The 50,308-nt window shown below is 41.5% G+C and carries 48 protein-coding genes, 1 tRNA gene, 2 pseudogenes and 1 other annotated feature (1 of these 52 cut by a window edge); of the genes and pseudogenes, 4 read left to right on the forward strand and 47 right to left on the reverse strand.

Annotation, left to right across the window (positions count from 1 at the left end; translation table 11 throughout):
* From leuD to HNQ84_RS06140, 19 genes are all read right to left on the reverse strand, one after another.
* A protein-coding gene (gene leuD / locus HNQ84_RS06050; protein ID WP_435621504.1) for a 3-isopropylmalate dehydratase small subunit crosses the window boundary here: on the reverse strand, positions 1-10 show its start. It extends 575 nt beyond the left edge of the window; only the first 10 of its 585 coding nucleotides appear in the window; its start codon is at positions 8-10; the stop codon falls past the left edge of the window.
* Between the two features lie 11 nt (positions 11-21).
* A complete protein-coding gene (gene leuC / locus HNQ84_RS06055; RefSeq protein ID WP_435621505.1) occupies positions 22-1,437 on the reverse strand; it encodes a 3-isopropylmalate dehydratase large subunit in 1,416 nt (471 codons plus the stop codon).
* 11 nt (positions 1,438-1,448) lie between these two features.
* Positions 1,449-2,558: a 3-isopropylmalate dehydrogenase gene (leuB, locus tag HNQ84_RS06060; protein ID WP_055440016.1), complete on the reverse strand. Its 1,110-nt coding sequence runs from the start codon at positions 2,556-2,558 to the stop codon at positions 1,449-1,451.
* Positions 2,559-2,576: 18 nt separating this feature from the next.
* A complete protein-coding gene (locus tag HNQ84_RS06065; RefSeq protein ID WP_435621506.1) occupies positions 2,577-4,121 on the reverse strand; it encodes a 2-isopropylmalate synthase in 1,545 nt (514 codons plus the stop codon).
* Positions 4,108-5,133, reverse strand: coding sequence for a ketol-acid reductoisomerase (ilvC, locus tag HNQ84_RS06070; RefSeq protein WP_055440018.1), 1,026 nt, complete (start codon positions 5,131-5,133; stop codon positions 4,108-4,110). Before ilvC ends, HNQ84_RS06065 begins: the two co-directional genes overlap by 14 nt.
* A gap of 17 nt (positions 5,134-5,150) precedes the next feature.
* Positions 5,151-5,669 (reverse strand): acetolactate synthase small subunit, encoded by a 519-nt coding sequence (ilvN, locus tag HNQ84_RS06075; protein ID WP_435621539.1) that lies wholly within the window; start codon positions 5,667-5,669, stop codon positions 5,151-5,153.
* Complete coding sequence (gene ilvB, locus HNQ84_RS06080) at positions 5,666-7,384, reverse strand: acetolactate synthase large subunit (RefSeq protein ID WP_055440019.1); 1,719 nt, start codon at positions 7,382-7,384, stop codon at positions 5,666-5,668. The genes ilvN and ilvB overlap by 4 nt, the downstream gene beginning before the upstream one ends.
* 66 nt (positions 7,385-7,450) lie before the next feature.
* Positions 7,451-7,708, reverse strand: a binding site (T-box leader).
* Positions 7,709-7,720: 12 nt separating this feature from the next.
* Complete coding sequence (ilvE, locus tag HNQ84_RS06085) at positions 7,721-8,623, reverse strand: branched-chain-amino-acid transaminase (protein WP_055440020.1); 903 nt, start codon at positions 8,621-8,623, stop codon at positions 7,721-7,723.
* A 377-nt stretch (positions 8,624-9,000) separates the two neighbouring features.
* A tRNA-Arg gene (locus HNQ84_RS06090) sits at positions 9,001-9,074 on the reverse strand.
* Positions 9,075-9,154: 80 nt separating this feature from the next.
* Positions 9,155-9,667, reverse strand: coding sequence for a metallophosphoesterase family protein (locus tag HNQ84_RS06095; protein ID WP_435621507.1), 513 nt, complete (start codon positions 9,665-9,667; stop codon positions 9,155-9,157).
* Positions 9,664-10,275 carry an XTP/dITP diphosphatase gene (locus tag HNQ84_RS06100; protein ID WP_435621508.1) on the reverse strand — a complete coding sequence of 204 codons (612 nt, stop codon included), beginning with the start codon at positions 10,273-10,275 and terminating at the stop codon, positions 9,664-9,666. The genes HNQ84_RS06095 and HNQ84_RS06100 overlap by 4 nt, the downstream gene beginning before the upstream one ends.
* Positions 10,272-11,039: a ribonuclease PH gene (gene rph, locus HNQ84_RS06105; protein WP_435621509.1), complete on the reverse strand. Its 768-nt coding sequence runs from the start codon at positions 11,037-11,039 to the stop codon at positions 10,272-10,274. Before rph ends, HNQ84_RS06100 begins: the two co-directional genes overlap by 4 nt.
* Before the next feature lie 93 nt (positions 11,040-11,132).
* Complete coding sequence (locus tag HNQ84_RS06110; protein ID WP_435621510.1) at positions 11,133-12,179, reverse strand: GerMN domain-containing protein; 1,047 nt, start codon at positions 12,177-12,179, stop codon at positions 11,133-11,135.
* 88 nt (positions 12,180-12,267) lie between these two features.
* On the reverse strand, positions 12,268-13,065 hold the full coding sequence (gene racE, locus HNQ84_RS06115; protein WP_032100258.1) for a glutamate racemase: 798 nt from the start codon (positions 13,063-13,065) through the stop codon (positions 12,268-12,270).
* 109 nt (positions 13,066-13,174) lie between these two features.
* Entirely contained in the window at positions 13,175-13,384 is a 210-nt protein-coding gene (locus HNQ84_RS06120) for a helix-turn-helix domain-containing protein (RefSeq protein WP_003396469.1), read from the reverse strand.
* An 86-nt stretch (positions 13,385-13,470) separates the two neighbouring features.
* Complete coding sequence (locus HNQ84_RS06125; RefSeq protein ID WP_055440027.1) at positions 13,471-13,920, reverse strand: acyl-CoA thioesterase; 450 nt, start codon at positions 13,918-13,920, stop codon at positions 13,471-13,473.
* An 80-nt stretch (positions 13,921-14,000) separates the two neighbouring features.
* Positions 14,001-14,762: a succinate dehydrogenase iron-sulfur subunit gene (gene sdhB, locus HNQ84_RS06130; RefSeq protein ID WP_032100260.1), complete on the reverse strand. Its 762-nt coding sequence runs from the start codon at positions 14,760-14,762 to the stop codon at positions 14,001-14,003.
* Positions 14,759-16,519 (reverse strand): succinate dehydrogenase flavoprotein subunit, encoded by a 1,761-nt coding sequence (gene sdhA, locus HNQ84_RS06135; protein ID WP_004889163.1) that lies wholly within the window; start codon positions 16,517-16,519, stop codon positions 14,759-14,761. The genes sdhB and sdhA overlap by 4 nt, the downstream gene beginning before the upstream one ends.
* A gap of 23 nt (positions 16,520-16,542) precedes the next feature.
* On the reverse strand, positions 16,543-17,151 hold the full coding sequence (locus HNQ84_RS06140; RefSeq protein ID WP_183241325.1) for a succinate dehydrogenase cytochrome b558 subunit: 609 nt from the start codon (positions 17,149-17,151) through the stop codon (positions 16,543-16,545).
* 285 nt (positions 17,152-17,436) lie between these two features.
* On the opposite strand from HNQ84_RS06140, the gene HNQ84_RS06145 reads away from it, so the two are divergent.
* Entirely contained in the window at positions 17,437-17,868 is a 432-nt protein-coding gene (locus HNQ84_RS06145) for a DUF2507 domain-containing protein (protein WP_183241327.1), read from the forward strand.
* Positions 17,869-17,878: 10 nt separating this feature from the next.
* Here the strand turns inward: HNQ84_RS06145 and uvrC are convergent, their stop codons facing one another.
* From uvrC to HNQ84_RS06265, 24 genes are all read right to left on the reverse strand, one after another.
* The gene (gene uvrC / locus HNQ84_RS06150; protein WP_435621511.1) at positions 17,879-19,660 is read right to left on the reverse strand and encodes an excinuclease ABC subunit UvrC; all 1,782 of its coding nucleotides are present in this window, start codon (positions 19,658-19,660) and stop codon (positions 17,879-17,881) included.
* Positions 19,653-21,053 (reverse strand): nucleoporin-interacting protein, encoded by a 1,401-nt coding sequence (locus tag HNQ84_RS06155; RefSeq protein ID WP_435621512.1) that lies wholly within the window; start codon positions 21,051-21,053, stop codon positions 19,653-19,655. Before HNQ84_RS06155 ends, uvrC begins: the two co-directional genes overlap by 8 nt.
* A gap of 45 nt (positions 21,054-21,098) precedes the next feature.
* Positions 21,099-22,022, reverse strand: coding sequence for an FTR1 family iron permease (locus HNQ84_RS06160; RefSeq protein WP_435621513.1), 924 nt, complete (start codon positions 22,020-22,022; stop codon positions 21,099-21,101).
* An 18-nt stretch (positions 22,023-22,040) separates the two neighbouring features.
* Entirely contained in the window at positions 22,041-22,787 is a 747-nt protein-coding gene (locus HNQ84_RS06165) for a hypothetical protein (RefSeq protein WP_435621514.1), read from the reverse strand.
* Positions 22,788-22,861: 74 nt separating this feature from the next.
* Positions 22,862-23,584: a glycosyltransferase family 2 protein gene (locus HNQ84_RS06170; protein ID WP_435621515.1), complete on the reverse strand. Its 723-nt coding sequence runs from the start codon at positions 23,582-23,584 to the stop codon at positions 22,862-22,864.
* Positions 23,581-25,023: an alkaline phosphatase family protein gene (locus tag HNQ84_RS06175; RefSeq protein WP_183241339.1), complete on the reverse strand. Its 1,443-nt coding sequence runs from the start codon at positions 25,021-25,023 to the stop codon at positions 23,581-23,583. Before HNQ84_RS06175 ends, HNQ84_RS06170 begins: the two co-directional genes overlap by 4 nt.
* Positions 25,020-25,937, reverse strand: coding sequence for a lysylphosphatidylglycerol synthase transmembrane domain-containing protein (locus HNQ84_RS06180; RefSeq protein ID WP_435621516.1), 918 nt, complete (start codon positions 25,935-25,937; stop codon positions 25,020-25,022). Before HNQ84_RS06180 ends, HNQ84_RS06175 begins: the two co-directional genes overlap by 4 nt.
* Positions 25,927-26,871 (reverse strand): NAD-dependent epimerase/dehydratase family protein, encoded by a 945-nt coding sequence (locus tag HNQ84_RS06185; protein WP_435621517.1) that lies wholly within the window; start codon positions 26,869-26,871, stop codon positions 25,927-25,929. Before HNQ84_RS06185 ends, HNQ84_RS06180 begins: the two co-directional genes overlap by 11 nt.
* Before the next feature lie 81 nt (positions 26,872-26,952).
* Positions 26,953-28,161, reverse strand: coding sequence for a hypothetical protein (locus HNQ84_RS06190; RefSeq protein ID WP_435621518.1), 1,209 nt, complete (start codon positions 28,159-28,161; stop codon positions 26,953-26,955).
* Positions 28,162-28,285: 124 nt separating this feature from the next.
* Positions 28,286-28,600, reverse strand: coding sequence for a thioredoxin (gene trxA / locus HNQ84_RS06195; protein ID WP_043965887.1), 315 nt, complete (start codon positions 28,598-28,600; stop codon positions 28,286-28,288).
* A gap of 146 nt (positions 28,601-28,746) precedes the next feature.
* Entirely contained in the window at positions 28,747-29,724 is a 978-nt protein-coding gene (locus HNQ84_RS06200; RefSeq protein WP_435621519.1) for an electron transfer flavoprotein subunit alpha/FixB family protein, read from the reverse strand.
* Positions 29,725-29,740: 16 nt separating this feature from the next.
* On the reverse strand, positions 29,741-30,514 hold the full coding sequence (locus HNQ84_RS06205; protein WP_183241349.1) for an electron transfer flavoprotein subunit beta/FixA family protein: 774 nt from the start codon (positions 30,512-30,514) through the stop codon (positions 29,741-29,743).
* Positions 30,515-30,529: 15 nt separating this feature from the next.
* Positions 30,530-31,297 carry an enoyl-CoA hydratase gene (locus HNQ84_RS06210; RefSeq protein WP_435621520.1) on the reverse strand — a complete coding sequence of 256 codons (768 nt, stop codon included), beginning with the start codon at positions 31,295-31,297 and terminating at the stop codon, positions 30,530-30,532.
* A gap of 39 nt (positions 31,298-31,336) precedes the next feature.
* Complete coding sequence (fadR, locus tag HNQ84_RS06215) at positions 31,337-31,918, reverse strand: fatty acid metabolism transcriptional regulator FadR (protein WP_004889140.1); 582 nt, start codon at positions 31,916-31,918, stop codon at positions 31,337-31,339.
* A 96-nt stretch (positions 31,919-32,014) separates the two neighbouring features.
* Positions 32,015-33,691 (reverse strand): long-chain-fatty-acid--CoA ligase, encoded by a 1,677-nt coding sequence (locus tag HNQ84_RS06220; protein WP_435621521.1) that lies wholly within the window; start codon positions 33,689-33,691, stop codon positions 32,015-32,017.
* Positions 33,692-33,883: 192 nt separating this feature from the next.
* Positions 33,884-34,291, reverse strand: coding sequence for a DUF350 domain-containing protein (locus HNQ84_RS06225; RefSeq protein WP_183241355.1), 408 nt, complete (start codon positions 34,289-34,291; stop codon positions 33,884-33,886).
* A gap of 11 nt (positions 34,292-34,302) precedes the next feature.
* Positions 34,303-36,648, reverse strand: coding sequence for an endonuclease MutS2 (locus HNQ84_RS06230; RefSeq protein ID WP_435621522.1), 2,346 nt, complete (start codon positions 36,646-36,648; stop codon positions 34,303-34,305).
* 19 nt (positions 36,649-36,667) lie between these two features.
* Positions 36,668-38,377 (reverse strand): DNA polymerase/3'-5' exonuclease PolX, encoded by a 1,710-nt coding sequence (gene polX, locus HNQ84_RS06235; RefSeq protein WP_435621523.1) that lies wholly within the window; start codon positions 38,375-38,377, stop codon positions 36,668-36,670.
* A 49-nt stretch (positions 38,378-38,426) separates the two neighbouring features.
* Positions 38,427-38,966 (reverse strand): CvpA family protein, encoded by a 540-nt coding sequence (locus tag HNQ84_RS06240; RefSeq protein ID WP_171334806.1) that lies wholly within the window; start codon positions 38,964-38,966, stop codon positions 38,427-38,429.
* Positions 38,959-39,234, reverse strand: coding sequence for a cell division protein ZapA (gene zapA, locus HNQ84_RS06245; RefSeq protein ID WP_041637971.1), 276 nt, complete (start codon positions 39,232-39,234; stop codon positions 38,959-38,961). Before zapA ends, HNQ84_RS06240 begins: the two co-directional genes overlap by 8 nt.
* A gap of 122 nt (positions 39,235-39,356) precedes the next feature.
* Positions 39,357-39,911 carry a DUF6036 family nucleotidyltransferase gene (locus HNQ84_RS06250; RefSeq protein WP_183250451.1) on the reverse strand — a complete coding sequence of 185 codons (555 nt, stop codon included), beginning with the start codon at positions 39,909-39,911 and terminating at the stop codon, positions 39,357-39,359.
* Entirely contained in the window at positions 39,898-40,119 is a 222-nt protein-coding gene (locus HNQ84_RS06255; RefSeq protein ID WP_221248163.1) for a hypothetical protein, read from the reverse strand. The genes HNQ84_RS06250 and HNQ84_RS06255 overlap by 14 nt, the downstream gene beginning before the upstream one ends.
* A 74-nt stretch (positions 40,120-40,193) precedes the next feature.
* Complete coding sequence (locus tag HNQ84_RS06260; protein ID WP_435621524.1) at positions 40,194-43,316, reverse strand: MMPL/RND family transporter; 3,123 nt, start codon at positions 43,314-43,316, stop codon at positions 40,194-40,196.
* Positions 43,313-43,759, reverse strand: a complete 447-nt coding sequence (locus tag HNQ84_RS06265; protein WP_435621525.1) for a MarR family winged helix-turn-helix transcriptional regulator — start codon at positions 43,757-43,759, stop codon at positions 43,313-43,315. The genes HNQ84_RS06260 and HNQ84_RS06265 overlap by 4 nt, the downstream gene beginning before the upstream one ends.
* Positions 43,760-44,020: 261 nt before the next feature.
* Between HNQ84_RS06265 and HNQ84_RS06270 the strand changes: the two genes are divergently transcribed.
* Together HNQ84_RS06270 and HNQ84_RS06275 are read left to right on the forward strand one after the other, a co-directional pair.
* A complete protein-coding gene (locus HNQ84_RS06270) occupies positions 44,021-44,524 on the forward strand; it encodes a winged helix-turn-helix domain-containing protein (RefSeq protein WP_435621526.1) in 504 nt (167 codons plus the stop codon).
* A gap of 83 nt (positions 44,525-44,607) precedes the next feature.
* Complete coding sequence (locus HNQ84_RS06275) at positions 44,608-45,801, forward strand: MFS transporter (RefSeq protein WP_435621527.1); 1,194 nt, start codon at positions 44,608-44,610, stop codon at positions 45,799-45,801.
* Between the two features lie 166 nt (positions 45,802-45,967).
* Here HNQ84_RS06275 and HNQ84_RS06280 read toward each other — a convergent pair.
* The 3 genes and pseudogenes from HNQ84_RS06280 to HNQ84_RS06290 all read right to left on the reverse strand — a co-directional run.
* Positions 45,968-46,348: pseudogene (locus HNQ84_RS06280) on the reverse strand (IS1380 family transposase); the annotation flags it as partial.
* Positions 46,349-46,452: 104 nt separating this feature from the next.
* Positions 46,453-46,803: a hypothetical protein gene (locus HNQ84_RS06285; protein ID WP_183250458.1), complete on the reverse strand. Its 351-nt coding sequence runs from the start codon at positions 46,801-46,803 to the stop codon at positions 46,453-46,455.
* Positions 46,804-46,979: 176 nt separating this feature from the next.
* Positions 46,980-47,201, reverse strand: coding sequence for a hypothetical protein (locus HNQ84_RS06290; RefSeq protein WP_435621528.1), 222 nt, complete (start codon positions 47,199-47,201; stop codon positions 46,980-46,982).
* A 185-nt stretch (positions 47,202-47,386) separates the two neighbouring features.
* On the opposite strand from HNQ84_RS06290, the pseudogene tnpC reads away from it, so the two are divergent.
* A pseudogene (gene tnpC, locus HNQ84_RS06295) lies at positions 47,387-48,772 on the forward strand (IS66 family transposase).
* A gap of 206 nt (positions 48,773-48,978) precedes the next feature.
* On the opposite strand, the gene HNQ84_RS06300 reads toward tnpC, so the two are convergent.
* Complete coding sequence (locus tag HNQ84_RS06300) at positions 48,979-50,103, reverse strand: MMPL family transporter (RefSeq protein ID WP_435621529.1); 1,125 nt, start codon at positions 50,101-50,103, stop codon at positions 48,979-48,981.
* Between the last annotated feature and the right edge of the window lie 205 nt (positions 50,104-50,308).

Below are 50,308 nucleotides of genomic sequence, written 5' to 3' on the forward strand. Positions count from 1 at the left end.
ATGGTTCCAACTTTTTCCCTCCTATCTCACCACTTCTTGATATAACGTGCGCACGTCGACAAAATGTCCGTAAATTGCAGCTGCTGCTGCCATTGCTGGACTGACAAGATGCGTACGCGCCCCTTTTCCTTGTCTCCCTTCAAAATTGCGGTTTGACGTTGAAGCGCAATGTTCCCCGGCTGGAACAGTATCTGGATTCATTCCAAGACACATGCTACAACCCGAATCACGCCATTCAAAACCTGCGTCAATAAAAATTTGCGCAATTCCTTCTTCTTCCGCTTGTTTTTTTACTTGTTGCGAGCCCGGAACGACAAGCGCTCTGACGCCTGGTGCGACTTTTTTTCCTTTTACAATTTGCGCCGCTTCCCGTAAATCGCCCATGCGTGAGTTTGTACATGATCCGATAAACACATGCTGCACCGCAATATCCGTCATTTTCATTCCTGGTTTTAACCCCATATATTCCAACGCTAACTGCACCGCTTTTTGTTCCGTTTCTGTCGCAAACTGTTCTGGATAAGGGACCGTTCCATCAATTGGAGAGCTCATCGCTGGCGTTGTTCCCCATGTCACTGTTGGAGCAATTTCACTTCCATCGATATGAACGACTCGATCATATACTGCTCCTTCATCCGTACGTAATTGTTTCCACTTTTCAACCGCCTGTTCAAACGCCTCTCCTTTTGGAGCGTATTTTCTTCCTCGTAAATATGCAAACGTCACGTCATCTGGGGCAATTAACCCAGCTCGTGCACCTGCTTCAATCGACATGTTACAAATTGTCATCCGCTCTTCCATCGACATACGACGAATGACATCGCCTGTAAACTCAAGCACGTATCCTGTTCCGAAATCTACACCAAACTTGCCAATGATCGCTAAAATGACGTCTTTTGCTGATACGCCCGTTGCTAACGAGCCTGTAACGTTCACTTGCATCGTCTTTGGACGGTGTTGCCATAACGTTTGCGTCGCTAATACGTGTTCGACTTCACTCGTTCCGATACCGAACGCTAATGCCCCAAAAGCGCCATGTGTAGACGTGTGGCTATCCCCACACACAATTGTTTTCCCCGGCTGTGTCAACCCAAGTTCGGGACCGATGACATGAACAATACCTTGTTCAGGACTATTTAAATCGGCAAGCGGAACGCCGAACTCGCGACAGTTTCGCTCTAATGCCGTCATTTGATTTTTCGCCACTTCATCTTCAATGACAAAACGATTGACCGTTGGCACATTATGATCCATCGTCGCAAACGTTAAATCTGGGCGGCGCACTTTTCTCCCTTTTTGCCGCAATCCTTCAAACGCTTGCGGCGATGTGACCTCATGAACGAGATGTAAATCAATATATAATAAATCCGGTTTTCCATCTTCACGATAAACAACATGTTCATCCCAAATTTTTTCAATAATCGTCTTTGGCGCCACCATCATCCCTCCTACACATACACTTGCATAATGCGTTCAATCGCTACATCATCTAAAATCGCATCTTTTACTTTTTCGACCATTTCTGTCGTTGATAATACACAATCGCCATGTTTAGCGATGTCAGCTGTGCGATACCCAGCATCTAACACTTGCTTGACTGCTCGTTCAACGATATCCGCCTCTTCTGTAAGTCCAAATGATAAACGAAGCATCATCGCTGCTGATAAAATCGTTGCGAGCGGATTCGCTTTGTTTTGTCCTGCAATGTCTGGTGCAGAGCCATGAATTGGTTCATATAATGCAGGTCCGTCAACAGATAAGCTTGCCGATGGAAGCATGCCAAGCGAACCGGTTAACATCGATGCTTCATCGCTTAAAATATCACCAAACATGTTTTCTGTGACAATGACGTCAAACTGTTTTGGCGAGCGGACGAGTTGCATCGCAGCATTATCGACAAGCATATGTTCAAGTTGAACGTCTGGAAAACGTTTAGCCACTTGCTCAGCTACTTCCCGCCACATCCGACTTGACTCTAACACATTTGCTTTATCAACAGAAGTTACTTTTTTCTTCCGCTTTTGTGCAAGTGTAAAAGCAAACGTAATGATCCGCTCGATTTCTGCTCGTTTATAAAACAACGTATCAACAACAGCTTCTTCGCCTTTTTCTATGCGTCGCCCACTCGGTTTCCCAAAATACAAGCCTCCGGTTAACTCACGTACGATGACAAAGTCTGCTCCTTCAATAACATGTGGTTTAAGCGGAGAAGAAGCGGCTAGACTCTCATAAAACGTAACAGGACGAATATTGGCAAACAAATTCATTTCTTTCCGAATTTGCAATAGCCCTTTTTCTGGCCGAACGTGAGGTGGATTATTATCCCATTTCGGTCCCCCAACTGCACCAAGCAATACCGCATCGCTTTGTTTGCATAAATGAAGCGTTTGTTCTGGAAGCGGTGTTCCTTCACGGTCAATCGCTTCTCCGCCAATCAATCCGTATGAAAAATGAAACGTATGTCCGAAACGATCACCAATCGCCTGTAAAATATTTACCGCTCCTTTTGTCACTTCTTTTCCAATGCCATCCCCAGGTAACACAGCGATACGATACATAAAAAACATCCCCCTTTGTTATTGCGCAGCGAGCGCTTGTTCTTCTCTCATTTTTTCGATGACAAACATGCGATTGACTGCATGAATATATGCTTTTGCTGATGCTTCTAGCACATCTTGCGCCGTTCCCCGACCGCTTGCTTCTTTTCCGTCGAGCGATACTTTCACATATACTTGCGCTAACGCATCCCGTCCGCTTCCGACAGATTCAATGCGATAATCAAGCAACGTCACCGGTAATTGCAACGCTTTTTCTAAAGCATTATATAGCGCCTCGACACTACCAGCCCCTGTCGCCGCTTCTTGAACGTCGTTTCCTTCCCCATCTTTTAATACAACAACGGCTGTTGGAATTTGATTTGTTCCGTATTGCACTTGAATCGAACATAATTGATAAAAGTTTTTATACGTATCTAGTTTTTCATCTAAAATGAGTGCAATTAAATCATCATCCGTAATATCTTTCTTTTTATCTGCTAAATCTTTAAAACGAACAAATAAACGATTCACTTCTTCCTCCGTCAATAAGTAGCCAAGCTCTTGAATGCGCGTGCGAAACGCATGGCGTCCCGAATGTTTTCCGAGCACCATCGAATTTGATTGCACCCCAACAAGTTGCGGAGATATAATTTCGTACGTTGTTTTTTCCTTTAACACACCATCTTGGTGAATGCCCGATTCATGAGCAAAAGCGTTTTTGCCGACGATCGCCTTATTTGGCGGCACAATCATCCCTGTTAATTTGCTTACTAAATTGCTCGTTCGTTTAATTTCTTGTAAATTCAAGCGCGTCTCTGCTTGGTAGTAATCTTTTCGAATATAAAGCGCCACCGCCACTTCTTCAATTGCTGCGTTTCCAGCCCGTTCGCCAATGCCATTAATCGTTCCTTCAATTTGCGTCGCTCCTGCTTCAATAGCAGCAAGCGAATTCGCGACGGCCATACCTAAATCATCGTGACAATGGGCAGATAGACTAATTTTTTCAATATTCCGAACATTTTTCTTTAAAAAAGAGAATATGTCACCATATTGTTTTGGAGTAATATAACCTACTGTATCTGGAATGTTAATGACGTTCGCTCCCGCTTCAATGACTTTCTCAATAATCGTTGCAAGAAACGGAAGATCGCTTCGACATGCATCTTCTGCTGACCATTGTACAATCGGGAAATATTTTTTTGCATAACGAACAGACTCAACAGCTGTTTCAATAACTTGTTCCGGTGTCATCCGCAATTTATATTGCATATGAATAGGTGACGTTGCGATAAATACGTGTAATCGTGGTTCCGCCCCATCTTTTAGCGCCTCCCACGCCGCATCAATGTCCGACTGAACAGAGCGAGAAAGACCTGTAACCGAACAATTGCGAACCGTTTGCGCGATCGCTTGAACGGCTTGAAAATCACCTTTGGATGCGGCAGGAAATCCCGCCTCGATGATATCAACACCGAGGCGTTCTAACTGCCGAGCGATTTCTAGCTTTTCATGCAAGTTTAAGTTGACGCCCGCAGACTGCTCGCCATCACGCAACGTCGTATCAAAAATGTTAATTTTTCGCACCGACTGTCACCACATCTTTCTGTTTAGCGTTGACAAACGGCATCATTTTTCGTAATTCGCGACCAACAATTTCAATTAAATGCTCGTTTTCTCGACGGTTGATCGCGTTAAACTCTGGACGATTCGCTTGGTTTTCTAAAATCCAACCTTTCGCAAACTTGCCTGTTTGAATATCTTCAAGCACTTTTTTCATTTCCGCTTTTACTGCGTCGTTAATAATGCGTGGCCCTGTCACAAAGTCGCCCCATTGTGCTGTATCAGAAATGGAATAACGCATACCTGCTAAACCGCCTTCGTACATTAAATCAACGATCAGCTTTAGCTCATGTAAACATTCAAAATATGCAATTTCTGGTTGATATCCCGCTTCAACGAGCGTTTCAAATCCTGCTTTAACAAGAGCAGTTAATCCACCGCAAAGAACCGCTTGTTCACCAAATAAATCCGTTTCTGTTTCTTCTTTAAACGTCGTTTCAATAACACCTGCTCGAGCAGAACCAATCGCTTTCGCATACGCCAGCGCCGTTTCTTTCGCTTCACCAGTCACATCTTGATAAATGGCAATTAACGCCGGCACACCAGCTCCTTCTGTATATGTGCGACGTACTAAATGACCAGGACCCTTTGGTGCAACTAAAAAGACGTCAACGTCGCTTGGCGGAACGATTTGATTGAAGTGAATATTAAATCCGTGCGCAAACACGAGCGCGTTCCCAGGCTGTAAGTTTGGTGCGATTTCTTCTTTATATACTTTCGGTTGATGTTCATCTGGAAGTAAAATCATCACAATGTCGGCTTGCTTTGTTGCTTCACTAACCGGTAAGACGACAAATCCATCTTGCTCTGCTTTTTCCCATGACTTTCCTTTACGCAATCCAATGATGACATCAACACCACTATCGCGTAAATTTTGTGCATGGGCATGACCTTGAGAACCATATCCGATAATTGCTACTTTTTTCTCTTGAATGTAAGCTTCGTTTGCATCGCCATTGTAATATACTTTTACCATAATAAAATCCTCTCCTTTTAAATAATAAATAGTGATTTATTTGTTGATGATGCGCGTTGTAAGCCGCGCGGAAACGCCGTTGTTCCTGTTCTTGCAACTTCCTTTAATCCGTATGGCTTTAATAAGTCAATGAGCGCATCAATTTTTTCTGGCTCACCGGTCACTTGAACGACGAGACTATCGCGTGCTACATCGACAATTGCGGCACGAAACGGTTCAATAAGCGTATAAATTTCCCCGCGCGTTGCCGGCGTGACCGCCACTTTAATTAAGGCCAGCTCTCGAACAATAATTGCTTGATCGGTAATATCGACAACTTTTAATACGTCAATTTGTTTGTTTAGCTGTTTTGTAATTTGTTCGGCAATGCGTTCATCATCTACATTGACGACAAACGTCATGCGTGAAATGCCTTCCGATTCGGTATGACCAACTGTGATGCTTTCAATGTTGTAATGCCGTTTTGTAAATAAACCTGTAATACGGTTTAATACGCCCGGACGGTTATTGACCGTCATTGTAATAATGCGCTTCACCATTTCACCCCCACCATCTCATGTAATCCTTTTCCTGGCGCAACCATCGGATATACGTTTTCACCTGGATGAACGTGAAAATCGAGTAAAACCGGTGCGTTCGTCGCAAGCGCTTCTTTCAGTACGTATTCCGCTTCTTCCTCCGTCGTCGCCCGCATCGCTTTGATGCCGTATGCTTCCGCTAAACGGACAAAATCGGGTTGATTCGGAATGAGTGAATGAGAATATCGTTTTTCGTAAAAAATTTCTTGCCATTGACGAACCATACCGAGCGCTTGATTGTTGACGATGACGATTTTAATCGGCAAATTTAACTCTTGAATAACAGATAGCTCTTGCAAAGTCATTTGGAATCCTCCGTCGCCAACGATCGATATGACCGTTGCTTCTGGTTGTGCCAATTGCGCTCCGATTGCCGCTGGCAACCCAAATCCCATCGTCCCTAGTCCACCTGATGTGACCCAACGATGCGGATGTTTAAATTTATAATATTGAGCAACCCACATTTGATGTTGACCCACATCTGTCGTGACAACCGCCTCACCATTTGTATATTCATGAATCATTTCAATGAGTCGCTGTGGTTTTAGTACGCCCGGTTCTCGTTTATACATAAGCGGATATTCTCTTTTCCATTCATTTAGCTTGTTAAGCCACTCTGATACATCTGGTCGCTTTCCGTTTTGTTCAATTAACTGAATAAGCGCTTCTTTCGCATCACCAACGATCGGAATTTTTGTCGGTACATTTTTTCCGATTTCTGCTGGATCAATGTCGATATGAGCCACTGTCGCTTTTGGTGCAAAGTGAGCCAAATTTCCAGTCACCCGATCATCGAATCGTGCACCAATATTAATGAGTAAATCACATTCGTACAACGCCATGTTTGCAGTGTACGTTCCATGCATTCCTGCCATTCCAAGAAATAGCGGATGATCGGCAGGAAATCCGCCAAGTCCCAAGAGTGTATGGATCACCGGAATATGTTGTTGTTCAGCATATTGTTTCAACTGTTCATGAGCATTCGCATGAAGAACACCTGCTCCAGCTAGAATGACCGGCCGTTTCGCTTGGCTAACTGCCTCGACAAGCTTGCGAATTTGTAAATGATTCGGTCTGGTTGTGGGCTGATAACCTGGTAACTGGACTTCCTGTTCATAATCAAACTCCGCTTCTGCGACAGACATATCTTTTGGGATGTCGATTAATACAGGACCTGGACGTCCAGTCGTTGCAATATGAAACGCTTCTTTAATGATTTTTGGCAGCTCATGTACATCGCGTACTTGGTAACTATGCTTCGTAATTGGCATCGTAATTCCTAATACATCAGCCTCTTGAAAGGCATCCGAACCGATGACATTTGATGCTACTTGCCCTGTAAAAACGACGAGCGGAATAGAATCCATCATCGCGTCCGTTAAACCTGTCACGATATTTGTCGCCCCTGGTCCTGATGTAGCAATGACAACACCAGGTTTTCCAGAAATGCGCGCATATCCTTCCGCTGCATGAATGGCACCTTGTTCATGACGTGTGAGCACGTGAAACACACCTGACTCATACAGCTTGTCGTAAATCGGTAATACAGCCCCTCCTGGATAACCGAAAATCACTTTCACGTTTTCTGCTTTGAGCGCTTCAATCAACATAAGTGCTCCACATAACGTTTGCTTTTTTGCCACTCTTTCTTTCACTTTCATATTCGCTGCCATTTTTTCACCCCTAAAAAAATGTGAAATAAGAAAAGCCTTCTCACCCCTCCATCGGTCCATGTGGACCAAAGGGGCGAAAAGGCTTGCATCCTTCCCGCGGTACCACCCTTCTTCGTGGCAAAGCCACCTCAGGAGCGTGCAACTATCGTCGCAACGCTCGTTTTAATAACGAGTGACGTGCACCCGTCCGTCCCTACTGGATTGTATCGTTCAGGACGGCACTCCGAGGGGAGTTCACGAACGGAGACATCACCGGCTCCCAGCTACCCCGGCTCTCTGTAGATGTCTAACCCGTTCGCTACTTATCCTCTTCAACGCTTTTTCTTTATTCGTTTGTTATCCAGCATTAACATTTTGTGTAGCATATACTTTTACGCCTTCAGAAACAACTCGTTTGCGAAACTGTTCTAACAATCGTTTCGTATGTTCACCAGGCACACCGTCACCGATCACTCGACCATCGACTTTGACGACGGCAATGACTTCTGCTGCAGTTCCTGTTAAAAACACTTCATCTGCTGTGTACACATCGTGACGAGTAAACGGCTCTTCTTTGACGACATAGCCGAGGTCTTTGGCGATGTCGATGATCGCATCGCGCGTAATACCTTCAAGAGCCCCGACATATCCTGGTGGTGTATATAACACGCCATTTTTGACGATAAATACGTTATCTGCTGATCCCTCAGCGACATAACCTTGGTCGTTGAGCATAAGCGCTTCGCTGACGTTTGCTAAATGCGCCTCAATTCGCACTAATACGTTGTTTAAGTAGTTTAATGATTTTACTTTCGGGCTTAATACATCTGGACGGTTTCGTCTTGTTGCTACGGTAATCACTTCGATGCCCGTTTCATACAAATGTTTTGGGAAGATTGCTAACGGTTCAACAATAACAACAACTTGTGGCTTTGGGCATTTGTATGGATCGAGCCCAAGATCGCCAACCCCTCGTGACACAACGACGCGAATGTATGCATCCTCAAAGCCGTTTTTTTGCACCGTTTGAACGATAATATTTGTTAATTCTTCTTTTGTGTACGGAATGTTTAATAAAATCGATTTCGCTGAATTGTATAAACGATCAATATGCTCTTTCATGCGAAACACGTTGCCGCTATACACGCGAATGCCTTCAAACACTCCATCCCCATAAAGAAAACCGTGATCATATACAGAGATTTTTGCATTTTCTTTTGTAACAAATTCATCGTTTAGAAAAATCCACTGTTCACTCAATGTTTTTCCCCTCTTCCCCTGTTCGCCGTCTCTTGCTTCTTCTGTTGATTGCGACTTTTGTTAGATTTATTTGAAAATTATCATACGCCCATTTACCAAAACAGTCAATACTATTTCATTGAATTTTTTGATTATTTAGATTAGTTTAAATGTTATGTATCCGCTTACATAATTGATATATCAAGGAAAAGAAAAGATGTAAAAATTTTTGAACATTTTTTGACCAAAGAAAATCCCCTTGCTTATGCAAGAGGTTTGTTAGCGTGTGTATACGCTGATGTTTATTCGATGAAGCGAAATCAGACGTGCTCTATCCAGCTGAGCAATATCGAGTAAGCAAAATAAAAATCCCCTTGCCCAAGCAAGGGGATCTTTAGCGTCCCAGGAGAGATTCGAACTCCCGACCGACGGCTTAGAAGGCCGTTGCTCTATCCAGCTGAGCTACTGGGACATATTATCGTGGTTTGGACAATTGTTATTGTAATGATGTTTATAAAAAAAGTCAATAGGGGCATTAGAATTTTCTTGCCCCTATTGTGTTGTGTATGTCGTTGTTAAATCATGAAGCAGTTGGCCGTCGGTATTGTAAAAATGTACGGTTGTATTTTTTTCATCTATGTGGAGCATGGCGTATGTTTTTTCACGGCGCATGCGCGGCAAATAAATGCTCCCCGGGTTGATGAAAAGGACGTCATCGATTTGTTCACATCCTGCAATATGTGAGTGACCGAAGCAGACGATGCCAGCTCCGACTTCTTTCGCTTTATAATATACGTTCATAAGCGTCATTTTGACGTTATATAAATGACCGTGTGTAACGAAAAAGCGAACGCCTTTGATTTCTTCAACAAGATCAGTTGGGAAACGACGCTCGTAGTCACAGTTTCCTCGCACAACAAGCATGCCTTGCAAAGCTGCATGGTCGCTTGTTAACTCGGAGTCACCACAATGAATCATTGCATCGACATGTTGTTTATGGCGTGAGACGATCGTTTGTAATTCGTTTGTCAATCCGTGGCTATCGCTTAAAATTAATACGTTCACGACTCATTCCCCTTTTCAAACAGCTTGTCCCATATATGTAAAAGATGTTGTAATGCCTTTGCCCGATGGCTGATTTCATTTTTCTCTTCTTTTGTTAGTTGGGCCATTGTTCGTTGTTTTTCAGGAACAAAAAAAATCGGATCGTACCCGAAACCATTTTCCCCTATCGGTTCTTCTGTTATATATCCTTCACATACACCATCTACTGTTATCACATCTCCGTTTGGTTTGGCAACAGCGAGCGTGCAATGAAAACGGGCTGTCCGTTGTTCAAAAGGTACACCTTGCAACTTTACAAGCACTTTTTCAATGTTTGCTTGATCGTTTTTTCCCTCGCCGGCGTAGCGAGCCGAGTATACGCCCGGCTCGCCGTCTAACGCATCAACGATTAATCCAGAATCATCTGCAATCACTGTTTCATGAAGCATATTGGCGATCGTCGTTGCTTTTAGTATAGCATTTTCTGCAAACGTTGTTCCCGTTTCTTCAACATCTGGTATGTCGTTATAGTCAAGAAGAGAGAGAACTTCGATTCCTTTTTTTGCAAAGAGCTGCTGAAACTCCGCTACCTTCCCTTTGTTTTTTGTGGCAATAATCATTCGCTTCACTTCGTCTTCTCCCCTTCCGAACGATGTTGCATAATCTGTTCAGCGATCGGGCCAAGCGCTTCTTTTTGAAGGATAATAAGCTCATGAATGCCTTTTTCAGCAACCGTTAATAAATCGAGCAATTGCTCATAAGAGAACGTCGCTTCTTCCCCTGTTCCTTGAATTTCAACAAAGCGCCCCGATCCTGTCATGACAATATTCATATCGACATGTGCTTTTGAATCTTCAACGTAATTTAAATCTAAAATAATGCCATGATCTTCATCGATTCCGACAGATGTAGCAGCTAAAAAATCTGTAATCGGAAGTGCCGACAATTTCTTTTCTTCAACCATTTTTCCGAGCGCCAATGCCATGGCAACAAACGCTCCTGTAATTGATGCTGTACGCGTTCCACCATCCGCTTGAATCACATCGCAATCAATCCAAATTGTTTTTTCCCCTAATTTTTGTAAATCAACAACAGAACGGAGTACACGACCAATTAATCGTTGAATTTCCATCGTTCGTCCTGACAACTTCCCTTTACTTGCTTCGCGAATATTTCGTTGCTCTGTCGCACGAGGAATCATCGCATATTCTGCGGTAATCCACCCTTTTCCACCTCCACGCATAAACGGTGGAACTTTGTCTTCGATGCTTGCTGTACAAATAACTTTCGTATCGCCAATCGAAATAAGTACAGACCCCTCCGGATGTTTTAAATAGTTCGGCTCAATATGTACAGGACGAAGTTCGTCATTTGTTCTACCATCTACTCTCACACAAAATCCTCCTCAATATATGTTCACGAAATAAGAGGCAGGAGCACTGCCTCTCGACGATGAATCTTTATATAGTATAGCAAAAAATTGGTTTCAAAAACTACCTGTGTTCACATTTTGCGGTCTGGTGACAGGTTCTGATAACGGTTTTCCACTTTCATCGACCAATTCTGCTTTTCCGTTGACTGTAATGGCGACGCTCTCTACCCCTGGCTGTTCTGTTAAAGACAAAACTAAACAATTGAGCACATGCGTAGACACGACATTTTTCTCCACGCTACCATAAATCGCTTCATTAAAATTCAACGTCACTTTTCCATCTTCATATTTTGGCGCTTCTAACAATTTCGCATCTGCTTGAAAATCGCTTAACAACCCGGAGCCGTAACTTGGTCCTTTAATAAGTTCCTTCACAACTGCAGCTAACTCATCTTGCTCGCTATTCGGCACGCGTCTTGTTACCGGCACATAATACGTTTGTTTTCCGTCTTGTGCTAAAAAGTAGACGATAACAGGATGCGTATTCGTAATATCGACCACACCGTTCGTTTCAATGTTAATTCCGTCATCTCTGCTTAGTTCTTCGCTAATTGGCGTTCCATTGACCGGCATAACGCTTTGATCATGGCCGTTCATACGAATTTTCACTCGCTTTACATTATCAAATTGCGTCACTGTCCATGTGATTGCCTGTAAAATACGTTTTTCATCTTCTGGGCGATAGTTCGCAAACTCCTTTGAAAAATCGATGACAAGTGTGCCGTCTTGTTTTAAATTGACGCTCAATACTTGCGTATCTGCCGGAAGCACAGCACGAAATCCGTTCGGGAGCAACTCTGAAATCGGGCCGTTTTCCACTAAATATTCAAGTACTTGTTTGGCCGCTGCGTTTGTCTTTGGTAAGGCAAACGTTTGTGGAACGACGAAGCCGTTTTTATCAATTAAATACAGTTCGCGTTGCACCGTTTCTGTCGCTTTTTCTTTTTCCGCTGCTTCTTTTTCTTGCAACGCTTGCTCATCTTCTACATACGTTACATCTTTTGGTGGGTCAATTTCTTTCGTTGCTTTTTCACCTCCGAACAGCCCACATCCTGAAAGAATAAATATAAACATTGTGGCAATAACCCATACGCGACGCATGGACTCCCCTCCTCATACGGTTTGTACTACTATGTATACGAGCCGTCCAAAAAAATAGAACAAAAAATCCTTCGGCTAATGCGAAGGATTAAGATAATTGAATCGTTTCGACATGTTCAATCGGATGACCGAACCATTTGGACGCAATTTGTTGAAACGTTTCTTTCGGTCCAGTAGTAAAAAATATATGCTCGCGGCGTTTATTCCCCGTATAAAGCAAACCGCTATGATGTAAAATCGTACTCACTTCGCGTGCTGTTTCATCACCAGAGCAAATGAGTTTGACATGCTCTCCCATGTATTGTTGAATCAATGGACTTAAGAGCGGATAATGCGTACATCCTAAAATAAGCGTATCAATCGGTCGGTCTTTTAATGGTTCAAGGGACTCAGCAACAATTTGTTTTGCTTCTTCCCCTTCAAATTGTCCACTTTCAACTAAAGGGACGAACTTTGGGCAAGCTAAACTTTCCACGATCACGTCGCTATTAATGGATTTCAATGCTTGCTCGTATGCCCCACTTTTTACCGTTCCGATCGTGCCGATGACACCGATATGATAGTTTTTTGTAATTTTTAACGCCGTGCGTGCACCCGGATGGACGACACCAATCACAGGGATGTTGAGCGTATCGCGAATTTCTTCTAAAGCGACAGCTGTGGCGGTGTTACATGCAATGACAAGCATTTTCATATCATAACCGAGCAAATAGTTCGTCATTTCCCACGTAAACTGTCGAATTTCTTCTCGCGGTCTCGGCCCGTACGGACAGCGTGCCGTATCTCCTAAGTACACAATTTGTTCTTTTGGTAGCTGGCGCATAATTTCCCTTGCAACCGTTAATCCACCAACACCTGAATCAATTACTCCAATTGGTCTTTCCAATGTATTCGCCTCATTCTTTGTTGATGTATGACAAAACATTTTTCATTATAACACACATCAAATCAATAGAAAACCGGCTGCCTAAAACGAAAAGGCGAGCCGGTTCTCTCTATAGTTCAAGTTCCCCCATTCGAAGCAATTCAACGACAGCTTGTGAGCGCCCCTTTACTCCAAGCTTTTGCATCGCATTCGAAATGTGGTTGCGAACTGTTTTTTCGCTAATGAATAGTTCACTAGCAATCTCTTTCGTTGTTTTGTCTTGTAGCAACAGTTCGAATACTTCTCGTTCTCTTTTTGTGAGCAGCGGCTTCTGATTCAAGTGAATAACCCTCCTTGCTTTTACCAGACCGAAACGGATGGGTATATATTTAGTCATCATATCGTATGCAAGAAGGGCGTTAACGGTTACATGTTTTCTATCAATCGCGCTCGCGCTTCTTCGTCCCATGCCACTCCTTTTCCTGTCGTTTTTGACATTTGGACCATCGTTCCACGCCCTGTAAACGCAATTGCACCATTTTGCTTTTTTCCAACATAATGTAAATCAACAGAAGAGTTGCCGATGTGTGCCACTTTGACACCGATTTGCAGCTGTTCACCAAAATACACTTGTTGTAAAAAGTCGCATTGTAAATTCGCAACGACCGGAATCGCATCATGTTCTTTTCCTAACCAGTCGTTCATAAAGCCGAGATGTTCAAAAAATGCGATGCGCGCTTCTTCAAAATATACAAAAGGTACCGTATTGTTTAAATGGCCAAACATATCCGTTTCTGAAAAGCGGACACGCACCGGATGAAAAAAAGAAAAACGTTGTTCCCATTCTTTTATGTCATTAATATACGATATTTTCACTTTCCTTCTCCCCCTCTATAAAAGCGACTTATTATCATATATGAAACGTAAGGCCGACTCCTGAAGAGTCGACCTTGTTGTTACACTTCATCGCTACCGAAGAAATTGCGAAACATTTGAATAGTTGCTGCACGATTCAATGCCGCAATCGATGTTGTAAGCGGAATGCCTTTCGGACAAGATTGCACACAGTTTTGTGAATTTCCGCAGTTCGCTAATCCACCGTCACCCATAATCGCTTCAAGGCGCTCCGCTTTATGCATCGCCCCTGTTGGATGTGCGTTAAATAAACGTACTTGTGAAAGCGGTGCTGGACCGATAAAATTTGACTTACTATTGACGTTTGGACAAGCTTCTAAACATACACCGCACGTCATACATTTTGATAACTCATATGCCCATTGCCGTTTGCGCTCTGGCATACGCGGTCCCGGACCTAAATCGTACGTTCCATCGATTGGAATCCATGCTTTTACTTTTTTCAACGAATCAAACATGCGACTACGATCCACTTGCAAGTCACGAATAACCGGGAATGTGCGCATCGGCTCTAAACGAATCGGTTGCTCAAGCTGATCGATCAGTGCGGTACACGATTGGCGTGGCTTTCCGTTAATTACCATTGAACAAGCACCACACACTTCTTCTAAACAGTTCATTTCCCAAGCAACAGGCGTCGTTTTTTCCCCTTTTGCATTGACCGGATTGCGCCGAATTTCCATGAGCGCCGAAATAATGTTCATATTCGGACGATACGGAATGACAAACTCTTCTTCATAAGGGGTCGTATCCGGACGGTCTTGTCTTGTGACGATAATCCGAATCGTTTTATTTTCGCTCATGATTTCACTTCCCCTTTCTTTTTCGTGTAGTCACGTTTACGCGGTTTAATAAGTGATGTATCTACTTCGCGATAATGGAACGATGGACCATCCGGAGTAAAGCTTGCCATCGTTGTTTTTAACCATTCTTCATCGTTTCGCTCAGGAAACTCTGGTTTATAATGCGCTCCACGGCTTTCGTTACGATTGTAAGCACCAAGCGTAATGACGCGAGCAAGTTGCAACATGTTGTAAAGTTGGCGTGTAAACGATGCACCTTGGTTGCTCCATTTCGCTGTGTCGTTAATGTTAATATTTTTATAACGCTCGAGTAATTCTTGAATTTTCTCATCTGTTTTTAATAGTTTATCGTTATAACGAACGACTGTGACGTTATCAGTCATCCATTCACCAAGCTCTTTATGCAAAACGTATGCGTTTTCTGTGCCATCCATCGCCATAATTTGCGCCCATTTTTCTTCTTCTTGTTTTAAATAGCGATCATATAAAGAAGAAGGCATGGCATCTGCTGATTTTTCGAGCCCTTTCATATATTCAACTGCTTTTGGACCTGCTACCATTCCACCATAAATGGCGGATAATAACGAGTTTGCACCGAGACGGTTGGCACCGTGCATGGAGAAGTCACACTCACCCGCCGCAAACAATCCTTTAATATTTGTCATTTGATCGTAGTCCACCCATAATCCACCCATCGAGTAGTGAACTGCTGGGAAGATCTTCATCGGCACTTTTCTTGGGTCTTCACCCATGAATTTCTCATAAATTTCAATAATACCGCCTAACTTAATATCCAGCTCTTTCGGATCTTTATGTGACAAGTCTAAATAAACCATGTTTTCGCCGTTAATGCCGAGTTTTAAGTCTACACAAACATGGAAAATTTCACGCGTTGCAATGTCGCGTGGAACGAGATTTCCGTAAGCTGGATATTTTTCCTCTAAGAAATACCAAGGTTTCCCATCTTTATACGTCCAAACTCGTCCACCTTCTCCACGAGCTGATTCGCTCATTAAGCGAAGCTTATCGTCACCCGGGATGGCTGTCGGGTGAATTTGAATAAATTCCCCATTTGCATAATATGCCCCTTGTTGATAAACGATCGACGCTGCCGAACCTGTGTTAATGATGGAGTTTGTTGACTTACCAAAAATGATTCCTGGACCACCTGTTGCCATGATGACTGCATCAGCAGGGAATGCTTTAATTTCCATCGTTGTCAAGTTTTGCGCGACAATACCGCGACATACTTGCTCATCGTCTAAAACAGCACCCAAAAACTCCCATCCCTCATATTTTGTTACAAGACCTGCCACTTCATGACGGCGCACTTGTTCATCAAGCGCATAAAGAAGCTGTTGTCCTGTTGTTGCTCCTGCATATGCTGTACGGTGATGTTGTGTTCCTCCAAAACGACGGAAGTCAAGCAAGCCCTCGGGCGTACGGTTGAACATGACGCCCATGCGATCAAGCAAATGAATAATGCCAGGGGCAGCTTCACACATTGCTTTTACCGGAGGTTGGTCAGCTAAAAAGTCCCCACCATATACTGTATCATCGAAATGCTCCCACGGAGAGTCTCCCTCCCCTTTTGTGTTGACCGCACCGTTAATGCCACCTTGTGCACAAACAGAGTGAGACCGTTTCACGGGAACTAATGAAAATAAATCTACTTTTACACCTGCTTCGGCGATTTTAATGGTTGCCATTAAACCGGCAAGACCTCCACCAACGACAATAATTTTTCCTTTACTCATGTCTCCTCACTCCTTCTTGTGGATTAAACGAATGCTAAAATCGCGCGTATACCAACGATCGAAAGCGCGACAAAAATCCCCATTGTCACGTATGTAGAAATTTGTTGTGAACGAGGAGTCACTGTAATACCCCAGCTAACGAAAAACGACCATAACCCGTTCGCAAAATGAAATACTGCAGAAACGATTCCGACAATATAAAATGCAAGCATAAACGGGTTCGCAACAATGTTCGCCATCATGTCATAGTTTACTTCTGCACCAAACGCAGCCTGAACGCGCGTTTCCCATACGTGCCAGACGACAAAAATGAGCGTAATAATCCCGGTTAAGCGTTGCAACATAAACATCCAGTTACGGAAATATCCGTAGCGACTTACATTGTTTTGTGCTGTAAATGCAATGTACAGTCCGTAGATGGCATGGAACAATAGCGGAAGAAAAATAACGAAAATTTCTAAAAAGTACCGAAACGGTAGTTGCTCCATGAACTCTGCCGCTCTGTTGAACGATTCTGCTCCTCTTGTTGCAAAATGGTTAACTACTAAATGCTGTGTTAAGAACAGCCCGACTGGAATGACTCCGAGCAATGAGTGGAGTCGACGATAAAAAAACTCGCGATTTTGTGCCATACATAACCCCCCTTAAATTTGTCATCTTCCTTTTCTATGCGCTCCCATCCACATCTACTAGACTATGATCAACAGAGGTGTAAACACTTCCATTTCCATTGATCATTGTCACATTCATTGTACTCCCAGAATGTAGGAGCGTCAAGAAAAGGTGTTCACGAAATGTTCAATCATTTCAAATTTTAAAATAACTACACTTCTAGTGAAGTCTGAAATAAGAGAAAAGTCAATACTGTTTTTCACATTGTTGTTCGCTATAATGAAAAATAGAGAGGGGAATTGATCGTGAGCGGATACGAACAATGGAAACAAACGAATATTTCTGCTTTTAGCGACTTTTTGTTTCGGCAAGAACTTCTACCAAATTTATTTGGAAAAGAAACTCCATTTATTTTATATTGGGCAGGAAAAGAGTTAGCGAGAAAGTACCCGCTAGCTACGATCGATGATGTTATTACTTTTTTCGAACAAGCTGGTTGGGGGAATTTATCACTACTTGAGGAGAAAAAAGATCAATGCGAGCTCCAACTCGATGGTCCGCTCGTTGCCATGCGGTTCGATTATGGTGGAGAATGCACGTTTCAACTTGAAGCGGGTTTTCTTGCTCAACAGTTCGAACAGCAAAAAGGATATGTAACGGAAGCGTTTGAACAGCAAAAACGACGCGTCAAAACCGTTTTATTCACTGTCAAATGGGATCGTAAAGATGAAAGCTGACCGACGATGGTCAGCTTTCATACGTTCGGAGCGCTTCGTAAATTTTTTGCGCGACATGTTTTGGAACGTTTGCTTCTTGTAGCTGTTCAACCGTTGCTTCTTTCATTTTTTTAATCGATCCGAAATGTTGCAATAACGCTTGTTTTCTTTTTGTACCAACCCCTGGAATTTGATCAAGAATGGAGTGGAATGTAGATTTTGAACGAACTTGTCGATGGAATGTAATCGCAAAACGATGCACTTCTTCTTGAATGCGCTGCAACAAATAAAATTCTTGACTGTTCTTTTCTAACGGAATGACGTTCGGTGGATCACCAAACAATAAATGGGATGTGCGATGTTTATCATCTTTCACTAAACCTGCAACAGGAATCGACAACCCGAGTTCGCATTCCAACACTTCTTTTGCGACTTGTACTTGTCCTTTTCCGCCATCGACAATGATTAATTGAGGAAGTGGTAGACGTTCGCGCAACGCGCGCGTATATCGTCGGCGAATCACTTCCCGCATCGACTCGTAATCGTCCGCTCCTTGCACCGTTTTTATTTTATATTTACGATATTCTTTTTTTTCCGGCTTTCCATCAATAAATACGACCATCGCAGCGACAGCGTCTGCCCCTTGAATATTTGAATTGTCAAACGCCTCAATACGATGAGGAGCTTGAATCCCCATTGCTTCACCTAATCGTTCAATCGCACGAATCGTCCGTTCTTCATCACGCTCAATTAAAAAGAATTTTTCTTGCAAGGCAATTTGTGCGTTTTTGCAAGCTAAATCAACGAGCTCTTTCTTTTTGCCACTTTTCGGCTGTGTGACGTTCACCTGAAGCAAATTTGTCGCCATTTCGCCATCGATGTCGCGCGGCAATACAACTTCGCGCGGCTTTAAATGATAATCTTTACTGTAAAACTGACCTAAAAACGTTAAAAACTCTTCCTCTGGTTCTTGATACAAAGGAAACATCGACACGTTTCGTTCGATGAGCTTTCCTTGGCGAATAAAAAATACTTGTACGCACATCCATCCTTTATCATATGCATATCCAAAAATGTCGCGATCCACGAAATCGTGTAAAATCATTTTTTGTTTTTCCATTAATGTTTCAATATACGCAATTTGATCGCGATATTCTTTCGCCCTCTCAAACTGTAACTGTTCGGCCGCTTCCATCATTTTTTCTGTCAATGCCTCTTTTACTTCTTTATACCCACCGTTTAAAAAACGAGTAATTTGTTCAACAATTTGTTTATTTTCTTCCTCTGACACTTTATATTCGCACGGTCCTAAACATTGCCCCATATGATAATATAAACAAACTTTTTTCGGCATCTTCTCACATTTTCTTAATGGGTATAGACGATCGAGCAGTTTTTTCGTTTCGTGCGCGGCTTGAGCGTTCGGATACGGCCCAAAATATTTCCCTTTGTCTTTTTTCACCGTTCGGGTGATGATAAGACGCGGGTGGGTTTCTCCAGTAATTTTAATAAACGGATAGCTTTTATCATCTTTTAACATGACGTTATATTTCGGATCGTATTTTTTTATTAAATTCATTTCTAAAATAAGCGCTTCTAAATCGGAAGACGTCACAATATATTCAAAATCAGCAATTTCATTTACTAACCGAAGCGTTTTTCCGTCATGTGTACCCGTGAAATAAGAACGGACACGATTTTTCAACACTTTCGCTTTTCCGACGTAAATGACCGTTCCATTGGCATCTTTCATTAAATAACATCCCGGTTGATCGGGCAAAATGGCTAACTTTTCTTTCAATCGCTCATTCACGTTCTTCCTCCTCTCGCCATTCATATACGGTGATGTGCCCATACACAGGATCAGATAATAAGCTCGATTCATACGTTCGAACTGGGTGAATATATGGTCGAACGTCTATTCCTTGCGCTTGAAACCCTTTAATGACATGATCGGTGACATACACTTTCGCATGTGGAAATGCCGCTTTTTCTCGCTGGAAAACGTCAAATGAAAATACGCGTTCATGTGGAAAAGAAACGCTTAAATATTCAAAAACACGCGTCTCTTCCCATGTGAATATAATAAAAGGCTTTTCTTTCTGTTCAAAATCATACGCCAACTGATACGTCGCTGGCAACTGTGTCGCTTGATGCTTGACCGCTTGCATGCCGAGCATCGTTTGTGAGAGGAGCAAAACAAACACCACAGTAAGCCGTAGACGTGATGGCGATTGAAGGGCACTAACGAACAAAAAGAATGAAACAATGACGACAATCGGCAATATATGTCTTGGTTTTTCAATGTTTTGTGCAAGCAACGCCCATAAAAAATACGTCAGTAAAAGTAGACGATATAAAGGTGGAATCGCTATTTGTTTCCACATTATAGCTAACAAAATAACAAAACAACTTAGTAGCCATATCGACTGCTTCGCCATGCCTGTCCAAATGATATTATAAAAGATAAGCACAATAGCTCGTTGCCAAAACGGCGCTTCATCTGTCGACACCGTTCCCCCCCATTGCGTAAAATGACCTGTTGTAAATGAAAGAGCCAAATGCCAAAACCCTGTACCTTCTGTTGCAGCGACTGCACTAATCCAAATGAATTGAAAAGCAATCGCTACCAAACTGTATAGCAAAAGCTGTTTTACACGATACTTCCGCTTCCACCAAACATATAAAATACCGATGCCAAAAGGAACGTAAGATAAACGAATGCCGAGCATAACGCTAAATAACCATAACGGCAGCAACTGCATATCAATACGGTCCGAGTGAAGCGCACGTTGTAAACTCCATACATACCACCATAAAACAGCGAGTGCACTTCCTTCCGACATCGGTTGCGAAACGATAAGCATGACATAACTAAGCGATTGAACGAGTGCAGTAACAACCCACGCGTACTTTTTTTCCACAAATGTTTTTGCAAGCAAGTATATTGGAATTGAGGTGCTGATCATAAGCAAACCGTTCCAAATCGCCAGCGCCTTGGCAGGATTGGCGACAAATGAATGAATGAGCATGCCTCCAAAAATAAAGTACGGATATCCCGGAAAATGCGGCTGCATTGCAAGCAAATCATATCGCTCAAGCGCCAATGCAAAGTCCACTTCATCCCACGTAGCTGCAAACGGGCTAGCATATACGATATAAGATATATAGACGGCAAATAGCCCGATGATCGAAGCCATGCGCACAATAACCCCTCCTAAGCAAAAAAGTACAAGGTTCCTCCTTGTACTTTACATCACTTGTTGTTCAAGCACCTGCTCATTTTTTTCGCTCTTTTCTTTTTTTCCTTCTTTTGCACCATAACGTGTTTTTACGAGTAAATAAATAACAACGAAATAACCAACGTATGCTAATACTTCTTCCAAGGATGGCATCGACGAATAACCAAATAATGCTTTAAGAAAAATGCCTACGTCGCCAGAAATAATTGGTTCATGTCCTGTGTCACGTACAAAATGCTCATGGTCAATCGGATGTTCCGGCATAAACCACGTAATGTCGTATACATGCGGCATGACGCTACCAATGATTTTCAAATCTTGTAGCATCGAAACACCTTGCACAAGCAATCCGGCCGCAATCAAAATAATAAACGCACCAGTCACTTTAAAAAACGTTTTTAACGGCACGCGCATCGTTCCTTTAAAGAACGTGTAGCTTACAATAGCTGCAATCGTTAACCCTGTGATTGCCCCCCATCCTTGTACTGCGGCTCCGATATTTCCACCCGTAATCGCCGCAAAGAAAAAGACCGTTTCGACCCCTTCGCGCAATACAACTAAAAACGAATGCATAACCATGCCCAACACGTCACCTTTGGACACATATTTACTCATTTTTCCTTCCATACTACTTTTTATGTCTTTACTATGTTCCGCCATCCAAAAAACCATTTGTGTCAACAAGATGGAAGAAATGAAAATAATACTTACCTTTAAATACATTTCACTCGCCATCGTTGAAAAGCCGGTTAGCACAACTTGGAATAATAAAGCGACGATCGCGCTTGCAAACACAGCTAATCCTGCACCGAGCCAAACATATTTCACATAGCGTGATTGATCAATACGTTTTAAGTATGATGTAATAATCCCTACAATTAATAGTGCTTCTAATGCTTCACGAAACGTAATGAGCAGCGCTTGAACTTCCAATCTACACGACCCCTTTCTTTACTTTCGTTTTCTTATCGCGTACACTACAACAGCAATAATAACTCCGATAATTACAATGATCGGTATCCAGTTTTTTAAATCAGACAAATCTGTCCATTCCTTCTTTTTCGCTGCAGCTAATCGGTCTAAATCCTCTTCTGTAAAATGACCTGTTTCAACATCCTCTAATTCAAATTGATCTTGTAACGCTTGTAAAATAGTTTTTTTACTTTCTTTGAATTGATCGATATTTGACTCTTTTTTCCCTACTCCAAACAATCCAGGATTTCCGAGCGATTGAAGGGCAACATCAAACTGTTGTTTTAATTTTTTATCTAGCTCCGCATCTTTTTGTTGCACGATTGGGGAAAGGGCTTTATATGTAGCAAATGCTTTCGCTAATAATCGCTTGCTCGTATCGTAATGATCGAAATTTTTCTCTACGTTTTCTAAACGGCGTGCTACATTGAGCACAAGCACTTTTTGCATCGCTGAAACAATTGTATCTGCATCTTTATTTTCAATCGCCTCTAAAATGATGGTGGACGGTTCAGGTCCCATATGCATATCAATTTCTTTTTGCACCGTTTCATAAATCGCTTTCACTTCATCAAATTTTTTCTCTTGCACTTTCGCGACCATTTCTTTATACGCTTCAGCAACTGCTTCTTCGTTCGGGTCGCCGTACGAATAAGCGAACGAAGACATAGGGGCTGAAGTGAAAATTAATATCAATGACAAGCAAAAAAATAATATCGTTCTCAAACCGATCTCCTCCTTCGATGATAATGATAATAATTATCATGAATGTTGTCAAGAAAAAATGCTAGAGAATCTCTCTAGCGTTGCTGAACAGAACGTATTTGTTTTCGTTTCACCGGGCGACACATTTCTTTCACGATCGCAGGAATGACATGCTTGAGGTAAGCTGTAAATTTAATAAATGATTGACCCGTCGTTCTTACTTGATATACAATTGGCACTTCTTTTAATCGAAATCCTTTGCGCACTAAATTTAACGTCAATACTTGTGCATAGTTGTAATCATGAATAATTTCTGCTTCTTCCATCGCTTGACGCGAAAATGCTCGCATGCCCGATTGACCGTCATAAATCCATCTTTTCAATAAGATGGATTGAATAAATGTAAATAAGTAATTTCCAATTCGCCGATGCCACTTCATTCCTTGAATCGTCCCTAAAAAACGGGACCCCATCGTGTAATCCGCTTCGTCACGTAAAATAGGCATAATAAGGTCAGGAATTTGCTCTGGTGGATATTCGTTATCGGCATCAATCATTACACCAATGTCCGCACCGAGTTTAATGCATTGTTGTAAACCGGTACGCACAACTGCACCTAGCCCTCGATTTTGTTCGTGTCGGTAAATAAAATCCGCTCCCGCTCGTTTCGCTACATCAACAGTACGATCCGTTGATCCATCGTCTACAACAAGAACTTGTACTTCTATATTCGGGTGAATATATCTTGGAATACGACGAATGACTTCCCCAATTGCTTCCTCCTCATTGTGTGCAGGTAAAAATACAATTACTTTCATCGCTCCCCCTCTTTCTTTAGCGCTTCAACTAACACAGGGCCACGGCTATGGCTCGGATATGGCGCTCCTAACAAATAAGCGATCGTTGGAGCAAGAGAAACGAGGCTATATTTTTCATCAATCCGCTTTCCTTTTTCGATCATCGGACCGTACATGAAAAATGGAACGTATCGTTCTCCTTCATCTAAATGACCATGTCCACCAATTCCGTCCGCTTGTCCATGATCCGCACAAACGATGAGCGTCGTGTTGTCCATTTTCCCTTGTTCATGCAACCATTCAACAAATTGTTGAATCAATTGATCCACTTCTTCAATTTTTTGCACATACTCATCATAATGTACACCGCGGCTGTGTCCTGTTTGATCCGTTCCAATGAATTGAACGACGAATAAATGTAAATCTTGTTCTGTCATGATTTGTTTCGCTCGCTCCATAATGTTACGGTCTGCGACATCGTTATGCATGACAGCTGTAACGGTTTCGACATCATTTCCTAGGGAATCGACAAGATGAGCGATACCGAGAACTTTTCCTTTTTTCCCTACTTTTCGGAGAGCATCAAAAATACTTTCGACACGAATCCCTAGTTTCCATACCATATTTGAACGAATGCCGTGTTCAAACGGGTATGTTCCTGTAAGCATCGATGTAAAGCATACAACCGTTCTTGCTGGATATACCGTTTCCATTTGCGTAAAATCCGTTCCATTGGCACGGAGCGACTTTAAAAATGGGGCGTTTGCTTGTTCAAAACGATCTTTTCTCATTCCATCAACAACGAGCACGATGACGCGATCGCTTAACGGTTTCTCATTTGGCGGCACGTTATTTGTGTAATGATCGATTATTTTTGGTTTCCAATCAAATAAATAACGATGCAAAATAAACGACCATACAAAAACGAATACGTAAAAAGCGATAAATGACGGAGTATGTACATCATGGTGTACCCCGTATTCCCATACAGAAAGAAGGAGTAATGCTTTTGGCAATTGCTCTTGCGCATTCCCGCTCGTTGAGTCGCTATTTTTCAGCACAAGTTTCCAAAAACGAGTAAAATTCAACCATGTCGTTCCAATACGTAAATGATAGTATAATGTTCCCCAGAAGAAAACGGTAAAAAAGAAGTAAAGACTAACAGCAAGTAAAAGTAAATTCGTCGGTACGAACGACCAAATCATTAAAAAAATGATGTACGGAATCCACAAATAGTTACGTAAAAATAATGGATAGTCGTATACATAGTATAAAACGAAAAGAGGGATCGTTAACAACAAGCTACTTCCTAATCGCTTTATTTCTTCCAACGTGATGCCATCAAATAAATGGAAAAGAACCATCGTCCCGATAACAAAAATTGGAGTAAATGGTTTTCCTTCATTTAATAAATTCCAACACCTTGCTGCTATTTTTTCAAACTTCGATGCTTTTTTCACGCTACGTCCTCCTTTCGAATGAATGTCCATAATGTCGGGATGCGCCACCATACGTATAGCCCAGCGACATAGGAAAATAAAAATTTAAATAAATGGGTTGCTAGCGCAAGAGCATATGCTTGTTCCCAATCTGAGTGAATGCGCGTTAATGCAAACGCCATGACAGCCTCATATGTCGCTAATCCCCCTGGAGTCATTTGAAATACTTGTCCACCAACCACCATACTATTTACCCATAACGCCTCAGTAAATGCCAGAGGAAAAGCAATCATTTTCGTCATTTCAAACAAAACGACCGCTTCACATACCCAACTAAAAACAATAGCAACAACAATCGGTACAAAGCGACGGCTTTTCCATATCATGTTCCAATGTTGTTTATATTTTTGTAACCATGACAAATCGATGCGTCGAAGGACGAAAAACAAAACAACGCCCCCGCCAAAAATGAGGGGGACAACTATGGCGGAACGAATAACGGTGTGCATATAAACGATTGCACCAAAAAAAGCAAAGAAAAACAAAACGATCAAATCCAGAAGGCGTAATATAATAACAGACTCGGCAACAATCATAAATGGGATACGATCTCTCCTTGCACATATACCAATGCGAGCAACATCGCCCATTTTAATCGGGAAAATGTGATTAATAAATAAACTAGCAAATAATCCATCGATACACGTTTGAAAGCGAGCCTGAGGCAAATACCATTTCCATGCTATAGCACGTAACACAAAGGCGAGCCCATACATAATGAACATATAACTCGCATGCCACGGTTGCAAAACAAGCCTGTGCATAAGATCAAACAATAGTCGTGCATCAAAATGGTGAATCGTCATCCATATAAACGCTACAATACATATGAAGCTAATGAGTCGCATCAAAATCTTTATTCGTTTAGTTTTCATATTGCTTCGCCCATTCAATTGTCTTTGCTAATCCTTCTCGCAACGATATGCGCGGTTCGTACCCGATTTTCTCTTTCGCTTTCGTAATATCAGCCCATGTGGCAACAACATCACCGAGGCGAGGTGATTCGTAATGAACACGCATATGTGGAAAATGAGTACGCAACTCCGCAAGCAATTGCTTCATCGTCACAGGCTGACCAGCCCCAAGGTTAAATACGTCACTTTCTTTTCGTTCTAGCGCTTGAATCATTCCAGCAACAATGTCATCAATATACGTATAATCGCGTGCCGTATGATCGCCGTAAACGGTAATCGGCTCATCACGCAACAATTGACGAATAAATTTACTAATCGCCATATCCGGCCGTCCCCACGGTCCGTATACAGTAAAATAACGAAAAATCGTCATCGTATACCCATACATATGTGCGTACGCATGACAAAACGATTCCGCACTATATTTTGCCGCTGCATACGGTGAAACGACTTGTCCATTTGCCATTTCTTCTTTTAATGGTTGAAACGCTCGGTCACCATACACAGACGAAGAAGAGGCGAATAGCACGTGCTGAACTCCTGCTTCCCCTGATGCCTGTAATACGTTTACTGTCGCTTTCACATCGTAATCAATGTATGCTAATGGCTCCGATAACGATGGCTGTACGCCTGGTAACGCGGCTAGATGGAATACAACATTAGGGCGATGATGTAAAAAAATTTGCTTGAGTGCATCTGACTGTAAAATATCTACATGATAAAAATGAAAAAAACCGACGTCTTTTATTTGTTGAAGCTGGCGTTGTTTTCGGCACATTGAATAATATGGGTGGAAGTTGTCGATCACAACAAGCTCATGCCCAAGTTTAAGCAATTCTTTTCCTAGGTGACTCCCAATAAATCCTGCTCCACCTGTGATACATACTTTTGCCATTTGTATAACTCCTTCATCGTTCATCGCCCTACTATTGTATCACACCAAAAAAGCCGCTTGTCATGCGCGGCTTTTTTATGTTTATTGAACAATAGCACTTACAGCATCAAGCACAGCTTTGCTATATTGAGCAGCTTCATCTTTTTTATTTTCTGCAATTGCGCTATACCATTTTTCTGCTGTCGCAAATACTTCCGCTGCTTTTTCATCGCCTAATTTTGCTTTCACATCTAATTCAATCGCTTTTAAGAACATGTTTCCTTCTAACGCTTTTACTTTCGCTTCAACAACGTTATTTTCGTCTAACTGTGCCGGTGCTTTTTCATGATAGCCTTTCATTTTACCAAACAACGCTTTAGCATATAATGCGCTTACTTCTGATGCTTTGATCGTTTTGTAATCGTTATTTAACGATAAAATCTCATCCAAACGCGCTGTCGCAGCTTCATCTCCTTCAGCTAAAGAGCCTTTGATCGCTTGGAAAAAGCCCCATGCTTCTGCTTGTTGTCCTTTCAGTTCATCTTCTGCCTTTCCTTCTTTCACACCTGCTTCAATTTTCTCAGCATATGATTTTGACGCTAAATAGTAGCTACGATAGATCGATTTATCCGTCAACTGAATGTACAATTTAAAATCATCTACGTTATTGGCTTTTAACGCCTCTTCTTGCGCTGCTAAACCAGCGTTAATGCTTTGTTCAAGGCTAGATTCTCCCGTTAATTGGTAATATTCGTCACGTTTCATTGCCGTTGGAACGAAAATTTCTGTTGCTAGCAATTTTATTTGATCAAACAATGCTGTCGCCTTTTGTTGATCACCAGCTTCAAGTGCAGCTACAACATCTTTTTGTAATTTTTTTTGTAACTGATAAAAATACGATTGTGTCACTTTATCAACAATTTGACGTGCTGGATGAACATTTAACTCTCCACTTTTTCCACCTTGAATCGCCGCTTCAATCGTTTGAGCAAATGTACCATCTAGTTCGTTAATTGGCTTCTGCAGTTGCTCTGTATATGTTTTTTCTACAAGGCTCCAATCAACCGATTGTCCTTCTTTCGCCTTTTCTGTTTCAGATTTGATCGCTTTATAAGCATCAATGAACGCTTGAACGTTTACTTGCTCTTCTACTTGCTCAGTTTCAGCTTGTTGTTGCTCTTTTTGTTTTTCTTCTACTTTTGTTTCTTCCTTCTTCTCTGTCGTTTCCGTTTTTTGTTGACCGCAACCCGCAAGCACACCACCTGCTAATAAAAACATGGCAAATACAGCTTTTAATTGACGTTTTTTCATTTCGTATGTATCCCCCTTCTTGATAACGATTATCATTAACCGTTACCATTATAGTAGAGAACGATTTTCAATGTCAATATAAAATTTCAAAAAAAATACCTCGGATCTCTCCGAGGCATATCAATTATAAATGTTTGCTTAAAAGACCAACAAGCGCTTCTTTTGGTTGGAAGCCAACCGTTTTATCTACCACTTCACCGTTTTTAAAGACAAATAATGTTGGAATGCTCATCACACCAAATTTTCCAGCCGTTTCTGGGTTGTCATCTACATTAACTTTTACTACTTTCACTTTACCAGCAAGCTCGCGATCTACTTCTTCCAATACAGGTGCAATCATTTTGCAAGGTCCGCACCAAGGTGCCCAAAAATCAACGAGCACAACCCCTTCTTTTACTTCATTCACAAACGTTTGATCTGTTGCATTGACAATTGCCATTGTTCATTCCTCCTTAAACATTTCAGTTCCATGCACATAGTATACCATTGAACGTATTCATTACGCCAATCTTTTGCTTCGCTTCTACTATTTCCATGTCGCAAAAAAATATGCTGAAAAGAAAAGGCAAAGCATCATGCCTCGCCTTATGAATGAACTTTTAATTTTTTAAATTCTTCAATTAAAAGCGGAACGACTTCAAACAAGTCACCAACGATGCCGTAATCTGCTACTTTGAAAATATTCGCTTCAGGGTCTTTATTAATCGCCACGATGACTTTTGAGTTAGACATACCAGCCAAATGTTGAATCGCTCCTGAAATACCGCACGCAATATATAAATCTGGCGTAACGACTTTCCCTGTTTGACCAATTTGAAGCGAATAGTCGCAATATCCTGCATCGCACGCCCCACGCGATGCTCCAACCGCACCGCCAAGCACGTTTGCTAATTCTTTCAACGGCTCAAATCCTTCCGCACTTTTCACGCCGCGACCGCCTGCAACGATCACCTTCGCTTCAGATAAATCTACGCCCTCCGCTGTTTTTCGCACAATGTCACGAACGATTGTGCGTAAATCTTTTATATCAACTTGTACATCCATAACGGCACCTGTACGACTTTCATCTTTTTCAAGCGGAGCAATGTTGTTCGGACGAACCGTAACAAACATGAGACCATCTGTAACAATTTTCTTTTCAAACGCTTTACCCGAATAAATTGGTCTTGTAAAGACGATATTTCCTCCCGTTTCTTCAACAGCAACAACATCGGACACAAGACCAGATTGCCATTTAGCAGCAAGTTTCGGCGATAAATCTTTTCCGAGCGCTGTGTGACCAAAGACGATTCCCTCTGGTTTCTCTTGTTCTACAACAGCTTGCAACGCTTGAGCATAACCATCTGGTGTATACGTAGCTAATTTTTCATGTTCAATAACAATAACCCGATCTGCACCGTAGGCAATAAGCTCAGAAGCGAATGAGCGAACGCTCGCTCCGACAACGACAGTAACAACCTCTCCGCCTTCAGCGATCGTTTTCGCAGCAGAAATTGCCTCAAACGATACGTTACGCAATGCTCCATCGCGTACTTCTGCTAATGTTAATACTTTTCTTGCCATGCTCCCCATCCCCCTATTAAATGACTTTTGCTTCTGTATGAAGAAGTGAAACGAGTTCTTTTACTTGATCCGCAATGTCTCCTTGCAAAATTTTTCCCGCTTCTTTTTTCGGCGGCAAAAAGATTTCAATCGTTTTCGTTTTCGCTTCTACGTCGTCTTCTTCCAAATCTAAATCATCAAGCTCTAGCTCTTCAAGCGGTTTCTTTTTCGCTTTCATAATCCCCGGCAATGACGGATAACGCGGCTCATTTAACCCTTGTTGCGCCGTAACTAGTAACGGTAACGATGTTTCAATGACTTCTTCGTCACCTTCAACATCGCGCACTGCTTTTACGTTTGTTCCGTCAATTTCTAACTTCGTAATTGTTGTTACATAAGGAATACCTAGCAATTCCGCAACGCGCGGTCCAACTTGCCCAGAACCGCCGTCAATCGCTACATTTCCAGCTAAAATTAAATCGGCTTCTTTATCTTTTAAATATTCCGCAAGCACCTTTGCCGTTGTATATTGGTCACGATTTTCTACATCGTCTTCAATGTTAATAAGCACTGCTTTATCTGCTCCCATCGCAAGTGCCGTGCGAAGCTCTTTTTCTGCATCTTCGTTCCCAATTGTAACAACCGTCACTTCACCGCCGTGCTGATCGCGCACTTGAATCGCTTCTTCAATCGCATATTCATCGTATGGGTTAATGATAAATTCTGCCCCTTCTTCACTTACTTTTCCGTTTTGAATGACGATTTTTTCTTCCGTATCAAATGTACGTTTCATTAATACGAAAATGTTCATGCTTCTCTCCCCCTCTTATTTTCCTTGAAACTGTGGTGTCCGTTTTTCGATAAATGCTGAAATACCTTCTTTCGCATCTTCCGTCACAAATACTTGTCCAAACAGTTGCGCCTCTTTTTCAACACATTCATGAAATGTTTTTGTTCGTGCTTCGTTGACAAGTTGCAATACTGCTTGAACGGAAATCGGGCTCTTTTGAGCCATTTTCTGTGCAAGCTGCTTGGCTGTATCAAGCAACTGTTCTTCTGGAACCGCTTTGTTCGCTAGTCCCCATTGAACAGCTTCTGCACCTGTGATTGGCTCGCCCGTCCACATCATTTCTAGCGCTTTTGCCATGCCGACATGGCGCAATAACCGTTGTGTTCCTGCAAAACCAGGAATGATGCCAAGCTGCAATTCTGGCAAACCGAGTTTGGCGTTTTCCGCTACGATACGTAGATGGCAACTCATCGCCAACTCGAGCCCTCCGCCAAGCGCAGCACCGTGGATAGCTGCGATAATCGGTTTCGGAAACTGTTCGATTTTCTCCATTATTCGCTGTCCCGCTCGAGCGAGTTCAGCTGCTTGTTCGCTTGCCTCAATCGCTGTAAACTCTTTAATATCCGCACCAGCTGAGAAAAACCTTCCTTCTCCATGGAGAACGATAACACGGACTTCGTCATCTTCTTTTAATGCATCAAGTCGTTCTGAAAGCTCTTTCAAAACAAAAGATGCCAAAGCGTTGGCTGGCGGGCGGTTAAGTGTCAAAATCGTCACATACCCCTCTTGTTGAACGGAAAACATATTCTCCCTCCTTCATGTATGTCGGAAGGTTGTTGTGCTTTAAACACAACAACCTTTCGTTAACAATTGATGAACTGGCTTCGCTAATGCAACGAGATCATATTTTTGCTCATTCATTACCCATGTTGTTACCATTTCGTCAATCGTCCCGAAAATCATTTGACGGGTAAGCCGTACGTCTAAATCTGAACGAAATTCCCCTTTGTCAATCCCTTCTTGCACAATGCGATCCACAACTTTTAAATATCCTTTCAAAATTTCATTAATTTTCAGACGCAACGATTTATTCGACTGGCGAAGTTCCAATTGGGTAACGATCGCTAAATGAGGATCTGCCGCTAACATTTGAAAATGTTTTTGAATCAACAAAAACAATTTCTCCGACGGACTTGAAATTCCTTCTATTTCTTCTTCAATTTTTTCGATAAAGTAACCCATTTTTTCTTGAAACAGTGAAATTAAAATATCTTCTTTATTTTTAAAATACAAGTAGATCGTACCGTCAGCTACACCTGCTTGTTTGGCAATTTTCGATACTTGTGCTTGATGGTAACCATTTTCAGCGATGACGATCACAGCTGCATCAATAATTTGTTTAAACTTCGGTTTATCGCGTTTCAACTTCGCATTCTCCCTTTCAAAAATATGAATGAACAATCATTCATATTTTTATTTTAAAGAGAGGCCAAAAGCGTGTCAAGAAAAAACGTACAAAGGTTATTTTTGTTTTTCTTTTTCTTCTTCAACAAGGGCTCGACGCAATATTTTACCGACCGCTGTTTTAGGCAATTCTTTTCTAAATTCATAAATGCGTGGCACTTTGTAAGCAGCCAATTTACTTCTCATAAATTGATCAAGTTCTTCTTCTGTGCACTGTTCTCCATCTTTGAGCACAATAAACGCTTTTACCGTCTCACCGCGATAAGCATCTGGTACGCCAATGACGACTGCTTCTTGCACTTTTGGATGCTCATACAACACTTCTTCTACTTCACGTGGATATACGTTATAGCCACTTGCGATAATCATATCTTTTTTTCGATCGACGACAAAGAAATAGCCTTCTTCATTCATATACCCTAAATCACCCGTATATAACCAACCATCACGAAGCGTTGCAGCAGTTTCTTCTGGGCGGTTCCAATATCCTTTCATTACTTGTGGACCACGTACAACGATTTCACCGATTTCATTTACGTTAGCTTTTTCTCCTGTTTCTAATGAGATGATCATCGCCTCTGTATCCGGCCAAGGCACACCGATACTTCCTTTGATTCGTTTTCCATCCCAAATGAAATTAGAATGCGTTACCGGAGATGCTTCAGTTAAGCCGTATCCTTCAATGATTTTTCCACCTGTTACTGTTTCAAATTGTTCTTGCACTTCAACTGGAAGCGGGGCTGAGCCGCTAATACATATTTTAATTGATGATAAATCATATTTTTTTAAATTCGGATGATTGAGTAGCGCGATGTAAATCGTTGGTGCACCTGGAAATAGCGTTGGCCGTTGCTTTTCGATCGTTTTTAACGTCGTTTCCACATCAAACTTCGGCAGCAAAATCATTTTATATCCTTCCATAATGGATAAGTTCATGACGGCCGTCATCCCGTATACGTGGAAAAACGGAAGCACGCCAAGAATCGACTCGTTCCCGCGTTCACATTTATACATCCATTTCGTGCACATGAGCGTATTGGACGTTAAATTGTGATGTGTCAACATCGCCGCTTTCGGAAATCCAGTTGTTCCGCCTGTATATTGAAGAAGCGCAACATCTTCCACTGGATCCACATCCGTCTCTTTTACTTTCCCACTCGCAAGCGATAATGCTTTGGTAAATAAATGACAATCTCCTTCATGTTTGACGCGTACAATCATCCCCGTTTGTTTCTTTTGTACAAACGGATATAACACGTTTTTTGGAAACGGTAAATAATCTTTTATACTTGTAATGATCACATGTTCAATTTTTGTATGCGCTTTCACTTTCATGATTCTTGGATAGAGTAAATCAAGACCGATAATGATTTTCGCACCGCTATCATTTAACTGATATTCCAACTCTCGCTCGGTATATAATGGGTTTGTTTGTACGACAATACCACCTGCAAATAAAACAGCATAGTAGCTGATGACCGCTTGTGGACAGTTCGGCAACATAATGGATACACGATCACCTTTTTGTAAACCGAGCTGTTGCACATACGATGCTAACTTAAGTGCTTGTTCATATACTTCTTTATATGTCAGCTCCTTTCCTAAAAAGTGAATGGCTGTTTTGTGCGGAAACTGCTCCGCCGCTTCTCGCAAAAATTGTTGCAACGGCTTGCGCGGATAATCAATCGAATGAGGAACTTGCTGAGGATATAACGCTAGCCATGGCTTCTCCATTTCGTTTCCCCCTTTTTCTATAAGATTATTTATATTTTATAATATTTTCAGAAATTTTTGTATCAAAAAATATAAAAGGACGTCTACTGACATCCTTTTATGCAAAAAATGTGAGATATATGACACCAATAAGCAAAAATACACCGCACAATACGAGCAATACTTTCGCTAGATTTTCCATTTTTTCTCTCCTCACCGTATACTTGCTCCGATGACAAACGACAAACCGATCGAAATAACCATGGAAATAAATCCTACCGCTCGATTATCGTTAGCAATTTCATCGTCAATGTTAAACTTTGGAGTTAAAAACTCGTAAATAAAATAACCGATTAACAATAAAACGAAGCCGTAAACGCCCCAACCGATCATCGTTAACAGCGAATCGTGATGATCGATTGAATAACGAAAAATATTCGCAATGCCAAATATTTTTCCGCCTGTCGCCATCGCTACGGCCATATTTCCTTTTTTAATTTCTTCCCAATTTTTATATTTTGTCACAAGTTCAAAAATAGCTAAAAATAAAACTAAACATAAAATCACGACACTAAAATTGGCAGCAATATGAATCATTTCGTTTTCCCAAAAAGCGCTCATAGTTCCTCCCGTCATTGTAATTCGACAATGGTGACGCCTGTTCCCCCTTCAGTCGCCTCACCAAATCGAATGCTTTTTACTGAGCGATGATTTTGCAAATATTGTTGCACCCCTTTGCGAAGTGCTCCTGTCCCTTTCCCATGAATAATGGACACGCGTGGGTACCCTGCTAATACTGCGTCATCAATATACTTTTCAACGCGAAGCAACGCATCTTCATATCGTTCGCCACGCAAATCTAGCTCAAGCGGAACGTGATAATCGCGTCCTTTTACAGTCGCGATTGGTTTTGTTTCCATTGGCGTTGGACTGCTTACATACTCCAAGTTTTCTTCATGCACTTTCATTTTTAAAATCCCAATTTGCACGAGCCATTCGTTGTTCGATACTTTCTCAATAAGTTGTCCTTTTTGATTGAGATGAGTGACTTTCACCTCGTCGCCAGGATGTAAAAGTTGCTTTTCTTTCTGCACTCGCTTTTTCTTTTTCGTGTCGATTTGCGGTATGGCTTCTTCTAGCTTTTTACGCGCAGCGATCAGTTCATGTTCTTTCATCGCAACTGCTTGTTGTTTTTGCATATCACGAAGGTTTTGAATGACTTCTTCTGCTGTTTTCATCGCTTTTTTTACAATGAGTTCCGCCTCTTCTTTCGCTTTTTCTAACAAACGCTCGCGCTGTTCGTTTAGTTCGTTCCACTGTTGCTCTAATTCATTTCTCAACCGCTCTGCTTCTTCACGAAGTTTTTCTGCTTCCTCCCATTCTTCTTCAGCTCGCTTTTTACTTCGCTCTAATGAAGCAATCATATTTTCAACTTCATTGCTTTCAGCGCTAATATATGTGCGGGCACGGGCAATAATACGTTCGTCTAATCCGAGGCGGCGAGAAATATCAAGTGCGTTACTTCGACCAGGAATACCGATCAACAGTTTATACGTTGGACTTAACGTTTCGATGTCAAATTCGACGCTGGCATTCATGACACCTTGTCGATTGTAGCCATATGCTTTTAATTCGGGATAATGCGTCGTCGCTACAACGCGTGCTCCGCGGTTGTGCACTTCATCTAAAATAGCAATCGCTAAAGCTGCACCTTCTTGCGGATCCGTTCCTGCTCCAAGCTCATCAAACAACACAAGACTATGCTCGTCCACTTGTTTTAAAATATCAACAATATTGACCATGTGAGACGAAAACGTACTTAAACTTTGTTCGATTGATTGTTCATCACCAATGTCGGCATATACAGCGCGAAATACAGCTAATTGTGAGCCGTCTAACGCTGGCACTTGCAACCCTGCTTGAGCCATGACGGTGAACAAGCCAATCGTTTTTAGCGTGACTGTTTTCCCTCCCGTATTTGGTCCGGTAATCACCATCGTCGTATAGTCGTTCCCTAGTTCAATATCATTTGGAACGACTTGATCAGGAGGGATGAGCGGATGCCGCGCTTGCATAAGACGAATATATCCACGCTCATTGATCGCTGGCTTTGTTGCTTTGATCGTTTTCGCGTATTTCGCCTTTGCAAATAAAAAGTCAAGCTGTGCAAGCAATTCGACGTTCCTAATAATTATTTCCGCCTGCTCGCCGACAGAGGAAGATAATTCACTTAAAATGCGCTCAATTTCTTGTTTTTCTTTCACGCGCAACTGTTGCAGTTCATTGTTTAATTCTACAACCGATTGTGGCTCAATAAATAACGTAGCCCCAGATGAGGACTGATCATGTACAATTCCACCATACGTATGGCGATATTCTTGCTTTACCGGAATGACGTAGCGATCGTTGCGAATCGTAATAATGGCATCCGATAATGTTTTTTGGGCAGATGATGAGCGAATAATACTTTCTAACTTATCGCGCACCCTTCCTTCGATCGTACGTAGCTGTTGACGTAACGAGCGCAGCCGTTCACTTGCCTCGTCAAGCACATCTCCGCTTTCATCAATACAATGATATATATGTTGTTCGAGCTCGTTTAAAGGAACTATTTGCTCCACATATGCGATAATATGTGGCAAGTTGGCCTCTGTCGCTTCTAAAAACTTTTTTAACTGTCTTGCCGCTCGCATCGTACTTGCAACATCGAGTAGCTCATGTGGACTGAGCGTTCCCCCGATGCTTGCGCGTTTCGTCTGAGGACGAACATCAAATATGCCACCAAGAGGGACGTGACCGCGCAAGCGAAGAACGGTTGCTGCTTCATCCGTTTCTTCTTGCCAACGCGTCACCTCTTCAACGTCCGATGATGGCACAAGTGTCACGACTTTTTCTTTCCCTAGTGAGGAAGATACATATTCCGCAAGCTGTGCTTTCACTTTATCAAATTCAAGAATGTGTAATGTTTTGGCATGCACCGATGAACCCTCCAGCTGTTTATTTTCGCAAAAAAGACATGAGTTGTTCGATATCCCATGTATTAATAACCGTTTCTTTTCGAATCCAACCTTTTCGAGCAAACGCCACACCAAGTTCCATATCATCAAGCATACGAACGTTGTGCGCATCCGTATTAATCGCGATTTTGACACCAAGCTGTTGCGCCTTTTGTAAATAGGTATACGTTAAATCAAGACGATGTGGATTTGCATTCAACTCAAGCACCGTATTTGTTTCTTTCGCAAGCTGCAACAATTCATCTATATTTACATCGTATCCGCTTCGTTCTCCGATTAATCTTCCTGTCGGATGTGCAATCATATGAACATATGGATTCATAAGCGCTTCTTTCAATCGTTTCATAATCGTTTCTTGCGGTTGCGAAAAAGCAGAATGAATCGACGCAATGACAAAATCAACCGTTTGCAATACATCATCCGCAAAATCTAACGTTCCATCCGGTAAAATATCCATTTCAATACCTGATAAAATGACAAAGTCATCATATTGTTCGTTCAAGCGAGCAATTTCTTCTTGTTGGCGTTTTAGTCGTTCAACAGTTAATCCATTGGCTACTTTTAAAAACTGTGAATGATCGGTAATCGCGATGTAGCGATATCCTTTTTTCCGACATGCTTCCGCCATTTGTTGAATCGAAAACGCCCCATCGCTCCATGTCGTATGCATATGTAAATCTCCACGTATATCACATAAAGTGAGGAGTGGTGTCCCATCATATGCATCGACTTCGTTTCCACTTTCACGCATTTCTGGTGGGATGAACGGCAAATGAAAGTGGGCAAAAAATTGCTCCTCTGTCGTAAACGTTTTTACTTCACCTGTTTGAATGTTTTCAACACCGTACTCACTAATTTTTTCACCGCGCTCTTTTGCTAATTGGCGCATGCGAACGTTATGGTCTTTTGAACCGGTGAAATGATGAAGCGTTGTCGCAAAATGTTTAGGAGAAACGAGGCGAAAATCGACATTGACAACATAATCGTATTGCAATTGCAACGATACTTTCGTTTCACCGTTTGCGACAACGTCATAAATATGTTCAAGTTGCAACAACTGCTTACGAACGAGCGCATCGTCTGTTGCTGCAATAATAAAATCTAAATCTTTGATCGTCTCACACACGCGCCGTAAACTGCCTGCGCGTGAAAACTGAATAATGCCAGCGAAGTTTTCTAGCTGACGCTCGATGTCGGAAGCAACTTCCAACATAAACGCAATCGGTAAACGCTCAGGGCGTGCATTCATGTGGGCAAGTGCAGCTAAAATATTTTCTTCTGTTTTTGCACCGAAGCCGCTTAATTGTCGCACACGTTGAGCTAAACATGCTTCTTTTAATGTTTCTATATCGGTCACGCCTAGCTCATGGTACAGTTTAGCAATTTTTTTACCGCCAAGTCCCGGCAATTTTAAAAGTGGAAATAACCCTGTTGGAATTTCTTTTTTTAACTGTTCAAGCACATCGCTTGTTCCCGTCTGCAACCATTGTTGTAAAACCGCGGCTGTGCCTTTACCGATACCAGCAATGGACGTCAAATCATCAATGTCGGTCAAGGGACGTTCATCACGCTCTAGCGCTGAAGCTGCTTTACGAAAGGCGGATACTTTAAAAGGATTTTCTCCTTTGATCTCCATATATAAAGCGATTGTTTCAAGCAAACGAATCGCTTCTTTTTTATTTTTTTCCATTTTATCCCCTTCCTTTCGACGAAAAAACTTCTCACAAACGGAGAAGTTTTCACGCCATATATTGTACAAGCATATGTTTTACGAAATTTGATAAAATCGGTGTGTGCTTGACGATGAAACTAGCGATGAATGAGTTGTGAAGCGGTTGTTGAATTGCAGAAACAGGAACAAGTGCACTCACGTATAAAAGCACAAATAAAAGCAAATACACTTCCATAAATCCAAGCGCTCCACCTGCCCAGCGGTTGACGCTTTTTAAAAGCGGCAACTGAGCGACGAAATCTAACATCGAACCGATCATTTGCATCACAATTTTTGCAGCAAAAAATAAAACAGCAAATGCAATCGCACGGTAGTATGCTTCATCTAAATTTGTGCTTTCAATGAGCAATTTCATCGTTTCGCCATCACCGAAACTCGGATACGGCACCCATAATTTTAGTCTTGGTGCTAGTTGATCATAATAGTTGTATGCAACGATAAACGCGATCAAAAAACCTGTCATATGAATAAATTGCAAAATAAATCCTCGTTTCAATCCAATCATCAGTCCCATAAGAAGGATGAAACAAATGAGCAAATCAATCATCGCTGTCATCATCCTTTTCTTTATTCATTTTTCGCAAAAGGCGTTCGTATTCATCTTTTAGTTTAATATATTCATGAACGATATTTACAGCCGTTAATACAGCAAGTTTACTCGTATCAAGCGTCGGATTTTTCGCGCTAATTTCACGCATTTTATCATCAACAATGGAAGCAACAAGCCGAATATGACTTGAACTTTCTGTTCCGACAATCGAATATTGCTGTCCGTATATATCTACCGTAATGCGCGTTTTTTTCTGCTCCGCCAAACTATTTCCCCCATTCATCCGATCTCCCGTTTCGGCAAAATTCTACCTTTTATCTTACCACGATTCGCAGATCCATGAAAAGATATACGAAAAGAAGAGCAGGCATCGACACCCGCTCTCATCTAAAACCATTGCTTCAGTTGTTTGCTTGTTCCGTCTTTTTTCGCCATTTGTTTCATATATGTGAAATCTAATCGCTCTTTATGGAGAAGAACCATTCTTTTTGCCCATTCGCAATCTGATTTCGATTTCCAATGGACACATGCGCGCAGGCGATCTAATATAATGTCTTCAATTCCGATGACATATACATGCAACCCATCCTCTAACTTCAACTCAATTACTTTATCATCATCAGCGTCTTCTAACATATCATTTGGGATTTCCACACTAACAAACAATTCATCATGATACCAATGTCTTCCTGACGGAGTGAAACCAAGTTGACGAAGCAATTGTCCCGCTTTTTCACGATCACTAACAATTAAATCGATGTCTACGGTCGTGTAATCTCCACGCGTATATATTTCAACCGCAAGCCCGCCAACAATAATCGGACGTATGCGATGTGGCTCCAACAGCTTCGTTAAAATGGCTGTAACTTGAACCATTTTTTCAAACGATGTTTTCGTTCGAAGCGACTGAAGTTTTTCTTTCGCCTCTTTAATCGAATTCATAATACCACACTCGTTCGTTCAAATATTTAATTTTTCCTTCTTGCTCCGCTTTTTTCCATCGTTTTATGCATAATTCATCTAATATACGCATTTCCTCTTTGTCGCGTGGACGTAAACGTACATGTTGCTCTCTTCCATCTTTTAATATATCTCGTTCCACATTTCCTTTGCGTGAAAAAATCCAATCGTTTAGTTCAGACATATTCATTTTTCTCACTTCGTTTCACTCCAACAACTATTTTTCACATTATATCACAAAAGAGCGGGCATCGACACCCGCTCTTATTTCATAAATGGCCACCAATTCGCCCGTCCAAACGTTTTTGCCATCACCGGAATGAATAACGGTAAAACGACAAGTGCATATAAGAAAAGACCTGTTAAAATAATCGTCGCAATTTGCAATAGCGATAATACACCAGATGGATACATCGCCGCAAACGTTCCTCCTAAAATGATCGCCGCGGAAATAATGACTGTTCCCATGTGACGCATCGCTTCAAGCATCGCTTCTTGAACGGTTTTATCGCGATATTCGTTAAAGCGATCCATTAAGAAAATGCTATAGTCAATGCCGAGCGCCATTAAAATAACGAACGCAAAAAACGGAACCGCCCAGTTTATTCCTTCGTATCCAAGCATATTCACAAACACAAGTTCAGTAAATGCCATCGACGTATAATACGTTAAAATAAGCGATAACATTAAATACGCTGGCATAATAAACGAACGAAGAAGAACAATTAAAATGATCGCAATCCCTGCAAGCATAAATACCGATGTTCGAGCATAATCGGCAGCAGAAATGTCATTTAAATCCGAATATATGCTTGTTACACCACCAACGCCTACTTTCGCATGCTCAAGTTTTGTGCCATTCACCGCCCGAGCAATCGCTTCTTTCACTTCTGCGATTTTTTTCATCGTTGTCGTTTCATACGGGTTGGATGAAAAGACAACGTCAAACGTTACGACTTTTCCGTCTTTCGACATATATGCTTCCTTCGCTTGCGCAAATTCCTCGCTCGTCAACAATTGTGGCGGCATATACCATCCTGCCATTTCTTCGTCTGGTGCATTCGCTAAGTCAGAAACGTACTGTTTTGCGGAGTGCAATCCATCTTCTACTCGTCGCAATCCATCGACGCTTTGATTTAGTCCTGAAATGAGTTGATCCATTTGACCATTGAGTTGCGAAAAACCTGTAAGCAATTGCTGTTGACCGTCATTTACTTTCGCTAGCCCGTTTGTCACTTCCGGCAAACGTTGAACGATCTGTCCTTGCCCATTTGCTGCTTGCTCTAATCCGGAACGAAGCTTTCCAAGTCCAACGACCACTTGATCCATTCCCGTAATAAGCGCTTGCTGTCCCCTTGTTACTGTTGCAAACGATTCATTTGCTTGCTGCAACCCACGTTGAACATTTTGTAACGCGTCGTTCACTTGAACAAGTGCATCAGATAACGTATTCATTTGTGCGCTCATCTGTTGAACAGCTTGCTTTACATGTGCATACTCCGCATCTTCACGCAAGTCTTTATGACGTTCTTCAATACGGTTTAACGACTGAGAAAGAAGCGGCAACTGTTCAGAAATGGCTTGCAATCCACTTTCAATTTGTTCATATCGTTCACTTAATTGATGCAGTCCATCGGTTGCTTGCTCATATCCTTTTCGCAATTCATCCGCTCCATCATGCAGCTTTTTCATATTCGTTTGTATCGTCTGTAATCCTTTTTCAAGATCAGCGGCACCAATCGCTCCGCTTCGCACCCCATCTTCTAATTGCTTTAACGCTTGCTGTAAATCGGTCATGCCCGTTTTCAATTTTGTCGTTCCGTTGACGAGCTCCCGAATGCCACCCGTCGCCTGCTCTAGCTTTGGAGCGGACTTCGCCATTTCGCTGCTCGCTTCGCTTAAACCAGACCGAATTTGTCCAATGCCGTCCGCTCCTTTTCCAAGCCCTTCTTTTAACTGTTCCGCTTGTTTTGTGACAAACAATTGATCAATCGGCTCTCCGAGCGGGCGCGTCACCGAACGAACAGCGTTCACACCATCAATGTTTGCTACTTCGCGACTAATTTTCTCTATTAAATAGTAATATTGCTCATCATCCATCGCTTCGTCATTTTTCATGACGATTTTCGTCGGCATCGCTTCTCCTTCGCTAAAATGAGAAGAAATAATGTTAAACGCTTTGACGGAAGGATAACGATCGCCAATTTCCGCCATTGAGTTAAAGGAAAGTTCGCCATCGTACGTCAATAAAATCGGCAATGTGATGATTGCGACAATCGCAAGCGCCCATAACGGACGAGCGAAAGAAAAACGACCTGCCACATCCCATAATCTGCTCGGTTTATGTTCAAGCGCTCCTTTCATCGGCCAAAACAGCTTTTCACCTAGTGTAGCCATAAAAAACGGCACAAGCGTCACAAGCGCAACAAGCAACACAACGACACCGACCGCTACGGCTGATGCAGATTGATACAATTTAAACGTCGATAAGCCAATGGACGCAAATCCGATCATGACCGCTAGCCCGCTAAAAATAACCGTCTTTCCTGCTGTTTGATATGTTGCAATAATCGCTTCAGTTCGATCTTCTCGCTTCGCTAACTCTTCTTTAAAGCGGCTGAGCAATAAAATGCAATAGTCTGTTCCGATTCCGAATAAAACGGCAACTAAAAATGTTTGTGTAAACGTAGAAAGTGGAAAATCAACACGATCAACAAGAAAAGCGACAATCGCTTGTGACACAACATACGTCAATCCGACCGTTAACAACGGCACAAACGGAGCGACGAGCGAACGGAACACAAGAAATAAAACAATTAAGATAAAAACGACGGTAATACCTTCCGTTTTTTTCAACCCTTCTTGTGAACTTTCTACAACATCTTCATCGATCATCCAACTGCCTGTGTAATAGTGTGGCACAGCAATATTCTTGATCTCATCATAAAGCGCTGTGCTTATTTCTTTTGCGGTGCGTTTGTTTCGTTCTAATTGAAGGGAGACAAGCGCTGTTGTCTCGTCCTTTGACACCAGTTTTTCTTTTAGCTGCCCGTCATCAAGCGGTGATACAATTTGTATTAAACCGAGCGCTTCTTTTTTCGCTTGCAGTTGTTCAACAGCTTTCTCTATTTCTTTCCAATCCTTCTCTTGTAATCTCTCTTTGCGATGGAAGACGAGGACGGCGCTCATTTCCCCTTCCTTATTTTCTTGCTTTTGTACTTCTTTTAATAATTCGCTTGCAAGTGAAGACGAATAACCATCTGGGACGGTAATTTGCCCTTTTTCGCGCACAAGTTGACTCATATTCGGAGCGGTCATAACAAGCACGGCAGCAGCGACAACCCAAGCGAATAAAACGACCCACTTTCCACGAATAATCGTTTTCATTTGCCATCCTCCATTTCTTGTAAAATCATCGCTAGTTTCTCATACGTTTGAATAAACTGCTCAATTTCTTCATGCGAAAGCTTTGTCATCATTGTTTCAACGAGTTCGTATATTTTTTGTTCTGTTTCAACAAGCCATTCCTTCCCTCTTTCCGTAAGCGAAAGCGCAATAATACGGCGATCGTCTTCGTCTTTGCCACGTGCAATCATTCCTTTTTCAACAAGACGATTCGTCATCGCCGTAATCGCACTTTTATTCACCGCAAATACGTCCGCTAATTCCGTCGATGTGCACACCCCACGCTTATATATGTAGCGCAATACATAATATTGATCGTGCGTGATATCGTCTAATTCACACTTCATCAACGCAGCCCCTCGTTTATTGACAAGAAACGAAACGGATAAATAACGTTCAATAAATTGTTGTATGCTTCTCTCCAACACTTCATGCCTCCTGTCAAAATAGTTCAATTATTTAACTATTTAATAATATAACGATAAAACACGGAATGGTCAATGATGAAGTGAGGTGTGATATAATGGTGAAAAAAGTGAGGGATACGCGATGAAGCCAGAATCATCTAAACTGTATACGTATGCTGACTATATACATGCACCTTAAAACCATAACTTCTGTATGGACATCTTTTTTCATGGATATCCTGCTCCTACATACTCATGTGTAAAAGGAGCGGAAAGGACATGAAACGTCTTAAAATTACAAATGATCACGGTTGGACGCCTCGAACACTTCGGAAACAAGAACAGAAAATCAAAGATGCTTCCCTTCGCGTTCGGGTGACCACTGTTCGTCTCGTCATGGAAGGTCATATTGGCACAGATTTCCCAAAAATGGTCAATCTGTGCCGTCAATCCGTTGTCCTCTACGTTGCACGTTTTAATCAAGGTGGGCTCGATCATCTACTCGATCGTCGTTTGCCGCCTGGTCGTGTACCATTTCTGACGGAAGAACAACAACAAGAAATCAGACAACTCGTGTTAACTACTACACCTGTGGATGCTGGCTGGGGCATTGCTTCATCATGGAACACGCGTATTTTACAATCTTACATACAACATACCTATGGCGTTTCGATGTCACGTGAAGGTATTCGTAAGTTGTTGCATCGTTTGCGTTTATCATGGACACGCCCAATTTACAAACTTGTCAAAGGAGACGCCAAGCGTCAAGCTGCATTTCAATAATATCGCTAAATATCTTAAGGAAGCCATTGATTTTGAACTTATTGTTCTACAAGATTTTAAATAATTAATAGAGGAGTATAAGTATGCGTACTATTCAATTTTTTGCAGTTCTAAGAGGACTTGCAATGGGATTATTTTCTCCTATATGGATTCTTTACTTGGTGGATCAAGGTTATGATTTACTACAAATTGGATTGCTAGGTACAATTTTCGAAATAGCAAAGTTAATTTTTGAAGTACCATCCGGAACATTTGCGGACCGATATGGCATCAAACTCTCAATTGCGGGTTCTTTTTTTCTCTCCGTTGTAACATGGGCTTTCTTTCCTTTCATTGATACATTAATTATCTGTATATTAGCTATGATTATATGGGCTCTATCAGATGCACTCATTTCTGGATCACTAGAAACTTGGATGAGTAGAGTTGTAGGAGAAGAGAGATTCGGGAAAGAAGTAATGAAAAATACTCAAATACTCATTGCATTTATTGTTGTTGGTAGTATTACTAGTGGTTACCTATACTCTTATAATATGTTCTTACCATTTATTATCGTAGTAGCACTTTATACAATCTTGTTTATATGGATGTCAATTTTTATTAAAGTTCCTATTGTTAAAATTGAACACGAACAGGAACATATTAAGGAGTCATTTTTAAATATCTTAAAACAAAGTTTAAAAATAGTTTTTCATAAAAGAAAAGTATTTTTAATTGTATTATCTGGATTCTTTACCGCTTTAACTTACGATATGGTATCAAGATATTGGCAGCCCTTACTCAATGAGATGGGTTTTTCCGAAACCGGACTAGGCTATATCTTTGCACTAGCAGGAATATTTGCTTTAATTCTCTTAGGAATAACAATGAAATTAGAGAAAAAAATAGAAAAAAATCCATATATGTCTTTAACAATTGTAGAATCAGTCAGCCTCCTATTAGTAGGAGTATTAACAATAGGTTTCAAACCGTTAGGGGCAATCGCAACTTCAATATTGTTAGCAGTTGAAGATGTTAGACATCCAATTGTTATCAGTTATTTAAATAAATTTTTCCCGGATAATTACAAAAATACTCTATTTTCTTTAAATTCAGGAGTTGGTGCCCTAGGAGAAATCCTATCTGGTGTTATCTTTGGAATTATTGCATTAGAATTTGGACTAACAACAACATTTTTGGTGGCTGCCATTTTTCTATTACCAGCAATTATTATTTATTGGGTAGTACCTAAAATTCATGATAAAACTTCTATTACTGTAGATGAACAAATTCGGTAACATAAAAGACTTAAAGAGTCTACTCGTCAAAATAATCACCATTATTCTCATATTATCGGCATTGGCATGGATAAACAAATGAATATAACCCATGGCGTTAGCTCTCAACTATCGCCATGGGTATAAATATTTATACCTTACAGTTGTACGATTTGTTCCTTCTGTTCGCTAAGGTGGAGTGTTGTTGAATCAACAGACGCATGAACTCCTCCCAAAGAATCGTTTCGGTCATCAGAAGACAAGTGAGCTGTTCGAGACGCTGTCTCAACGTCGGGGAGGAAGGCACGTGCCGAACGAAAAGATATCCGTACTGACGATACGCTTCGATATGATCAAAATCCGTTTTTCCTGTTGCAAGCAAGCCGATCATCGAGCGGATGACGTCGCTATGGGAAATGTGCAAATCTCGACGAACCGTTGGGAGCTGAAGGGCGTCTGCTCATTTATCCAGTTTCATTTGATGGAGTAAGTAGACAATGAAAGCAAGCCTAGCGCTTGAGGTAATCGCTTCATCTGTCAATACAAAACGAATCGGGAGATCTTTCATCGTATTCACCTACTTGATGAAAAGTCGCTAACGTTGTTTTTCCTCATGGTATCAATGGTTCGTATCTATTGTAAAAATGCTTTATCACGGATTCAGATATTTAACTACAAAACCTTATTTTTTTGATCGTCCTTCGTTACTTTTGAAAGTTTAAAAATACCAACCACCAGACAAATCATACTCCCTCTCCATAATGCCCCTGATTCACCTAAAAGAAGGGAAATTTCTTCTGATGCCATCGGATGATTAATGTCAAAAGAAATTGCTTTTAATCCCAAGTATACCGCAATAGAGAACGATACAAAATGTAAGAAAATCCAGAAAAATGCTGATCTTTGTGCTTGATTCCTTCTCCAAAGGAAAATTACCATAACAATTGTAATGAACATTACTGTGGAAAAACCACCAATTAACATGTTCATCACTTCTTCTTCCAAAGGAAGATGCTGGTGCATGTGGAGAACACCTCACATAATAGATAAATTGACTCGTAGTGCTAGTTGAGAACTAGCACTACGAATATTATGCATTGTTCCTCTCCCTTTAAAAATTCATTATACGGATTCAAGGTGCTAAAAAATCTTAATATTAAGAAAATGAACAAGAGAGCTAGGTGTACAACATATGCGTGTTATTTATCTTTCGCTACGAAAAATCCCGTCATCCCCACAGTAAAGCTTGGTGCCAAACTCCAAAGGAAAAATCCCCATCTGTCCATCAATAAAGAAACGATCAAGAAAATCAAAGGCACGAACAACATTACTCCTATGGCAATTTTCTGGTATCGATTCATTCGGCTTCTTCCTTCCTTTTGATTCATTTTTTTTGGCTGTAACTCAAATTTTTTTAGCAAAGCGCTCCCCATTAGTTGAATGAGTACTAAGATGAAAAGGAACAACATTTCACTCAGTTGAAATGTTGCTACCCAAAATATACTTATAACAATCGTAACTATTCAGCCACATGATCAAGTGAGATGAATATTTTTTGCTTTTCCTGTCTATGATGTGAATATTGATAGACAAGGAGGTGAATCGCATGTTGACGGTACAACAAGCTGTATTTACAGTTGAGAGCTTAATCAGCAAAGTCCAACAACAGAAACAGTTCATTCATCAACTCGTTCAAGAAAATGAACATTTGCGTCACGAAAACAAACAGTTACGCAAAGAAAATGAACAACTCAAGTATCGCGTTCAAGAGCTAGAAGCACGCACGAAAAAAAACAGCTCCAATAGCCATTTGCCCCCATCTTCTGACCGTTTTCACACCCATTCTTCTCGCAAGCCATCTGGCAACAAGCCAAGCGGACAAGAAGGACATCAAGGAACGACGCTCCATCAAGTGGAACATCCACATCATCGCATCGTCCATCGTGTGAACACGTGTCAAGGATGTGGGGCTTCTTTGCGTGAAGTCAAACCGTTCAAAGTCGATGTCCGTCAAGTGTTCGATCTCCCTCCCGTGACGATCGAAGTGACACAACATGAGCGTGAAGTGAAATCCTGTCCGCATTGCCGATGTGTTCAACAAGCGGAGTTTCCACCACATGTCACGAATCATGTGCAATATGGTCCACGTCTCACGGCGCTCGCTGTATATTTGCACCATATCCAATGGATCCCTTACAAACGTTTAAGTGATACGGTCGAAGCATGATATCAACACCCAATCAGTACAGGAACCCTTGCCAATATGGTGAAACGAGGTCGCCAAGCGCTAGAATCCAATATGGACATGATTGAAGACGCCTTACTTGAATCCAACATCCTGCATGTCGATGAAACGAGTTTGCGCATGGATGGGAAACTCGCATGGGTGCATGTCGCGTGTACATCGAAATGTACGTACTTGGCTCCTCACGTTTCTCGTGGAAAGAAAGCGACCGATGACAGCGGGATTCTTCCGCGATATCAAGGGACGATGAGGCACGATGGGTTCGGTACGTATCCAAAATACACGCAAGCCACCCATGCCCTTTGTCACGCCCATCATTTGCGTGAATTGAAGGGTTTCATCGAACAAGGGCATACATGGGCATCGCGCATGACCACGTTTCTGTTAGCCACTAAACAAGCCGTCGAAGCCCATCACGGTGCACTTTCCGAAAAAGAAGCGAAACGATGGGAACGAGTGTATGATCGCATCCTAGAAAGAGCAGAGCACCGATTGGAAACGATGACGCCTCTTCCGAAAAAAGCACTCGCTTTTGTTCGACGGCTTCAGAAACGAAAGGAAGAAGCGCTGCGTTTTTTACGTGAAGTGCATGTTCCCTTTGACAACAACCAAGCTGAACGCGATCTTCGCATGGTCAAAGTGAAAGAGAACATTTCGGGTACGTTTCGCGAAGAAACATTCGCCCAGTCGTTTTGCATCACAAGAAGCATCGTTTCCACACTGACGAAACACGAAAAAAACGTGTGAGATTCGTTATGTCTTCTGTTGACGGGCGAAACGCTCGATCGTGTTCTTTCCGCTACGTAGGGCATTTTTTATCACAGGGATGCCCTATTTGTGTTGCGCTTCTTTACACGCTACTATTGGGGTGAATAGTTACAATGATACAATAAGCTTATTGTTACGGCATAAAACTTATTCATTTCGACGCTTTTTGCCTTGACGTATTCTTTTTAGTATTCATAAAAAACGTTTTGTTGAAGCTTTTTTAAAAACTTAGGTGCCCACCAATTGACGTTTCCCATAAGTTTCATTAGAGATGGAACAAGCAATAGCCGAACGATTGTTGCATCAATAAATATAGCTAAAGCTATACCTAATCCCATCTGTCTAACAGGCACAATGCCTGTAAATGCAAATGCTCCTGTTACAATAATCATAATAAGCGCTGCAAAGGTAATCACCCTACTAGTTGTGGATAATCCTTCAATCGTAGCTTTATCATTATCCCCCGTCTTCAAGTAGATTTCTTGAATTTTGGACAACAAGAAAACTTCATAGTCCATAGACAAGCCAAAGACAACTCCAAAAACGAAAACCGGAATCATAAGGGCAATGGTCGAAACCGCTTCAAAACCAAAGTGCCCTTCTTGAAAAATCCATACTAAAAGACCGAATGATGCAATCAAACTCATGATATTCATCACAATTGCCTTTAAAGGAACAACGATTGAGCGAAATGCTATCACTAAAATAACAAATGTAGATGTAAAGACTATCAATAAGCTGTACTTAAAGTTTCCCGAAATTTCATCATAAATCTCTTGATTAAATTTTGGTAACCCTCCCAATAGCACTTCCATCTGACCGTCATTTTTTTCCCAACGTTTCACAAACTCTTTTGCTTCTTCCGAATCAAAATCAACATTTAAACGAACTGTAAAGATTGTTTGATTACCTTTCACCAATCTATCAATAACAGGATCCAATTTTCTCCTCGTTTCGTCGTTGTGCAAAAGCCTATAAAGTTGCTGGTAATTTAAATCTCCCTTGATTGAAAAAATAGAATCGATATTCGCCACAATGTTTTCTTTCCTCAACTTCTGCAACAAATTCTCAATCTGTCTAAGAGATTCTTCCTCAAGTATATTATTTTCCTTCATACGAACAATCATTAAGACTTCTGAATGATTTTTACCCAAAAATTCCTTCTCGTACGTTTCATACGCTATTCTAGTATCATACTTTTTTGGAAGTGCTGTAGCATCTGGGATACTTAGTTTCATTTGAAAAATAGGAATTGAAAATAGAAGTAAAATTCCGAAACTAATCAAAGCCAATTTTCCTGCTCTTTTCATGACAAACTTGGAAAATCGATGCCATACACTCTCTCCACTCTCGTTCACATTTAAAATTTGTAGCCTATTAATATTTCCTCCTATTATAGAGAGAAGAGCAGGTAAAAATGTGGTTCATCACCAAATTTTGTGATTTAGTGACAAAAAAGAGAAAGCACTGACGAAATCCTGGCAATAATGTTAGTGGTGAAATCAACATTAAGGA

This window comes from Anoxybacillus eryuanensis (assembly GCF_051200995.1).
In the GTDB taxonomy this organism is placed as follows: Bacteria; Bacillota; Bacilli; order Bacillales; family Anoxybacillaceae; genus Anoxybacillus; species Anoxybacillus tengchongensis.

Bases quoted from the DNA above. Each gene is read 5' to 3' on its own strand.
- trxA (WP_043965887.1), bottom strand. From the start codon at position 28,600: ATGGCAATTGTCAATGCAACAGATCAAACGTTTGTGAATGAAGTAAAA.
- leuB (WP_055440016.1), bottom strand. From the start codon at position 2,558: ATGTATCGTATCGCTGTGTTACCTGGGGATGGCATTGGAAAAGAAGTG.
- HNQ84_RS06185 (WP_435621517.1), bottom strand. From the start codon at position 26,871: ATGGCAAAAGTATGTATCACAGGTGGAGCAGGATTTATTGGGAGTCAC.
- HNQ84_RS06270 (WP_435621526.1), top strand. From the start codon at position 44,021: ATGAAACGTCTTAAAATTACAAATGATCACGGTTGGACGCCTCGAACA.
- HNQ84_RS06250 (WP_183250451.1), bottom strand. From the start codon at position 39,911: ATGAATTCGATTAAAGAGGCGAAAGAAAAACTTCAGTCGCTTCGAACG.
- HNQ84_RS06285 (WP_183250458.1), bottom strand. From the start codon at position 46,803: ATGCACCAGCATCTTCCTTTGGAAGAAGAAGTGATGAACATGTTAATT.
- HNQ84_RS06180 (WP_435621516.1), bottom strand. From the start codon at position 25,937: ATGAAAACTAAACGAATAAAGATTTTGATGCGACTCATTAGCTTCATA.
- HNQ84_RS06255 (WP_221248163.1), bottom strand. From the start codon at position 40,119: ATGAATATGTCTGAACTAAACGATTGGATTTTTTCACGCAAAGGAAAT.
- HNQ84_RS06200 (WP_435621519.1), bottom strand. From the start codon at position 29,724: ATGGCAAGAAAAGTATTAACATTAGCAGAAGTACGCGATGGAGCATTG.
- HNQ84_RS06275 (WP_435621527.1), top strand. From the start codon at position 44,608: ATGCGTACTATTCAATTTTTTGCAGTTCTAAGAGGACTTGCAATGGGA.
- HNQ84_RS06300 (WP_435621529.1), bottom strand. From the start codon at position 50,103: ATGAAAAGAGCAGGAAAATTGGCTTTGATTAGTTTCGGAATTTTACTT.
- sdhB (WP_032100260.1), bottom strand. From the start codon at position 14,762: ATGAGCGAAAATAAAACGATTCGGATTATCGTCACAAGACAAGACCGT.
- HNQ84_RS06240 (WP_171334806.1), bottom strand. From the start codon at position 38,966: ATGATTGATTTGCTCATTTGTTTCATCCTTCTTATGGGACTGATGATT.
- polX (WP_435621523.1), bottom strand. From the start codon at position 38,377: ATGGAAAAAAATAAAAAAGAAGCGATTCGTTTGCTTGAAACAATCGCT.
- HNQ84_RS06170 (WP_435621515.1), bottom strand. From the start codon at position 23,584: ATGAAAGTAATTGTATTTTTACCTGCACACAATGAGGAGGAAGCAATT.
- ilvC (WP_055440018.1), bottom strand. From the start codon at position 5,133: ATGGTAAAAGTATATTACAATGGCGATGCAAACGAAGCTTACATTCAA.
- HNQ84_RS06220 (WP_435621521.1), bottom strand. From the start codon at position 33,691: ATGGAGAAGCCATGGCTAGCGTTATATCCTCAGCAAGTTCCTCATTCG.
- HNQ84_RS06140 (WP_183241325.1), bottom strand. From the start codon at position 17,151: ATGGCACAAAATCGCGAGTTTTTTTATCGTCGACTCCACTCATTGCTC.
- HNQ84_RS06210 (WP_435621520.1), bottom strand. From the start codon at position 31,297: ATGTTTTCCGTTCAACAAGAGGGGTATGTGACGATTTTGACACTTAAC.
- HNQ84_RS06110 (WP_435621510.1), bottom strand. From the start codon at position 12,179: ATGCGTCGCGTATGGGTTATTGCCACAATGTTTATATTTATTCTTTCA.
- sdhA (WP_004889163.1), bottom strand. From the start codon at position 16,519: ATGAGTAAAGGAAAAATTATTGTCGTTGGTGGAGGTCTTGCCGGTTTA.
- HNQ84_RS06190 (WP_435621518.1), bottom strand. From the start codon at position 28,161: ATGAAAAAACGTCAATTAAAAGCTGTATTTGCCATGTTTTTATTAGCA.
- HNQ84_RS06205 (WP_183241349.1), bottom strand. From the start codon at position 30,514: ATGAACATTTTCGTATTAATGAAACGTACATTTGATACGGAAGAAAAA.
- HNQ84_RS06225 (WP_183241355.1), bottom strand. From the start codon at position 34,291: ATGAGCGCTTTTTGGGAAAACGAAATGATTCATATTGCTGCCAATTTT.
- HNQ84_RS06260 (WP_435621524.1), bottom strand. From the start codon at position 43,316: ATGAAAACGATTATTCGTGGAAAGTGGGTCGTTTTATTCGCTTGGGTT.
- ilvB (WP_055440019.1), bottom strand. From the start codon at position 7,384: ATGGCAGCGAATATGAAAGTGAAAGAAAGAGTGGCAAAAAAGCAAACG.